At 64.4% G+C, this 53,601-nt stretch carries 61 protein-coding genes and 2 pseudogenes (2 of these 63 running past the window's edge); 31 read left to right on the top strand and 32 right to left on the bottom strand.

All coding sequences use genetic code 11. The features are described from left to right. Nucleotides 1-360 carry the 3' portion of a DUF3597 domain-containing protein gene (locus ACVJ19_RS31030; protein ID WP_211401963.1) on the top strand. 42 nt of this gene lie to the left of the window's left edge, so only the last 360 of its 402 coding nucleotides appear in the window; the start codon falls outside the window, past its left edge; its stop codon occupies nt 358-360. Nucleotides 361-424: 64 nt separating this feature from the next. Here ACVJ19_RS31030 and ACVJ19_RS31025 read toward each other — a convergent pair whose 3' ends face one another. Then, on the bottom strand, nt 425-700 hold the full coding sequence (locus tag ACVJ19_RS31025) for a GNAT family N-acetyltransferase (protein WP_453952943.1): 276 nt from the start codon (nt 698-700) through the stop codon (nt 425-427). 105 nt (nt 701-805) lie between these two features. Here ACVJ19_RS31025 and ACVJ19_RS31020 point away from each other — a divergent pair, with 105 nt between their 5' ends. Both ACVJ19_RS31020 and ACVJ19_RS31015 read left to right on the top strand, forming a co-directional pair. After that, nucleotides 806-1,741: a tetratricopeptide repeat protein gene (locus tag ACVJ19_RS31020; RefSeq protein ID WP_453952942.1), complete on the top strand. Its 936-nt coding sequence runs from the start codon at nt 806-808 to the stop codon at nt 1,739-1,741. Between the two features lie 198 nt (nt 1,742-1,939). Then, complete coding sequence (locus ACVJ19_RS31015) at nt 1,940-2,338, top strand: SPW repeat domain-containing protein (protein WP_453952941.1); 399 nt, start codon at nt 1,940-1,942, stop codon at nt 2,336-2,338. A gap of 46 nt (nt 2,339-2,384) precedes the next feature. Here the strand turns inward: ACVJ19_RS31015 and ACVJ19_RS31010 are convergent, their stop codons facing one another. From ACVJ19_RS31010 to ACVJ19_RS31000, 3 genes are all read right to left on the bottom strand, one after another. Beyond that, nucleotides 2,385-2,660 carry a GNAT family N-acetyltransferase gene (locus ACVJ19_RS31010; RefSeq protein WP_453952940.1) on the bottom strand — a complete coding sequence of 92 codons (276 nt, stop codon included), beginning with the start codon at nt 2,658-2,660 and terminating at the stop codon, nt 2,385-2,387. A gap of 11 nt (nt 2,661-2,671) precedes the next feature. Next, a complete protein-coding gene (locus tag ACVJ19_RS31005) occupies nt 2,672-3,187 on the bottom strand; it encodes a DUF3828 domain-containing protein (RefSeq protein ID WP_453952939.1) in 516 nt (171 codons plus the stop codon). Between the two features lie 91 nt (nt 3,188-3,278). Next, on the bottom strand, nt 3,279-3,647 hold the full coding sequence (locus ACVJ19_RS31000) for a hypothetical protein (protein ID WP_453952938.1): 369 nt from the start codon (nt 3,645-3,647) through the stop codon (nt 3,279-3,281). Nucleotides 3,648-3,753: 106 nt separating this feature from the next. Between ACVJ19_RS31000 and ACVJ19_RS30995 the strand changes: the two genes are divergently transcribed. The 3 genes from ACVJ19_RS30995 (at nt 3,754) to ACVJ19_RS30985 (ending at nt 6,822) form a co-directional block, all read left to right on the top strand. Further along, entirely contained in the window at nt 3,754-4,239 is a 486-nt protein-coding gene (locus tag ACVJ19_RS30995) for a hypothetical protein (protein WP_453952937.1), read from the top strand. A gap of 105 nt (nt 4,240-4,344) precedes the next feature. Next, nucleotides 4,345-5,952, top strand: coding sequence for an acyl-CoA synthetase (locus ACVJ19_RS30990; protein WP_453952936.1), 1,608 nt, complete (start codon nt 4,345-4,347; stop codon nt 5,950-5,952). A gap of 9 nt (nt 5,953-5,961) precedes the next feature. Continuing rightward, nucleotides 5,962-6,822, top strand: a complete 861-nt coding sequence (locus tag ACVJ19_RS30985; RefSeq protein WP_453952935.1) for a PCC domain-containing protein — start codon at nt 5,962-5,964, stop codon at nt 6,820-6,822. Nucleotides 6,823-6,838: 16 nt separating this feature from the next. Here ACVJ19_RS30985 and ACVJ19_RS30980 read toward each other — a convergent pair whose 3' ends face one another. Beyond that, on the bottom strand, nt 6,839-8,902 hold the full coding sequence (locus tag ACVJ19_RS30980; protein ID WP_453952934.1) for a DUF1217 domain-containing protein: 2,064 nt from the start codon (nt 8,900-8,902) through the stop codon (nt 6,839-6,841). Between the two features lie 277 nt (nt 8,903-9,179). Between ACVJ19_RS30980 and ACVJ19_RS30975 the strand changes: the two are divergent. The 3 genes and pseudogenes from ACVJ19_RS30975 to ACVJ19_RS30965 all read left to right on the top strand — a co-directional run bounded on the left by ACVJ19_RS30975 (nt 9,180) and on the right by ACVJ19_RS30965 (nt 12,380). Then, nucleotides 9,180-9,946, top strand: a pseudogene (locus ACVJ19_RS30975) (AAA family ATPase). Nucleotides 9,947-10,863: 917 nt separating this feature from the next. After that, the gene (locus ACVJ19_RS30970) at nt 10,864-11,430 is read left to right on the top strand and encodes an SRPBCC family protein (protein ID WP_453952933.1); all 567 of its coding nucleotides are present in this window, start codon (nt 10,864-10,866) and stop codon (nt 11,428-11,430) included. Nucleotides 11,431-11,432: 2 nt separating this feature from the next. Next, nucleotides 11,433-12,380, top strand: coding sequence for a YVTN family beta-propeller repeat protein (locus ACVJ19_RS30965; RefSeq protein WP_453952932.1), 948 nt, complete (start codon nt 11,433-11,435; stop codon nt 12,378-12,380). An 85-nt stretch (nt 12,381-12,465) separates the two neighbouring features. Here ACVJ19_RS30965 and ACVJ19_RS30960 read toward each other — a convergent pair whose 3' ends face one another. Further along, entirely contained in the window at nt 12,466-13,383 is a 918-nt protein-coding gene (locus tag ACVJ19_RS30960; protein WP_453952931.1) for a nucleoside hydrolase, read from the bottom strand. Nucleotides 13,384-13,417: 34 nt separating this feature from the next. After that, nucleotides 13,418-14,059, bottom strand: coding sequence for an HAD-IA family hydrolase (locus ACVJ19_RS30955; protein ID WP_453952930.1), 642 nt, complete (start codon nt 14,057-14,059; stop codon nt 13,418-13,420). A 71-nt stretch (nt 14,060-14,130) separates the two neighbouring features. Here ACVJ19_RS30955 and ACVJ19_RS30950 point away from each other — a divergent pair, with 71 nt between their 5' ends. Both ACVJ19_RS30950 and ACVJ19_RS30945 read left to right on the top strand, forming a co-directional pair. Then, nucleotides 14,131-14,352, top strand: coding sequence for a DUF433 domain-containing protein (locus ACVJ19_RS30950; protein ID WP_453952929.1), 222 nt, complete (start codon nt 14,131-14,133; stop codon nt 14,350-14,352). Between the two features lie 3 nt (nt 14,353-14,355). Further along, nucleotides 14,356-14,706 carry a DUF5615 family PIN-like protein gene (locus tag ACVJ19_RS30945; protein ID WP_453952928.1) on the top strand — a complete coding sequence of 117 codons (351 nt, stop codon included), beginning with the start codon at nt 14,356-14,358 and terminating at the stop codon, nt 14,704-14,706. Nucleotides 14,707-14,807: 101 nt separating this feature from the next. On the opposite strand, the gene ACVJ19_RS30940 is transcribed toward ACVJ19_RS30945, so the two are convergent. Further along, the gene (locus ACVJ19_RS30940) at nt 14,808-15,050 is read right to left on the bottom strand and encodes a hypothetical protein (RefSeq protein ID WP_453952927.1); all 243 of its coding nucleotides are present in this window, start codon (nt 15,048-15,050) and stop codon (nt 14,808-14,810) included. A 73-nt stretch (nt 15,051-15,123) separates the two neighbouring features. Here ACVJ19_RS30940 and ACVJ19_RS30935 point away from each other — a divergent pair, with 73 nt between their 5' ends. Then, nucleotides 15,124-15,660 carry an RNA 2'-phosphotransferase gene (locus tag ACVJ19_RS30935; protein WP_453952926.1) on the top strand — a complete coding sequence of 179 codons (537 nt, stop codon included), beginning with the start codon at nt 15,124-15,126 and terminating at the stop codon, nt 15,658-15,660. A 1-nt stretch (nt 15,661) separates the two neighbouring features. On the opposite strand, the gene ACVJ19_RS30930 is transcribed toward ACVJ19_RS30935, so the two are convergent. The 5 genes from ACVJ19_RS30930 to ACVJ19_RS30910 form a co-directional block, all read right to left on the bottom strand. Next, nucleotides 15,662-16,231, bottom strand: a complete 570-nt coding sequence (locus ACVJ19_RS30930; protein WP_453952925.1) for a DinB family protein — start codon at nt 16,229-16,231, stop codon at nt 15,662-15,664. Nucleotides 16,232-16,362: 131 nt separating this feature from the next. Further along, on the bottom strand, nt 16,363-19,338 hold the full coding sequence (gene uvrA, locus ACVJ19_RS30925; protein WP_453952924.1) for an excinuclease ABC subunit UvrA: 2,976 nt from the start codon (nt 19,336-19,338) through the stop codon (nt 16,363-16,365). 268 nt (nt 19,339-19,606) lie between these two features. Next, nucleotides 19,607-20,296 (bottom strand): outer membrane protein, encoded by a 690-nt coding sequence (locus ACVJ19_RS30920; RefSeq protein WP_453952923.1) that lies wholly within the window; start codon nt 20,294-20,296, stop codon nt 19,607-19,609. A 235-nt stretch (nt 20,297-20,531) separates the two neighbouring features. Continuing rightward, nucleotides 20,532-21,200 (bottom strand): outer membrane protein, encoded by a 669-nt coding sequence (locus tag ACVJ19_RS30915; protein ID WP_453952922.1) that lies wholly within the window; start codon nt 21,198-21,200, stop codon nt 20,532-20,534. A 234-nt stretch (nt 21,201-21,434) separates the two neighbouring features. Further along, nucleotides 21,435-22,196, bottom strand: coding sequence for an outer membrane protein (locus ACVJ19_RS30910; RefSeq protein WP_453952921.1), 762 nt, complete (start codon nt 22,194-22,196; stop codon nt 21,435-21,437). Between the two features lie 464 nt (nt 22,197-22,660). Here ACVJ19_RS30910 and ACVJ19_RS30905 point away from each other — a divergent pair, with 464 nt between their 5' ends. Beyond that, nucleotides 22,661-23,155, top strand: a complete 495-nt coding sequence (locus ACVJ19_RS30905; protein WP_018642151.1) for a single-stranded DNA-binding protein — start codon at nt 22,661-22,663, stop codon at nt 23,153-23,155. A gap of 18 nt (nt 23,156-23,173) precedes the next feature. Here the strand turns inward: ACVJ19_RS30905 and ACVJ19_RS30900 are convergent, their stop codons facing one another. Next, nucleotides 23,174-23,503, bottom strand: coding sequence for a low molecular weight protein tyrosine phosphatase family protein (locus ACVJ19_RS30900; protein WP_453952920.1), 330 nt, complete (start codon nt 23,501-23,503; stop codon nt 23,174-23,176). Nucleotides 23,504-23,838: 335 nt separating this feature from the next. On the opposite strand from ACVJ19_RS30900, the gene ACVJ19_RS30895 reads away from it, so the two are divergent. Both ACVJ19_RS30895 and gyrA read left to right on the top strand, forming a co-directional pair. Beyond that, entirely contained in the window at nt 23,839-24,237 is a 399-nt protein-coding gene (locus ACVJ19_RS30895; protein WP_453952919.1) for a DUF2306 domain-containing protein, read from the top strand. 169 nt (nt 24,238-24,406) lie between these two features. Further along, a complete protein-coding gene (gene gyrA / locus ACVJ19_RS30890; protein WP_453952918.1) occupies nt 24,407-27,136 on the top strand; it encodes a DNA gyrase subunit A in 2,730 nt (909 codons plus the stop codon). Between the two features lie 56 nt (nt 27,137-27,192). Here gyrA and ACVJ19_RS30885 read toward each other — a convergent pair whose 3' ends face one another. Further along, a complete protein-coding gene (locus tag ACVJ19_RS30885; RefSeq protein WP_453955252.1) occupies nt 27,193-29,046 on the bottom strand; it encodes a potassium transporter Kup in 1,854 nt (617 codons plus the stop codon). A 194-nt stretch (nt 29,047-29,240) separates the two neighbouring features. After that, on the bottom strand, nt 29,241-29,498 hold the full coding sequence (locus ACVJ19_RS30880) for a hypothetical protein (RefSeq protein ID WP_453952917.1): 258 nt from the start codon (nt 29,496-29,498) through the stop codon (nt 29,241-29,243). A gap of 270 nt (nt 29,499-29,768) precedes the next feature. Here ACVJ19_RS30880 and coaD point away from each other — a divergent pair, with 270 nt between their 5' ends. The 5 genes from coaD to queA all read left to right on the top strand — a co-directional run bounded on the left by coaD (nt 29,769) and on the right by queA (nt 32,979). Further along, the gene (coaD, locus tag ACVJ19_RS30875) at nt 29,769-30,266 is read left to right on the top strand and encodes a pantetheine-phosphate adenylyltransferase (RefSeq protein WP_211401936.1); all 498 of its coding nucleotides are present in this window, start codon (nt 29,769-29,771) and stop codon (nt 30,264-30,266) included. Between the two features lie 37 nt (nt 30,267-30,303). Further along, nucleotides 30,304-30,879, top strand: a complete 576-nt coding sequence (locus ACVJ19_RS30870; RefSeq protein WP_453952916.1) for a peptidylprolyl isomerase — start codon at nt 30,304-30,306, stop codon at nt 30,877-30,879. A gap of 9 nt (nt 30,880-30,888) precedes the next feature. Next, nucleotides 30,889-31,299 carry a hypothetical protein gene (locus ACVJ19_RS30865; RefSeq protein ID WP_453952915.1) on the top strand — a complete coding sequence of 137 codons (411 nt, stop codon included), beginning with the start codon at nt 30,889-30,891 and terminating at the stop codon, nt 31,297-31,299. Further along, nucleotides 31,296-31,760, top strand: a complete 465-nt coding sequence (locus ACVJ19_RS30860; protein WP_018642141.1) for a peptidylprolyl isomerase — start codon at nt 31,296-31,298, stop codon at nt 31,758-31,760. The genes ACVJ19_RS30865 and ACVJ19_RS30860 overlap by 4 nt, the downstream gene beginning before the upstream one ends. Before the next feature lie 145 nt (nt 31,761-31,905). Further along, complete coding sequence (gene queA, locus ACVJ19_RS30855; protein WP_453952914.1) at nt 31,906-32,979, top strand: tRNA preQ1(34) S-adenosylmethionine ribosyltransferase-isomerase QueA; 1,074 nt, start codon at nt 31,906-31,908, stop codon at nt 32,977-32,979. A gap of 131 nt (nt 32,980-33,110) precedes the next feature. Here queA and ACVJ19_RS30850 read toward each other — a convergent pair whose 3' ends face one another. From ACVJ19_RS30850 to ACVJ19_RS30835, 4 genes are all read right to left on the bottom strand, one after another. Next, nucleotides 33,111-34,148 carry an aspartate-semialdehyde dehydrogenase gene (locus ACVJ19_RS30850; protein WP_453952913.1) on the bottom strand — a complete coding sequence of 346 codons (1,038 nt, stop codon included), beginning with the start codon at nt 34,146-34,148 and terminating at the stop codon, nt 33,111-33,113. 233 nt (nt 34,149-34,381) lie between these two features. Continuing rightward, nucleotides 34,382-34,987 carry a PepSY domain-containing protein gene (locus ACVJ19_RS30845; protein WP_453952912.1) on the bottom strand — a complete coding sequence of 202 codons (606 nt, stop codon included), beginning with the start codon at nt 34,985-34,987 and terminating at the stop codon, nt 34,382-34,384. 253 nt (nt 34,988-35,240) lie between these two features. Continuing rightward, entirely contained in the window at nt 35,241-35,987 is a 747-nt protein-coding gene (locus ACVJ19_RS30840) for a TetR/AcrR family transcriptional regulator (protein ID WP_453952911.1), read from the bottom strand. 128 nt (nt 35,988-36,115) lie between these two features. Beyond that, the gene (locus tag ACVJ19_RS30835; protein WP_453952910.1) at nt 36,116-37,273 is read right to left on the bottom strand and encodes a patatin-like phospholipase family protein; all 1,158 of its coding nucleotides are present in this window, start codon (nt 37,271-37,273) and stop codon (nt 36,116-36,118) included. Between the two features lie 232 nt (nt 37,274-37,505). On the opposite strand from ACVJ19_RS30835, the gene tgt reads away from it, so the two are divergent. Beyond that, nucleotides 37,506-38,654, top strand: a complete 1,149-nt coding sequence (gene tgt / locus ACVJ19_RS30830) for a tRNA guanosine(34) transglycosylase Tgt (RefSeq protein ID WP_456739473.1) — start codon at nt 37,506-37,508, stop codon at nt 38,652-38,654. A gap of 6 nt (nt 38,655-38,660) precedes the next feature. Here the strand turns inward: tgt and ACVJ19_RS30825 are convergent, their stop codons facing one another. Beyond that, complete coding sequence (locus ACVJ19_RS30825; RefSeq protein WP_018642135.1) at nt 38,661-38,879, bottom strand: hypothetical protein; 219 nt, start codon at nt 38,877-38,879, stop codon at nt 38,661-38,663. 222 nt (nt 38,880-39,101) lie between these two features. Here ACVJ19_RS30825 and cysK point away from each other — a divergent pair, with 222 nt between their 5' ends. Together cysK and ACVJ19_RS30815 are read left to right on the top strand one after the other, a co-directional pair. After that, nucleotides 39,102-40,079, top strand: a complete 978-nt coding sequence (cysK, locus tag ACVJ19_RS30820) for a cysteine synthase A (RefSeq protein ID WP_453952909.1) — start codon at nt 39,102-39,104, stop codon at nt 40,077-40,079. Between the two features lie 3 nt (nt 40,080-40,082). Then, on the top strand, nt 40,083-40,322 hold the full coding sequence (locus tag ACVJ19_RS30815) for a BrnA antitoxin family protein (protein ID WP_453952908.1): 240 nt from the start codon (nt 40,083-40,085) through the stop codon (nt 40,320-40,322). Between the two features lie 73 nt (nt 40,323-40,395). Here ACVJ19_RS30815 and ACVJ19_RS30810 read toward each other — a convergent pair whose 3' ends face one another. Next, nucleotides 40,396-41,829 carry a caspase family protein gene (locus ACVJ19_RS30810; protein ID WP_453952907.1) on the bottom strand — a complete coding sequence of 478 codons (1,434 nt, stop codon included), beginning with the start codon at nt 41,827-41,829 and terminating at the stop codon, nt 40,396-40,398. A 204-nt stretch (nt 41,830-42,033) separates the two neighbouring features. Beyond that, nucleotides 42,034-42,898, bottom strand: a pseudogene (locus ACVJ19_RS30805) (DMT family transporter). Between the two features lie 149 nt (nt 42,899-43,047). On the opposite strand from ACVJ19_RS30805, the gene ACVJ19_RS30800 reads away from it, so the two are divergent. After that, on the top strand, nt 43,048-43,446 hold the full coding sequence (locus tag ACVJ19_RS30800; RefSeq protein WP_453952906.1) for a RidA family protein: 399 nt from the start codon (nt 43,048-43,050) through the stop codon (nt 43,444-43,446). 53 nt (nt 43,447-43,499) lie between these two features. Here the strand turns inward: ACVJ19_RS30800 and ACVJ19_RS30795 are convergent, their stop codons facing one another. The 3 genes from ACVJ19_RS30795 to ACVJ19_RS30785 all read right to left on the bottom strand — a co-directional run bounded on the left by ACVJ19_RS30795 (nt 43,500) and on the right by ACVJ19_RS30785 (nt 45,100). Beyond that, the gene (locus ACVJ19_RS30795) at nt 43,500-44,045 is read right to left on the bottom strand and encodes a hypothetical protein (RefSeq protein ID WP_453952905.1); all 546 of its coding nucleotides are present in this window, start codon (nt 44,043-44,045) and stop codon (nt 43,500-43,502) included. Further along, a complete protein-coding gene (locus ACVJ19_RS30790) occupies nt 43,990-44,340 on the bottom strand; it encodes a hypothetical protein (protein WP_453952904.1) in 351 nt (116 codons plus the stop codon). Before ACVJ19_RS30790 ends, ACVJ19_RS30795 begins: the two co-directional genes overlap by 56 nt. A 172-nt stretch (nt 44,341-44,512) precedes the next feature. Further along, a complete protein-coding gene (locus tag ACVJ19_RS30785; RefSeq protein ID WP_453952903.1) occupies nt 44,513-45,100 on the bottom strand; it encodes a formyltransferase family protein in 588 nt (195 codons plus the stop codon). Nucleotides 45,101-45,385: 285 nt separating this feature from the next. On the opposite strand from ACVJ19_RS30785, the gene ACVJ19_RS30780 reads away from it, so the two are divergent. The 3 genes from ACVJ19_RS30780 to ACVJ19_RS30770 all read left to right on the top strand — a co-directional run bounded on the left by ACVJ19_RS30780 (nt 45,386) and on the right by ACVJ19_RS30770 (nt 46,713). Continuing rightward, nucleotides 45,386-45,574, top strand: a complete 189-nt coding sequence (locus ACVJ19_RS30780) for a hypothetical protein (RefSeq protein ID WP_456739472.1) — start codon at nt 45,386-45,388, stop codon at nt 45,572-45,574. Nucleotides 45,575-45,910: 336 nt separating this feature from the next. Then, a complete protein-coding gene (locus tag ACVJ19_RS30775) occupies nt 45,911-46,147 on the top strand; it encodes a hypothetical protein (protein ID WP_453952901.1) in 237 nt (78 codons plus the stop codon). 149 nt (nt 46,148-46,296) lie between these two features. Continuing rightward, nucleotides 46,297-46,713 carry a hypothetical protein gene (locus ACVJ19_RS30770; RefSeq protein ID WP_453952900.1) on the top strand — a complete coding sequence of 139 codons (417 nt, stop codon included), beginning with the start codon at nt 46,297-46,299 and terminating at the stop codon, nt 46,711-46,713. Nucleotides 46,714-46,770: 57 nt separating this feature from the next. Here ACVJ19_RS30770 and ACVJ19_RS30765 read toward each other — a convergent pair whose 3' ends face one another. Next, nucleotides 46,771-47,070 (bottom strand): hypothetical protein, encoded by a 300-nt coding sequence (locus ACVJ19_RS30765; RefSeq protein ID WP_080138495.1) that lies wholly within the window; start codon nt 47,068-47,070, stop codon nt 46,771-46,773. 199 nt (nt 47,071-47,269) lie between these two features. On the opposite strand from ACVJ19_RS30765, the gene ACVJ19_RS30760 reads away from it, so the two are divergent. Further along, nucleotides 47,270-47,482: a hypothetical protein gene (locus ACVJ19_RS30760; RefSeq protein WP_453952899.1), complete on the top strand. Its 213-nt coding sequence runs from the start codon at nt 47,270-47,272 to the stop codon at nt 47,480-47,482. Between the two features lie 6 nt (nt 47,483-47,488). Here ACVJ19_RS30760 and ACVJ19_RS30755 read toward each other — a convergent pair whose 3' ends face one another. The 3 genes from ACVJ19_RS30755 to ACVJ19_RS30745 form a co-directional block, all read right to left on the bottom strand. Next, a complete protein-coding gene (locus tag ACVJ19_RS30755; protein WP_453952898.1) occupies nt 47,489-49,537 on the bottom strand; it encodes an acetoacetate--CoA ligase in 2,049 nt (682 codons plus the stop codon). Between the two features lie 95 nt (nt 49,538-49,632). Continuing rightward, nucleotides 49,633-49,860 carry a hypothetical protein gene (locus tag ACVJ19_RS30750; RefSeq protein WP_453952897.1) on the bottom strand — a complete coding sequence of 76 codons (228 nt, stop codon included), beginning with the start codon at nt 49,858-49,860 and terminating at the stop codon, nt 49,633-49,635. An 81-nt stretch (nt 49,861-49,941) separates the two neighbouring features. After that, on the bottom strand, nt 49,942-50,202 hold the full coding sequence (locus ACVJ19_RS30745; protein WP_453952896.1) for a hypothetical protein: 261 nt from the start codon (nt 50,200-50,202) through the stop codon (nt 49,942-49,944). 153 nt (nt 50,203-50,355) lie between these two features. Between ACVJ19_RS30745 and ACVJ19_RS30740 the strand changes: the two genes are divergently transcribed. Together ACVJ19_RS30740 and ACVJ19_RS30735 are read left to right on the top strand one after the other, a co-directional pair. After that, the gene (locus tag ACVJ19_RS30740) at nt 50,356-51,453 is read left to right on the top strand and encodes an AI-2E family transporter (RefSeq protein WP_453952895.1); all 1,098 of its coding nucleotides are present in this window, start codon (nt 50,356-50,358) and stop codon (nt 51,451-51,453) included. Between the two features lie 144 nt (nt 51,454-51,597). Further along, nucleotides 51,598-51,990: an NUDIX hydrolase gene (locus ACVJ19_RS30735; protein WP_453952894.1), complete on the top strand. Its 393-nt coding sequence runs from the start codon at nt 51,598-51,600 to the stop codon at nt 51,988-51,990. A gap of 102 nt (nt 51,991-52,092) precedes the next feature. On the opposite strand, the gene ACVJ19_RS30730 is transcribed toward ACVJ19_RS30735, so the two are convergent. Then, the gene (locus ACVJ19_RS30730; RefSeq protein ID WP_456739471.1) at nt 52,093-52,377 is read right to left on the bottom strand and encodes a hypothetical protein; all 285 of its coding nucleotides are present in this window, start codon (nt 52,375-52,377) and stop codon (nt 52,093-52,095) included. A gap of 192 nt (nt 52,378-52,569) precedes the next feature. Continuing rightward, nucleotides 52,570-52,809, bottom strand: a complete 240-nt coding sequence (locus tag ACVJ19_RS30725; RefSeq protein WP_453952892.1) for a hypothetical protein — start codon at nt 52,807-52,809, stop codon at nt 52,570-52,572. A gap of 442 nt (nt 52,810-53,251) precedes the next feature. Between ACVJ19_RS30725 and ACVJ19_RS30720 the strand changes: the two genes are divergently transcribed. After that, on the top strand, nt 53,252-53,601 hold the 5' end (the start) of the coding sequence (locus tag ACVJ19_RS30720; protein ID WP_453952891.1) for a DEAD/DEAH box helicase. 2,956 nt of this gene lie beyond the right edge of the window; the window shows 350 of its 3,306 coding nt (coding positions 1-350); the start codon lies at nt 53,252-53,254; its stop codon lies off the right edge, out of view.

The following is a 53,601-nucleotide window of genomic DNA, read 5'->3' as shown; positions in this document are numbered from 1 at the left end:
CAGCCGGCTTCTGCCGCGCCGGCCGGTGGCGCAGCGCCGGGCAGTGCCCCCGCTGGGACCGCGCCGGGCGCATCGGCGCCGGCATCAGCGCCCATGGCGGCCGTCGATGTCGCGGCCATCGTCGACAAGGCGGTCGCCGCGCACAAGGGCGAGAAGCTGGAATGGCGCACCTCGATCGTCGACCTCATGAAGGCGCTCGACATCGACTCCAGCCTGGCAGCGCGCAAGGACCTCGCCAAGGAGCTCGGCTATAGCGGCGACATGAACGACTCGGCCAGCATGAACGTCTGGCTGCACAAGCAGGTGATGTCCAAGCTCGCCGCCAATGGCGGCAAGCTGCCGCCCGAGATCAAGCACTGACCGATTTTTCCGGTCGTCGCCAAGGGATCGACAAGGGCCCGCGCTCGCGCGGGCCCTTTTGCGTTCAGGCGACGAGGTCCGCATCCTCCGGATGCTTGTCGAGATAGTCGACGACGAAGCCGCAGCCGGCGATCACCTTCTTGCCGTCGCGGCGGATCAGATCGAGCGCACCCTTGACCAGCTCGGAGGCAATGCCACGGCCGCGCAGCGCGCGCGGCGTCTCGGTGTGGGTGATGATCACCGCCGATGGCGTCAGCCGGTAATTGGCGAAGGCGATCTCGTTGCCGACGTCGAGCTCGAACCGGCTCCTGTCCTTGTTGTCGCGTACCGATGCCGTCATGGCTGATCCTTCTGCAGCGAATGCTTGCTCCCTGATCTAGGCGCCTGAACCCGCCCTTGCCAAGGCGCGACCAAGGGAGGTTGCCGCAGGGGAGATATCTGCAAAATGCGTGTCCAGCTCAGCCTAATGGCCTTGCTTGCCGTGCTCGCTTCGGCAGCGCCGGTCCCAGCCGCAGCCGAAGGCGGTCCCGCCTGGGACGCCTGCTTTGCGCTGACCAGCACGCCGGATGAGCGAGTGACGGCCTGCTCGACAGTGATTGACACCAAGAGCGAGACTGGCCGCAGGCTCGCCGGTGCCTATTGCAGCCGCGGGCATGGCCTCACCGAGAAGCGCGAGCTCGATGCAGCGCTGTCCGATCTCGACGAAGCGGTCGGGCTCGATCCTGATTATGCCTGCGCCTACAACAATCGCGGTCGCGTCTATAACTTCAAGCGCGATTATGATCGCGCCATCGCCGATTACGACCAGGCCATCAAGCTCGATCCCTCGCTGGCGCTAGCCTACAACAATCGCGGCGACTCCCGTTACAACAAGGGCGACCTCGACGGCGCCATCGCCGATTTCGACGCGGCGATCAAGCGCAATCCGAACTATGCCCGCGCTTACGCCAATCGCGGCTACGTCTACGCACGCAAGCACGATACGGCGCATGCGCTTGCCGACTTCAGCACGCGGATCAAGCTTGCCCCGGACCTGATCGCCTACATCGACCGCGGCAACGTCTATCGCGACAGCGAGCAGCTCGACCGTGCCGCCGCCGACTATGGCGAGGCGATCCGCCTCGCGCCGACCGATGCGCGCGGCTGGCGCAATCGCGGCATGATCAGGCTCTACCAGGGCGACAACAAGGGTGGCGTTGCCGACTACGACAAGGCGCTGCAATACGATCCTTCGGACGTGTTCTCCTGGAACAATCGCGGGCAGGCCCGCTTGCGGCTCGGCGACAAGCAGGGCGCGATCGCCGATTTCAGGAAGGCGCTGGAATTGAAGCCGGGCCTCCAGCCGGCGCAGGAGTCGTTGAGGAAGCTCGGGGCGCTCTAGCTGCAGTGCGATATGAGTTAATGACCGGCGAGTGTCGCGCGGCCGTCGAAATAATCCTCTCTTTCGCTCTTGCGCGGTCGCCGGCGGTTCCCACGTGTTCCCGAGGACATACGTCCGAATGCGGCCGGCAGGGTCGCCAGACATTCGGAAGTCGTGATTGCCAGCCGCCGACGTGTGCCTCTGTGAGAGGAGGGTATGATGTCGGACTTTGGTTTCTTGAATACTCATCGCACGTGGGAAGACTGGTCCGGGATGCTGCTGGGCGCACTGATTGTCGTCTCGCCATGGTTTCCCGTTCAGGATCAGCCTGCGATCGTTGGAGACCCGACGATCATCCTGAATGCGGTCGCAGTCGGCCTGGTCGTGTTTGGCATCAGTCAGCTCGAATATGTCGCGCTGCAACGCTGGCAGGAGGTGGCGACGATCCTGATCGGATTGTGGCTCATCGCCTCGCCCTACTTTCTTGGCTATTCCGGTGAAGGGTTCCTGCGCATCTACCACACGAGCCTCGGCGCCGCGGTGGTACTCCTCGGCGTGCTGCTGCTGTGGCAGGACTGGGACCTGAATGACCAGGACATGCTCAAGCACGGGCAATAGGCCGTAGATATCGACAGGCCCGCCTGGCGACGGGCGGGCCTGGCGCTCATCGCGCCACCAGATCCTGATAGTCCGGGTGCTTGTCGATCCACGCCTTCACGAACGGGCATTGCGGGATCAGCTTCAATCCGGCGGCGCGGACCTGGTCGAGCGCGCCTTGCACCAGCTTCGAGCCGACGCCCTTGCCGCCGAGCTCCTTCGGTACCTCTGTATGCTCGAAGGTGATGAATTTGCCGTCGAGCTTGTAATGCTCGGTCGCAAGGTGGCCCTCCACCTCGAGCTCGAAGCGGTGGTGGGCTTTGTTGTCGATGACGTCGCTCATGTCGTCTCCAGTCAGCTTTTGAGCGAGTCCGTCAGCATCTTGCGGATCGACCAGGCTTCGCCGTCGGAGGCGCCCCTGATGTCGTCGATCCGCCAGCTACCGGCCTCGCGCACGAAGTCGTAACGCACGATCAGATCAGTGGGTTTCCGGTCGTTGCGGTGGCCGGTCATGGTGACCGCGATTGTCGCCTTGTCCGCCTCCATCTTCTCGGCGTCCACCTTGAACGACTTCACGTCGGGTTCCTGCGAATTGGTGACCGGATCGAAATCGACCGGCCCGACGTCGCCCTTCGGCGTATGCGCATCCGCCTTGGCCCACAACGCGAGCAGCGTCTTGGAGAGATATTTGGCTTTGGCCGCCTTGTTCTCGATGACGAAGCCTCCGCCACCATCGCCCTTGCCCTTGGCGGCGCGGGTGTAGATCGCAGTCAGGATGGCGACGGGACCGCTCGCGGCCGGGGTCTCGGCGAATGCCGGGGAGATGCCGGCGAGCAGAGCGGCGGCGACGAAGGAGCGACGGGTGAGCATGAGATGTCCCTGGGATGCTGGCGCACGGCGGCAGGCCGGGGCGGCCGGGGCCGTGGCGCATCTCTGTAGACCGTGGTGAAGGCAGTTCGGTTCAATCGCTCGCTTTGGCAAGCCTGGAATCTTCCGCCTGTGGGGGCGGGCGGAGGCAGCCCTGGCAGATGACGAGGGATCGGTTGACCCCGGCGTCCCGTTCGGCCTCGATATTGTCCTGCGCCTGCCACCATTCCTTGGAATAGGGCTGAAGTCCGGCTTGCGACCTGTTGCGCTCGGATGAGGCGGCGGCACGCGTCGCTCGCGATGGTCCCGCACTAGCGCGCGGCTGATTGGGATCCTCGCCGGCGCCATCCCAGGCATAGCGTGCAGGCTTGACGGCGGGGTCGGAGGCCAGATGCGCTTGCGGAGTGATGGCACATCCGGCGAGCGCCAGCGACAACAGGAGGAGGGCGGGCGCTTTGACCATGATGCGGCACTCTGTACGCGAGAACTGATGAAGGGTGCGCTGATCATGTTTAAAATTCCCTGAACGATTGCAGGCCCGCGCACGACCAATGCGAATGCGATATCTGATGCTCCTGCTGACCCTCCTTGCCACGGCCGCGCGCGCCGACGACGCAAAGCCGTTCAATCCGGCCGACTATCCGTCCGGCGTGCAGAAGGCTCTGCGTTACGCCAATGAGGAATGCGAGAGCCAGGACGGAGGGGCGGTGACCTTTGCTCCGGACACGGTGCGCAAGGTCGACCTGACCGGCGACGGCCGCGACGATTACATCGTCGATTTCCGCGACGCCAAATGCGGCGACCGCGAGACCACCTATTGCGGAACCGGCGGCTGCGTCATGAACATCCTGGTCACGCTGCCTGATGGCAGCGTGCGTCCGGTGTTCGACGGCTACGTCCGCAGCTACAGGATCGTGGCGCCGCCGATGAAGCGCGGCGCCGCGCGCGTTGTCCGGTTCGATTTGCATGGCAGCTATTGCGGCGGCTTCGGTGCGCAGGCCTGCTCCAAGGAGAAGGCGATCACGGCGACCCCGTTCGCGTTCAAGCAGCCGTAAGGCAGCTGTGCGGCCGGCGGCCTTGCAGGGGCACTGGCGATAGCGATAAATGGGCTGCAATGAGCGGGCGGCTTGCGCGCCGTCCGCGCTCGAAGAGGAAGCCCGATGCAGCCCCTGCGCATGCACCGTCGCGTCATGAATCTTGCCTACACGCTGACCCAGAATGCGCGGCGGCATGGATCGCGGCCCGGTTTCATCTGGGGTGAGAGGTCCTGGAGCTGGCGCGAGATCGACGCGCAGGTCTCGGCGCTGGCCGCGGCGCTGGCCGCGCGTGGCGTCACGAAAGGCGACCGCATCCTCGTCCATTCCAAGAACGGCGACGAGATGTTCTTCTCGATGTTCGCCGCGTTCCGCCTCGGCGCCGTCTGGGTGCCCACCAATTTCCGCCTGATGCCGGATGAGGTCACCTACCTCGCAGAGGCCTCGGGCGCGAAGGCGTTCCTGTGCCACGTCGATTTTCCCGAGCATGCCGCGGCGGTGAAGGGCGGCGCGCTGGAATTCACCTGGAGCCTCGAAGGCAAGGCCACGTTCGGTGAGCGCTCGGTGGCCGATGCCATCGCCGCGCAGGCCGGCGCAGACGTCGCCAATGTCGAGGTCGAATATGACGATCCCTGCTGGTTCTTCTTCACCTCCGGCACCACCGGGCGATCCAAGGCCGCGGTTCTGACCCACGGCCAGATGGGATTCGTCATCACCAACCATCTCGCCGATCTCACCCCCGGCGTGACCGAAGCGGATGCCTCGCTGGTGGTGGCACCGCTGTCGCACGGCGCCGGTGTGCACCAGCTGGTGCAGACCGCGCGCGGTGCGCGCACCGTGCTGCTGCCGACCGAGAAATTCGACATCAACGAGGCGTTCCGCCTGATCGAGGCACACCGCGTCAGCAATCTCTTCACGGTGCCGACGATCCTGAAGATGATGGTCGAGCATCCCGCCGTCGACAAATACGATCATTCCTCGCTGCGACAGGTGATCTATGCGGGCGCGCCGATGTATCGCGAGGACCAGAAGGCGGCGCTGAAGAAGCTCGGCAAGGTCATCGTGCAGTATTTCGGGTTGGGCGAGGTGACCGGCAACATCACCGTCCTGCCGGCGGCGTTGCACGATCCCGAGGACGGCCCGCATGCGAAGATCGGCACCTGTGGCTTCGAGCGCACAGGCATGCAGGTCTCGATCCAGGATGACGAGGGCCGCGAGCTCAAGGCGAACCAGAGCGGCGAGATCTGCGTGATCGGACCTGCGGTGTTCGCCGGCTACTACGACAACCCCGAAGCCAATGCGAAGGCATTCCGCAACGGCTGGTTCCGCACCGGCGATCTCGGCCACATGGATGAGGAGGGCTTTGTCTACATCACGGGACGGGCCTCCGACATGTACATCTCCGGCGGCTCCAACATCTATCCGCGCGAGATCGAGGAGAAGATTTTGACGCACCCCGCGGTCGGCGAGGTCGCCGTGCTTGGCGTGCCCGACGCGACCTGGGGCGAGGTCGGCGTCGCCGTCTGCGTCGCGCGGGAGGGCGCGAAGGCCGTGAGCGAGGCCGAGATGGCGGCGTTCCTCGCGCCGAAGGTGCCGCGCTACAAGATGCCGAAACGCTTCTTCTTCTGGGAGGCGCTGCCGAAATCCGGCTACGGCAAGGTGCCGAAGCGCATGGTGCGCGACGAGCTCGAGGCGCGCGGGCTGCTCGACCTCGACAAGACCAGGGCAGGCTGAGCGAAGGTGATGCGGAGTATCAAGCAGCCCGGCGCGCCGGTCACAGAGCGCATTCAATGGGTGGAGGCGAGGGGACGTGCTTTCTCCTTCACGCTGCAGGCAGGTGTGCCGCTGCTGGAGGCTGCACGGCGTGGCTTTGCCGCGGAGGGATTTAGCGGCGGCGTGCTGAATTTTCACGACGCCGCGCTCGGGCCGTTCGGCTATGTCATGCCGGCGTTGTCCAGGACCGGCGAGAATGCCGCGTTCTACAGCGACACCTATCGGCCGGCCGGTGTGACGCGCACCAAGCTCGGCAGCATGACGCTCGGCACCCGCGACGGCGCGCCGTTCTTTCATTGCCATGGGCTCTGGACCGAGGCCGACGGCAAGGCGAGCGGCGGCCACATGCTGCCGGACGAGACCATCGTCGCCGAGCCGTTCGAGGTCGAGGCGTTCGGCCTCGACGGCGCGACGTTCACGGCCGAGCCCGATCCCGAGACCAATTTTAGGCTGTTTGGTCCGGTCGCCGCTGCGGGTACCGACGCACGCACGACCAGCCGCGCCTTCGCGCTGCGGCTGCGCCCAAACCAGGACTTTGCGGGTTGCCTTGAAGCGTTCTGCCGCGCGCACGGCATTGCGCGCGCGAAGATCCACGGCGGTGTCGGCTCGACCATCGGCGCGCGCTTCACCCATGGCGGTGTGACCGAGCCGTTTGCGACGGAGCTCGCGATAACGGCCGGGACGATCGCGCCGGGCCCTTCGGGTGCACTCGAAGCAGCGCTCGACGTTGCCCTGATCGACTACACCGGCGGCATTGCGGAGGGGCGTCTGATCCGTGGCGACAATCCCGTGCTGATGACCATGGAGCTGGTGCTCGAGGTGTTGAGCTAATCTCGGCGAGCGATCATCAGTGAGAACGTAGTTTGGCAATGGCCAAGTACGTAGAGTCACTTATTGCCGAGCCTGATCCCTGAAAGAGATTGAGCAAGGGGGATTGTCCCTGACCGATGCTCTGGCCGTTTTTGACGTCATACATGGCGGAGAAACGGCCCAACAGCTTTTCGACCTTCGCGGGGTCGGAGAGATCCTTGATCTTCATGAACCTGTCCACGAACTTGGCCTGCTGATCGATCGGCATCGATGCCATCGAGTCAGGCAGGTTGAAGGTTGTCCTGAACACCTCCGAAAGCGCCTTGTCGGCAAGGATGTCGTATGCCGACGTGATCTCCCCCGCCTTGCGCTGGAAATAGAGCGCCAGGCGCACGCCGGGATTCGTATCGCCCTGCTGCTGCTCGAGGCTTTGCTGGAGATAGTTCGCCTGGGTTTCCCGCAACTGGACTTGCTTCTGAGGACCAACCATCGCAAGGCGCGCGACGTTGCCCTTGCTGTCGAAATTGAACGACGCCGCGATTTCGGCAAAGCGATGATCGCTCTCGGTGTTCGCGAAGCTCTTTGGATTGTTCAGATCGGAGGCGAAGATCTTCTTGAGATAGTCGGTGCTGACCTTCTTGGGGTCCAAACCCTTGGCGACGAGAATGAAATCGACCATCTTCCGGTTCGCAAGCAGCTCGGAAACGCTGTCGATGCCTGCAATGGCTTCCTGATAAGACGTCGCGTCTTTCTGGGCCTGTTCCCGAACTGCTTTCTGCTGCTCAGGGCTTGCCTGTCTAACCACTGCAATGACGTAGTCCTTCGCGATCTGGAGGACTTTTGCCGGGTCCTGAGCCACCAAGGGGGTCGTCAGATTGCCTTTGGCGTCGAAGTTGAAGGCGCGCGCGAGCTCGACGTACCGATTGTCCTTGAGCATATAGACGTAACTCTTGGGATCGCTGAGGTCGCTTTCGAGGACAGCCTTGATGGTGGCCTGCGAGACCTCTGCGGGATCGAGGCCGACGGCGCCCAGCGCAAAATCATATACGGCTGGTGTCGATACGAACGCCTGGACTGACTTGACATTGAGGATCGCGTTTCTGAACAGCTGGGTTGCCAGAGCTTCGCTCAGCGGGCTTGCCGCAGCATAGACGGCGGACTTGCTGTCATCGAACCGCTTTGTCGTGAGCGTGACGTTTGCGGCAGTCTGCGCGGCCACACCCGACGGCAGCGACCCGTCAGGCGAAAACTCGAACGCGCCGGCCAGGTCTACAAAGTCGCCGATCGTCGCTATCTGGTCATTGAGGCTGGAAATGCTCTTCGTGTACGACTCCAGGTGATATTTTTCTACCAGGATCTGGACGTTCAACTGAGCCACATCCGCGCCCGGTTGCGAGAGTTGGGCCGTGTAGTCGGCGATCTTCGTATTGGTGGCGCTCACGTCCGATTTGGCTTGCGCGAGCTGGGCGTTGAGGCCGGTCAACTGAGACGCGAAGGTGGTGTTGACGTAGCTGTCTGGATCGGATGGGTCGCTGCGCAGGACCTGACTTATCGTGTCGCGCGGCCATTTGCTCTGATCGATCCCGAATGCCGAATAAACATAGTTGCGGAGACGGTCGTTGTTCAGCAGCTGGTCTGCACTGCTGATGCTGCCGATCTGGGCGCTGTAGTACGTCTTGTCGTCGGCAAGTGCATCGACCTGGCTCTTCTTGGTCGCCGTGTACAGACCGATCATCTCGTCGATCTGGTCCTCCGATTGCGCAACGGGCTTTGTGCCGCCCGTGAAGGAGAATGCCTCGGCAAACTCCCGGTAACGCTTGTCGACCAGCTTGTTGACGAAGCTCTTTGCATCGGAGAGGTCGCTCTCCAGCACCTTTCTCATGAAAGCCTTGGCGTACGCCATGTCCTCCAGGCCATACGCCTTCAGTGCGTAATGATAGAGGCGATAATCCTTCATGAGATCGTCAATGGTCTTCACCTTGCCGATGTTGGCCTTGTAATAGGCGGCCTCCCGCGCGACGTCGGGTTGCTGTTCGACCCGCGTCAGGGACTGCTTGAGATGGTGCGAAATGTAGTTGTAGCTGAAATACGTTGATACCATCGCGCATTCCTCGCGGCTTCTTACGGTCCCGGACGTCCGTCAATCATTGCGGGGTCGCGAGTGGGGCGCTGGCCTCATGCCGGCAAACTGGCTCACAGCTGCGTTTTCTTGGGACGATTCTGGCCTGCAATCGCAGGTTTTAATCAGTGTCAGAGTGACGCATTACGGGTTTTATTGCTGTTTGTGTCTGTATGTTTCTCAGATGCAGCTTTCGCGAAGATTGCGTTCCTGATATGTTCCGATCGAGAGATGGATCGGAATGGGGTGGTGGCCGGGCATGAGCCGAAGAGGCAGTCGAACGATCAACCTGCCGGCGCCTTATCTGAAGCGGGTCTGGCTCGACCCGGCGCAAGTCCACGATCGCGAGGTCTATCCGTTTTGCCTGCCGATCTTTCCGGATGATTTCGAGCTCAACTTCGATGCGGCCATCACGATCATCGTCGGAGAGAACGGCACCGGGAAATCGACGATCCTCGAGGGGATTGCAGCGCTCGCCGGCTACGACGATGCCGGCGCGGGAAGGGTTACATGCCGGTTGATCACTCCGAGGCGCGGGAGAAGATGGGTGGCCAACTGTCCAAGGCGCTGCGCGCAAGCTGGCTGCCGAAGATCACCAATGGCTGGTTCTTTCGTGCCGAGAGTTTCTTCTCGGTGGCGCGATATCTGGACAAGGCCGCACGTGATGCCGGCCAGGTCGGCCCCGATTTCCTGTCGCATTCCCATGGCGAAGGCTTCCTGCGCTTCTTCGAGGAGCGCTGCCAGCGCCAGGGTATCTTCATTTTCGACGAGCCTGAATCGGCCCTGTCGCCGGCGCGCCAGATCGAATTCCTGAAGCTGCTGCGACGCATGGACGAGTCCCGCATCTGCCAGGTCATCCTGGCAACCCATTCGCCGATGCTGATGGCCTATCCCAATGCGCGGCTGCTGCGGCTCGGGAAGTACGGCCTGGAGCCTGTTACGGTGGAGCAGACCGATCACTACCGGGTCATGCGCGAGTTCTGTGACGACCCGCGCGGGTTCGTGGAGGCGACGCTGGCGGAGTAGGGCGCACCCGACACCCACACGCGTGTCCCGGACCAGCTGCAACGCGTGAGCGTTGCGGCGCAGCGCCGGGACCCAGACGCCGCACATTTTGCTGTTGCATGGGCCCCGGCTCTGCAGCGCACCGCCGAAGGGGCGCTGCGCTGCGTCCGGGGCACGAGAGTCCGAATTTACCTCGCACTGCTACCCGCATCGTACGCGCGGTTTCGCATTCTCGCGGCGCATTCTGCCCGAGCTTTGCTTCAGTTGCCGCCCTCAAAAGTGCCGAGGGCGCAGGGAAGGCCGGGTGCCGGCTGGCACCCACGGTCCACTGTGCGAAAATTGCGCTACGAGAAGCTGCACAGCGGCATACAGGTGAAGCCAAACATCCGGCCTTCCCTGCGCAGTGGTTTGACGACTTATGTCGTGCTCTCCCCGGGGAGCGATGCACTATTGCCCCCGTCGCCTTGCGGATGGCTGATGCGCCGCCCGGTCGAGCAGGGCACATCACCGCAAGCCTTGGCGCACAGACCCCGGGCGCCAGGACCACACGATTTTGCCGTACGCAGGCTGCACCGGTCGTGTGCGCGTAGTGTTCGCTCACGGAGTGACCCGCCCTGCAAACAGCCCTCGCGCCGACGCCGCCTGCGTCCACCACGTCCCCTCCCGCGTGTCGTGACGATCGCGATACGCCCCTCGGACCGGGCTGGGATGGCCACAACATGCGCTAATTCCGAATTCGCGTAAAGCGAATTGTTTTCATCCTGATGCATTGACCCCGGTCTTGTGTGTTTTGCCCGTCGGGCAACGCAAGGACTGGCGTGAACGGGGTGCGGCCCCGCCACTGCCATGCCACGAACCGGTCTCCCCTCGGCCCCAAAATGCGCTACCATGGTCTCAGCGCGCCTCAAGTCGCGCAGATTGAAGAGTGAGGAAACGAGATGAGGATGAGAAGCGGAACGGCGTTCGCCGGGGTGGCGGCGCTGGCGGTGGCGGGGATGGCCCTGACGACGGCGTTTGTGCCGGCCTGGGCCCACGGACCGACCCGGCAGAAGGTGCGGGAAGCCATCGAGATCAACGCAGCGCCGGCCAAGGTGTGGGCGGTGATCGGCAATTTCCAGGACATGAGCTGGCTTCCGCCGGTCACCAAGACCGAGGGCGAGAAGGGCAACGAGATCGGTGCGACGCGGAAGCTGACGCTGACCGGCGGGGCCACCGTGGACGAGGAGCTTTACAAGTTCGACGCCGCCGCGATGACCTACTCCTACCGGATCACCACCGTGGACGTGAAGGTGCTGCCGGTCACCAACTACTCCTCGACGCTGACGGTGACGCCGAGCGCCGACGGCAAGGGCGCGACGCTGGAATGGGCCGGCGCATTCTATCGCGGTTTTCCCAACAACGATCCGCCGCCGGAGCTGAGCGACGAGGCCGCCAAGACGGCGGTGAGCGGGCTCTACAAGGCCGGCCTCGAGGCGCTGAAGAAGAAGATCGAGAGCGGAAGCTGACCGTGCGGGTCCTGGTCCTGGCGGCGCTCGCCGCCAGCCTTGCTCGCCTCGGCAGCGCCTCCGCCGAGGAGGCGTTCGTCACCAACCAGCTCAGCGACGATCTGATGGTCGTGGACCTCGCGACCTCGCGCGGCGTTGCGACCATCCCGATCGGCGGCAAGCCGGCGGGCGTCGCCGTCAGCGCCGACGGCCGCTTTGCCTATGTCACGAGCCCGGATGCCAAGGCGGTGACGGTGGTGGACGCTGCCACGCGGCGGGTCGCTGGCCGCGTCGAGGTCGGCGGTGGACCGCTCGGCATTGCCGTGGCGCCCGATGGGCGCACCGTCTATGTCGCGGACTGGTATGCGGCGGCGGTGCGGGAGATCGATGCGGCCTCGCGCAGCGTCACCGCCAGCATCGCAGTCGGCGCCTCGCCATCGGGGCTGGCGGTGACACCTGATGGCAGGCTGCTGCTCTCGGCGGACCGCGACGACGACAGCGTCTCCGTCGTGGACACGGCGACGCGCCAGCGCAAGGCGGTCATCAAGGTCGGCACCCGCCCGTTCGGCGTCACCATCGATGCCGAGGGCAAGCGCGCCTACACCGCCAATGTCGGTTCCGACGACGTCTCGGTGATCGATCTCGCGGAGGCCCGCGAGATCGGCCGCGTGCCGGTCGGGATGCGTCCCTATGCCGTGGCGCTGACGCAAGGCCGCGGTTTCGTCACCGACCAATATGGCGGCACCGTCAGCGTGTTCGACCTCGCGAGCCTGAAGCCGATCAAGCGCATCAATGTCGGCGACTATCCCGAAGGCATCAATGCGACCGCCGACGGCAAGCGCGTCATCGTCGCCTGCTGGGAGAGCAACACGCTCGACATCATCGATGCCACTGAGCTGAAGGTGGTCGGCGAGATCAAGACCGGCGACGGCCCGCGCGCGTTCGGGGCGTTTTTGAGGAGGACGGAGTAGGGGGCGGCTGTTGTAGCCCGCATGGAGCGAAGCGGAATGCGGGGACGCTGTCCCGGATTGCGCTTCGCTCCATCCGGGCTACGGGCTACGATCCGGCAAACGCCTTCAACTTCACGAAAAAATCCTTCAGGATCGGATTGCGGTCCACATAGGTCACGTAGCGGATCGGATGCCGCCTGCGGTCGACGCTCCACGTCATCTGATCCGTGAGGACCGGAGCGGGGATGACCACGCTCGGTGCCCACACGGGGTTGAGCAGCCAGCCGACCGGCGCCATGTCCCAGATTTCCTTGGCCCAGCCCATGTGGTCGGACGCATACTCCTTGAAGCGCATGGCGAGAAACGCGCCGATGCTGCCGTGGGGTTCGACGTATCGTTCGATCTCCGGCACCGTCGAGTGAAGACGCGAGGTGACGCCCATGCACGGGACGAGCACGAGCGGCACGCCGCTGTCGAGCAGCGCCTGAGCGCCGCCGACGTCCTGCTTCAGATTGAACTCGACCGTGTGGGGCCATTCCAGCGCATGGCCGCCGAGCCAGACCACGACGATACGGTCGATGATATCGGGCGCCCTCAGCAGCGCAGAGGCGACGTTGCTGATGGCGCCGATGGCAACGACGTAGAGCGGATTGTCCGGCGTGCCCGCGCGCGCCCGGGCGATGAGGTCGTCTACGGCGGGTGCCGTCCGCGCCGTCTTGCCGGGGCCCACATAGTCGGTGACGCCGCGGTGAACCAGGCCTTCCGGCGCGACGTTCAGGCGGTCCAGCAGGCGCAGGATTTCCTGATAGCTCAGCTCCATGCCGTGGCCGGGGCTGTCCGCGCGCGCATTGAAGAACGGCGCGGCGTAGATCGCCTCGACTGAGAGGCGGTCCTTCGACAGCAGCATCTGCACCAGCGCGAACTGGTCGTCGATCTCGTTATAGGTGTCGGTGTCGAGTGCGACCCGCAACCGGCCGACCGGCGGCTCCAGGAGCTTGAGGCGGCTTGCGTCCGTGAGTGTCATCGGCGTCTCCCCGGCCGTGCGCTGCGATTGCGGATCAGGCGCTCTGCTGGATCCGGCAGACCACTTCGGCAATCTCCTCCATCTGGGCGAACATGTGATCGGGCGCAAGCGCTTGCAACGCCGCCGGTGCGGCATAGCCCCAGCACACGGCACCGCAGGCAATCCCCACCGCCCGCGCCGCCTCGATGTCGCGGACCTCGTCGCCGATCGCGATGACGCGGCCGGGGTCCACGCCGGCGCGGCGGACGACACGGCGGAATTTCGCGGGCTTGCCGAACAGCGACGCCGAGCAGTCGAAATGCGAAAACAGCGCCGCGGCCTCGCCGAGCTTCTCGCGCGCATTGGCTTCACTATCGGATGTCACCAGCGCGAGCTGCACGCCGTTCTCGGCCAGCGTCCGCAGCATCGCCTCGACGCCGGCAAACAGCGAGATCTCGGCAGCGGCCTCCGCCTTCAGCCGCCGCGCATGCCGCGCGATCGCCGGCAGCTTCCACAAGGGCACCTCGAGCCGGCTGAGGATCTCACGGCTCGAAGCATGCCGCAGCTCCTCGATGTCCTCATCGGCGACACGACGAAAGCCGAAGCGGTCGGCGACATCGTTGATGACGCGCAGGAACCAGGGGAAGCTGTCGGCGAGGGTGCCGTCGAGATCGAAGATGGCGAGGGAGTAGGGCATGGGGCTGGGTTTTGGGCTCGCTGACAAGCGGGATAGGGCGTGCTATTGTTGGCCGGACTTAGAGGACAGCCATGCGGCACGAGCGGATTGAAATCAACCCGGCGATCATGGATGGCAAGCCCGTGATACGCGGGACGCGTGTGCCGGTCGAACTGGTGTTGCGCGAACTGGGCGCGGGCATGACCTCTGAGGCCATCATCGCGGAGCACCCGCGGCTGACGCTCGATGACATCAGGGCAGCCCAAGCTTTTGCGGCCGATTATCTGGCCGACGAAGACATTATCTATCGCTGAATCGTGCGCTGGCTCGCGGACGAGTGCGTCACAGTTTCTCTGGTGCGAGAGCTACGCGGCGCTCATCACGACGTGCTCTACACTGCCGAATTTGCTGCCAGCATCAGCGATTTGGAGGTCATCGCGCTGGCGTCCCGGGAGGGACGTCTTCTCCTCACGGCTGACAAGGATTTTGGCGAACTGGTGTTTCGCCGCGGCCTAACCGTTCCAGGCCTGATCTTGCTGCGCATCGATCCGGAAAATCGACAACTCGCGAGGACGCGTTTGCTGGAGGCTGTGGACCAGTTCGGGGAGGAACTATTCGGCCGCTACGTCGTGATTGACGAGGTTCGTTTTCGATCTCGGTCTCTGTAGCACTGCGAAAAACTGCCGCTCACCGCAACTTGCGCACGTGAACATTGATGTCGAGATCGATGCTCTTGATGCAGGTCTGTGTCGTCCGGTGCGAGCCACCCTCATGCCAGTGGCCGTCGCGTGCCCGGGCGCCACTGACGTTGGCGAGCTTCAGGCATCGCCATTGCGGCAGCGGTCCGCTGCTCTCGCCGGCAAATTGCCAAGGCCAGCACAGCTTCCTCCCCGTTCTTGCTGGTGCCGATGATGTGCGGGCAGAGCTCGCGGTAGCGGCCCTCGTAGACGCAGGTCACCTGCTGCTCGGCGAGGATGGCTTGCCGAAAGAGCGTATAGGTTCGGCTGGGCATCGCTCCCTCCAGATCGCCTCATCTGGCCTTGTCGAACGCTTAAGTGTAGAGGTGCGGGACTGGAAGGGAAGCCATGCCGATCAATGACACCCAGCTCAGCAAATTTCTGAGCCTGGTCCTGCGCCACCAGCCTGACGCGATCGGGTTGGTGCTGGATTCGCAAGGGTGGGCCGGCATCGACGACCTTGTCGCCAAGGCAAATGCCGCCGGCACAAAGTTTGGCCGCGACGATCTGCTGCGTGTCGTCGCAGAGAGTGACAAGAAGCGTTTCTCGCTGTCAGCCGACACGGATCGCATTCGCGCTGCGCAAGGCCATTCCGTCTCCGTTGAACTTGGCCTGGCGGCGCAGGAGCCGCCATCGGTCCTGTATCATGGCACGGCAACACGGTTCGTCGAAGCCATCCTTTCCGAGGGACTGAAGCCGCAGGCGCGCCAGCAGGTGCACCTGTCCTCCGACGAGGCGACGGCGCAGCGTGTCGGTCAGCGCCACGGCAAGCCGCACATCTTCAAGGTCGATGCCGGCAGCATGCATGCCAAGGGGTTCGAGTTTTTTCGCGCAGACAATGGCGTGTGGCTGACCGACCATGTGCCGCCGGAGTTTCTGGCGTAGCTTATATCCGGGATTTCCAGACGGTCTCCTCGGTCCAGCCGAGTTCGGCGAACTCAGCGGCCCTGAGCGGTGCTTCGCCTTCTGCGAAGAATTCATCGAGCTGCGGGGGCGCAACAGTCGTCTCGGACAGCATGGCATGCGCCTGCCCGCGATGATGGATCTGGTGCTGGAACAGATGCATGAGCAGTCGGTCGCAGCGCTCGGTCTGAACACTCGTGTCGCGGTTGATCTTCACGACGTCATCGAACCGCGCGGGCGTCAGTGCATCGCAGATCGCAATCAGGCGCTTGTCCATTGCGGCCTGGGCAGGCTTCAACGCATTGAGGGCAGGAAAGGGCACCTCGTTCTTCCAGGCTGCCGGTCCGAGCCAGCCACCTTCAAGCGCATCGATGTAGAAGAGGTCGATGATGTAGATGTGGTTCAGCGTACGCTGCAGGCTTGGAAAGAAGCCGGTGCGGTGGGCCTCGAATTCAGACTGGGATAGCGCGGCGCAGGCGGCGAGCAGGCGATGGTTCGCCCAGGCATTGTTGTGGGCGAAGGCGCGATAGGTCTGTACGAGTCCAGCGGACATGTCGGTTCCCTCCCGGATCCTGCGTGGTTCGTCGGGCGAGGATGACGAAGCCTGGCCCAACTGTCCCACAAGAGGGGCAGTGGCGGATTGCGCTTCGCTAATCCGCCCCACGGGGCTTCGATCCAAAGCTTCTACTCCGCCGCCTCGCTCGTGCTCCGCCGCTTCGGCTTCCTTGCCTTCTTCAGCACCGGCTCCAAAAACTTGCCGGTGTAGCTCCGCGGTGCTTTCGCAATGTCCTCCGGCGGGCCCCAGGCGACGATCTCGCCGCCGCCGTCGCCGCCTTCGGGGCCGAGGTCGATGACCCAGTCGGCGGTCTTGATGACTTCGAGATTGTGCTCGATGACGACCACCGTGTTGCCTTGCGCGACCAGCTCGTGCAGCACCTCCAGCAGCTTCTTGACGTCGTGGAAGTGCAGGCCGGTGGTGGGCTCGTCCAGGATGTAGAGCGTGCGGCCGGTGGCGCGCTTGGACAGCTCCTTCGCCAGCTTGACGCGCTGGGCTTCGCCGCCTGACAGGGTCGTCGCCTGCTGGCCGACATGGATGTAGTCGAGGCCGACGCGGTGCAGGGTCTGGAAGGTCTCGCGCACGCGCGGCACCGCCTTGAAGAACTCGGCGGCTTCCTCGACGGTCATGTCGAGCACATCGGCGATGCTCTTGCCCTTGAACAGGACTTCCAGTGTCTCGCGGTTGTAGCGCTTGCCCTTGCAGACGTCGCAGGTGACGTAGACGTCGGGCAGGAAGTGCATCTCGATCTTGATGACGCCGTCGCCCTGGCAGGCCTCGCAGCGGCCGCCCTTGACGTTGAAGGAGAAGCGGCCGGGCTCGTAGCCGCGCGCTTTCGCCTCGGGTAGGCCGGCAAACCATTCGCGGATCGGCGTGAAGGCGCCGGTGTAGGTCGCTGGATTGGAGCGCGGGGTGCGGCCGATCGGCGACTGGTCGATGTCGATGATCTTGTCGATATGCTCGAGGCCCTCGATGCGGTCGTGCGGCGCGGCGCCTTCGCTGGCGTTGTTCAGCTTGCGGGCGATGGCGCGGTAGAGCGTATCGATCAGGAGCGTCGACTTGCCGCCGCCGGAGACGCCGGTGACGCAGGTGAACAGGCCGAGCGGAATCTCGGCCGTGACGTTCTTGAGGTTATTGCCGCGCGCGTTCACCACCTTGATGGTGCGGCGATGGTTCGGCGGACGCCGCTCCGGCACCTCGACCTCGAGCTCGCCGGTGAGATACTTGCCGGTGAGCGATTTCGGGTTGCGCATGATCTCGGCGGGCGTGCCCTCGGCGACGATGTTGCCGCCATGCATGCCGGCGCCGGGGCCGATGTCGAGCACGTAGTCGGCAAGCCGGATGGCATCCTCGTCATGCTCGACCACGACCACGGTGTTGCCGAGGTCGCGCAGGCGCTTCAGCGTATCGAGCAGGCGGGCGTTGTCGCGCTGGTGCAGGCCGATCGAGGGCTCGTCGAGCACATAGAGCACGCCCGTCAGCCCCGAGCCGATCTGCGACGCCAGACGAATGCGCTGGCTCTCGCCGCCGGACAGCGTGCCGGAGGAGCGGGAGAGGGTGAGGTAGTTGAGGCCGACGTCGAGCAGGAAGGTCAGGCGCTCGCGGATTTCCTTGAGGATGCGGCCGGCGATCTCGTTCTGCTGCTTGTTCAGCGCCTCCGGCACGGTCTCGAACCACTCGCCGGCGCGCTTGACCGACAGCTCCGAGATCTCCCCGATGTGCTTGCCGCCGACCTTGACGCAGAGCGCCTCGGGCTTCAGGCGGAAGCCTTTGCAGCCCTCGCAGGGCACGTCGTGAAAATACTTCGCCAGCTCTTCGCGGGCCCACTCGCTTTCCGTTTCGCGGTAGCGGCGATTGATGTTGGTGATGACGCCCTCGAACGGCTTCTTGGTGTCGTAGGAGCGCACGCCGTCCTGGTAGGAGAACTTGATCTCGTCCTCGCCGGAGCCGTAGAGGATGGCATCCTTGGTCTTCTTGGCGAGGTCCTTCCACTTGGTGTCGAGGGTGAACTTGTAGTGCTTGCCGAGCGCGGTCAGCGTCTGCTCGTAATAGGGCGAGGATGACTTGGCCCAGGGCGCGATCGCGCCCTTGCGCAAGGACAGCTCCTTGTCGGGGATGACGAGATCCTCGTCGACATGCTGCTCGACGCCGAGGCCGCCGCAGGCGGGGCAGGCGCCATAGGGGTTGTTGAACGAGAACAGGCGCGGCTCGATCTCGGGGATGGTGAAGCCGGAGACGGGGCAGGCGAACTTTTCCGAGAACAGGATGCGCTCGGGGCCACTCTTGTCGTGGATTTTTGCCGTCTTCTTTTTCTCTTCCGCAGGCGCGGCGGCCGGCGCGTCGGCGAACTCGATGACGGCGAGGCCCTCGGCGAGCTTCAGCGCCGTCTCAAAGCTTTCGGCGAGGCGCTGGCCGATGTCGGCACGCACCACGATGCGGTCGACCACGACGTCGATGTCATGCGGGAATTTCTTGTCGAGCGTCGGTGCTTCCGCCAGCTCATGGAAGGTGCCGTCGATCTTGACGCGCTGGAAGCCCTTCTTGAGCCATTCGGCGAGCTCTTTCCGGTACTCGCCCTTGCGGCCGCGCACGACCGGCGCGAGCAGATAGAGGCGCGTGCCCTCGGGCAGCGCCAGCACGCGGTCGACCATCTGCGAGACGGTCTGGCTCTCGATCGGCAGGCCCGTGGCCGGCGAATAGGGCACGCCGACGCGCGCCCAGAGCAGGCGCATGTAATCGTAGATTTCGGTGACGGTGCCGACGGTCGAGCGCGGGTTCTTCGATGTCGTCTTCTGCTCGATCGAGATCGCCGGCGAGAGGCCGTCGATCTGGTCGACATCGGGCTTCTGCATCATCTCCAGGAACTGGCGGGCATAGGCCGACAGCGACTCGACGTAGCGGCGCTGGCCCTCGGCATAAATGGTGTCGAAGGCGAGCGAGGATTTGCCGGAGCCGGAGAGACCGGTGAACACCACCAGCTTGTCGCGGGGAATCTCGACGTCGATGTTCTTGAGGTTGTGCTCGCGCGCGCCGCGGATCGTAATTGCGCGCAGGCTCGAGCCCGCGTTCTGTTGTTGGCGCTTCGCCCTGATCACTTCATCCATCCGAGTTGCCCTCAAGGAAGCCCAAAGGTGCGCGATCGCGCCAACAAAAAAGGCGCGTGTCGCCCGGAACCGGGATCGGCGCCGATGGGTATGGCAGCGAACGTAGGAAGAACGGAGACGGATTTCCAGAGGGAGTTGCGAATCGTCAACGGAATGTTGGCGCGCTGGCGGCATCTGGCAGCAGGAGAGCGCGGAACTGCTCTGGAAGGTCCGCCAAACAAAAAGGCCGGCACGAGGCCGGCCTTTCGTAACGCGGATGGAGCAGGGCTCAGTACCTCGCAACCACCGGGCCGCCGAAGTGATAGTTCACGCCGACCTGCACGGTGTGGAAGTTGAGCGTGCCGGACGCCAGCGGAACGCCGAGGTTCGAGAAGTAGTTCTCGCTGCCGAGGCTGCGATAGAGGTATTCGCCCTTGACCGACCACTGCGGAGCGAAGAATGCCTCGACGCCCGCACCGACGGTCCAGCCGGAATGCCACTTGCTGTCCGACACGGACACGCCCAGTGCGGAGACGGTGATCTTGTTGTCGATCCAGGCGTAACCACCGGTGCCGTAGAACAGGACGTTGTTGACGGCCCAGCCGATGCGGCCGCGCACGGTGCCCATCGCATCGGTGCGGAAGGTGGTTGTGACGGGGATGCCAAGAACAGGAACGGTGGCCGAGGCATTCACGTCAGCCCAGGAGCCATCGGCCTCGACGCCGAACACGACGTTGCCGGTCTGCCAGTTGTAGCCCGCGGTGCCGCCCACGAAGCCACCCTTCATCTTCGGGTCACCCGAGGCGTTTTCCCAGGCGCCGCCGCCGACGATACCGAGATAGAATCCGGTCCAGTTGTAGACCGAGGCCACAGCCACCGGCGCCTTGGTGTAGGGGCGGGCCGCAAGATCGGCCGCCGAGGCGGGTGTCAACGCGCTGAGTACGAACAGGCTGGCCGAAGCCAGCAAAATCTTCTTCATCTGATTCCCCAGTACCGTTTCTCTTTGTTGCCTTCCGCAGAGGAAGAGCAGCGGAGCCTATGACCCAACTGATGTCATTGCTTTACACCATCGAAGCCTAAGGTTGTGTCACCGGGGAGCCACATCTCGCCGAAAACGTGAGTGGCGGGCTGGCATATATTGCCGCGCGCGAAGACAACAAAAAGGCCGGCGCGAGGCCGGCCTTTCGTAACGCTGGTAGCGTCGGAGACGAAGCTTAGTACTTCGCGACGATCGGGCCGCCGAAGTGATAATTCACGCCGACCTGCACGGTGTGGAAGTTGAGCGAGCCGGAAGCCACGGGAACGCCGATGTTTCCGAAATAGGTTTCGCTGCCGAGGCTGCGATAGAGGTACTCGCCCTTGACCGACCACTGCGGAGCGAAGAACGCCTCGACGCCCGCACCGACGGTCCAGCCCGAGTGGAACTTGCTGTCGGAGATCGTCACGCCGAGCGCGCTGGCGCTGAGCTTGTTGTCGATCCAAGCGTAGCCGCCCGTGCCGTAGAACAGGACGTTGTTGACTGCCCAGCCGATGCGGCCGCGCACGGTGCCGAGTGCATCGGTCTTGGAGGTCGCGGTGATGCCAAACGCGGTTGCCGAGGCGCTGACGTCGGCCCAGGAAGCGTCGGCCTCGAGGCCGAACACGACATTGCCGGTCTGCCAGTTGTAGCCGGCGGTGCCGCCGACGAAGCCACCCTTCATCTTCGGATCGGAGTCGGCCTGCCAGGCGCCGCCACCGACGATACCGAGGTAGAAGCCGGTCCAGTTGTAGACCGAGGCCACAGCGACCGGAGCCTTGGTGTACGGGCGGGCCGCGAGATCAGCTGCCGACGCAGGGGCAGCCAGAGCGAACAAACAGGCCGAAGCCAACAAAACCTTCTTCATTTTCAACTAAATCCCAGTCCCAGTTTCTGTTGTTGCCTTCCGTGAACGGAAGGGCATCGGACGCCGTGGTCCAACTGGCGTCGTGCTTACACCAACGAAGCCGCAAGTTGTGTACCCGAAAAGCCACAACAGTTACAAAACGTCATAATCGCTGACTGATTGCTCCCTTGGCTCGCACACAGCAAAAAGGCCGGCGCGAGGCCGGCCTTTCGTCAGAAGAGACTATGCTTGCGATCAGTACCTGGCGATCGCCGGGCCGCCCCAACGGTAGTTCACGCGGATGAGGGCGAGATCGACGTCCTGACTGACGCGTTCGGTCTGAACGAAGGCTCCGCCGAAGGTGAAGTCGACGTTTCGGGTGCCGAGGAAGATGTGATCGTACTCGAAGCCCACCGACCAGTTCGGGGCGAAGCCAAATTCGACTCCCGCGCCGACCGTTCCGCCCCAGCGTGTTCCGTTGGCCGAACCGAAGGTCGTGCCAGCACCCACAAAGCCCGGCGCGACGATGAGGTCGTATTTGTCGTCCACTACGGCGCCGCCGCCCTTTACGTAGACCAAAACGTTATTCCAGGCATAACCGACCTGACCGGTAATCAAGCCGAAGGCTTCGACCCGCGTACGGTTCTGCTGACCTGGCGCGGTCGGGCTGATGTTTCTTCCACTGAAGTCAGCCCAGTTGCCTTGGCCTTCCACACCAAACACCCAATTGGCCGACTGCCAGCGATAGCCGACCTGACCACCGACTGTGCCGCCCGTTGCGTTATGGCAGCCGTCATCGATCAGCGTACCGGTGACCGGTGTCACGAAGTCCCAGCAATTGCGGCTTGAGCCCCAGCCCCCGTTGATGCCGATGTAGAAACCGCTCCAGTCGTAGATGGTCGCGACCATCGGGGGCGGAGCCTTGGTGTAGGGACGCGCCGCCATATCCGCCGCGCTTGCGGGAGCCGACAGGCCCAACGCCACAGCACCGATTGTACCAATCAAAATCTTATTCATTGCAGTCTCCCCGGGTAAGGTCCGCTTCTTGAGGGTCCCCGAAGCGGCCGATCAGGCGCGACGCCCATATGAACTCAATTCCAAGGCAACCGTAGCCTAAGCGGCAGGCAGAGTCCGTCTCCGAAATGCAACAGTCGCAGGGCAAGTGCGAGCATGTAACTTGATGAATGTTAAGCACTTTTCCATGATTAGTGGAACCTGAACAGGTTCCATCCAGTGCGCACCAATTGAGCGGCATTCAGGCACCGTCCGAGGCGGATATTCGGCGCCTGTCCAGAAAGAACAAATCTGGAACAAGCCGGCAGGCGATGCTATATGTGGGGATAACCCGAGCGCTGATGGGCTGATCGGTCCGCGCAAGCGTATAGGGTCGCCTCAATCAGGTTGCAGAGGACCGCGGGGCGCGCGTGCGGTCTTGCGAATGCGGCCTTACGAATTCAGTGGCATTGGAGTGGAGAGCGGCGATGGCGGGAAGCGTCAACAAGGTCATTCTGGTTGGAAATCTCGGCAAGGATCCTGAAATTCGCCGCACCCAGGACGGGCGGCCGATCGCAAATCTGAGCATCGCGACCTCGGAGACCTGGCGCGACAAGAACAGCGGCGAGCGCAAGGAGAAGACCGAGTGGCATCGCGTCGTGATCTTCAATGAGGGGCTCTGCAAGGTCGCAGAGCAGTATCTGAAGAAGGGTGCGAAGGTTTACATCGAGGGCGCGCTCCAGACCCGCAAATGGACCGACCAGAGCGGCGTCGAGAAGTACTCGACCGAGGTCGTGCTCCAGGGCTTCAACTCGACGCTGACGATGCTCGATGGCCGCGGTGGTGGCGGCGGAGGTGGCAGCTTCGGCGACGAGCCGGGCGGCGATTTCGGCTCCTCCGGTCCGGTCAGCAGCGCGCCGCGCCGCCCCGTTGCCGCCGGCGGCGGCCGCAACAGCGACATGGACGACGACATCCCGTTCTGAGGGCTGCGGGAGAGGCGGCTAGTCTCGCCGTAAATAACGGCCAACGCGGTTTTCAAGGATCCGGACCAAGCCAGGATCCATGAATTCGTAGTCGTCCGGAATGTCGAGGCAGATGACCCGCTTGTTGTTCAAGCTGGAGCGGAATTTCCGGTTCAGCTTGTTCCGGTGGGTCTTCTCCATGACGAAGATGATGTCGGCCCATTCGACCTGTTCGGCGGACAGCAAGACGTCCGCGCCGTTCGAAATGCCGGCCGCGTCGGTCTCGACCCCTGGCCAGGTTGAAAACACCTGTTCAGCGGTAGGGCTGCGGAGGCGATTGGCGCTGCAGACGAAAAGGACGTTGGTCACTTTACCGCTTTCGGAGACGATCGATCCGGTGTCGGTCGGAATGATTGGTCGGTGGCTTTCGGGCAGGCTTCAAAGAGCTCCTGCTACAGAATTACCGTTCGACAGTCGATGGAAGCGGCAACATTCCACTCTGAAGCCGGTCGGCGCGAACGCTTCTGCATCGGCGCCGTTCGCGTAGAGCGACAGGATTCCTTACCAATTATCGGGTGAAGCTCAGGTTTTCCGGCCTTGCCTCAAGTGCAGCCTCAAGTCTTTGACGGGAGGCGATGTGAATGGTATTAACTTCATGTTAATCCTATTCACATCGGTCGCCGTGCTACCTGAGGGAGCCCCGCATGAGCCTTGCGCCGCTGCTTGAGGCCGCGCCAGCGATCCCGCTGCATGCCTTTGCCGCCATGGCCGCGTTCGTGCTCGGCCTCGTCCAGTTCTCCGCGCCCAAGGGCACGCTGCCTCACCGGGCGATCGGCTGGATCTGGGTGGTCCTGATGGCGGTCGTGGCCGCCTCGTCGTTCTGGATCCACCAGATCCGCCTGGTCGGGCCGTTCAGCCCGATCCATCTGTTGTCGATCTTCACCCTGGTGGTTCTGCCGCTGGCAGTGTGGCGGGCGCACACCCATCGCGTCGTCGACCACCGGCGGATGATGATCCTCATCTTCGCCGGGGCGCTGGTGGTGGCGGGCCTGTTCACGCTGGTGCCCGGGCGCATCATGCACCGGGTGATTTTCGGGGCGTGAGAGCCGGCTCCGCGCGGTCCGTTCCGGCTCCGTCCGGGATCGCGTCGGGAATGGCGTAAGTCTCTGGAAAAACAGTCGGAAAAAGCGCTTTCCCAGGGCCTCGCCAGGGTGGTTATCGGGGCCCCGATGCGCTATATGATTCCCAGATAAAACCTCACCGGATTCCCCCTTGGCTGACGACGACAACAAGCCCGGCGACCAGCCGGCGCAACCCTCGGACATTCGCCCCGTCTCCATCTTCGAGGAGATGAAAAAGTCCTATCTCGACTACGCCATGAGCGTGATCGTGGCGCGGGCGCTGCCTGACGCGCGCGACGGTCTGAAGCCGGTGCATCGCCGCATCCTGTACTCGATGAACGAGCAGGGGCACACACCCGACAAGAAGTACGTCAAGTCCGCCCGTGTGGTCGGCGACGTCATCGGTAAGTATCATCCGCACGGCGACCAGTCGATTTACGACGCCATGGTCCGCATGGCGCAGGACTTCTCGATGCGTGTGCCGCTGATCGACGGCCAGGGCAATTTCGGCTCGGTCGACGGCGATCCCCCGGCCGCCTATCGTTACACCGAAGCGCGCCTGACGAAGGTGGCGCTGGCACTGCTGGCCGACATCGACAAGGACACCGTCGACTTCCAGCCGAACTACGACAACAACGAGACCGAACCGTCGGTCTTGCCGGCCAAGTTCCCGAACCTTCTCGTCAACGGTGCCGGCGGCATCGCGGTCGGCATGGCCACCAACATCCCGCCGCACAATCTCGGCGAGGTCATCGACGCCTGCGTTGCGCTGATCGACAACCCCGCGCTCACCATCGACGAGCTCATCAACATCGTGCCGGGACCCGATTTCCCGACCGGCGGCGTCATTCTCGGACGGCAGGGCATCCGCGCCGCCTATCACCTCGGCCGCGGCTCGATCGTGATGCGCGGCAAGGTCACGATCGAGACCATCCGCAAGGAGCGCGAGGCGCTCATCATCACCGAGATTCCCTACCAGGTGAACAAGGCGACGATGGTCGAGCGCATCGCCGAGCTGGTGAAGGAAAAGAAGATCGAGGGCATCGGCGACCTGCGCGATGAATCCGACCGCGAAGGCTACCGCGTCGTCATCGAGCTGAAGCGCGACGCCGTGCCGGATGTGGTGCTGAACCAGCTGTACAGGTTCACCCCGCTGCAGACGAGTTTCGGCGTCAACATAGTGGCGCTCGACAGCGGCCGTCCGCGGATCATGCATCTGAAGGACCTGCTGGCCATCTTCGTCGACTTCCGTGAGCGGGTCGTCACGCGGCGTACCAAGTACCTGCTCGCCAAGGCGCGCGATCGCGCTCATATCCTGGTGGGTCTGGCGATCGCCGTCGCAAATATCGACGAGATGATCCGCGTCATCCGGACCTCGCCGGACCCGACCACCGCCCGCGACACCCTGATGTCGCGTGACTGGCCGGCCCGGGACGTCGAGGACATGCTGACGCTGATCGACGATCCGCGTCACCGCATCAGCGAGGACGGCACGATCCGACTGTCGATGGAACAGGCGAGGGCCATTCTCGACCTGCGCCTTCAGCGCCTCACCGCACTCGGCCGCGACGAAATCCGCGACGAGCTCGACAAGCTCGCCGGCGAGATCGCCGACTATCTTGATATCCTGCGCTCGCGCGAGCGCGTGCTGGGTATCATCAAGACCGAGCTGACTGAGGTGAAGACGGAATTCGCCACGCCCCGCCGCACCGTGATCATGGAGCAGGAGGGCGAGGTCGAGGACGAGGACCTGATCCAGCGCGAGGACATGGTCGTCACCGTCTCGCACGCCGGCTACGTCAAGCGCGTGCCGCTGTCGGCCTACCGGGCGCAGCGCCGCGGCGGCAAGGGCCGCTCCGGCATGCAGACCCGCGACGAGGATTTCGTCAGCCGCCTGTTCGTGGCGTCCACGCACACGCCGGTGCTGTTCTTCTCCTCGCGCGGCCAGGTCTACAAGGAAAAGGTCTGGCGGCTGCCGATGGCCGCGCCGAACGCGCGCGGCAAGGCCATGATCAACATCCTGCCGCTGGAGCAGGGCGAGCGCATCACCACCATCATGCCGCTGCCGGAGGATGAATCGACCTGGGGCCAGCTCGACGTGATGTTCGCCACCACGGGCGGCAACGTCCGGCGCAACAAGCTGTCCGACTTCGTCGACGTCCGCCGCTCCGGCATCATCGCCATGAAGCTCGACGACAACGAGGCGATCGTCGACGTGCAGATCTGCACCGAGCGCGACGACGTGCTGCTGACGGCTGCCGGCGGCCAGTGCATCCGCTTCCCCGTCACCGACGTGCGCGTGTTCACCGGGCGCACCTCGATGGGCGTGCGCGGCATTGCGCTCGGCGAAGGCGACAAGGTGATTTCGCTGGCGATCCTGCGTCACGTCGAGACCACCTCGGACGAGCGCTCGGCTTACTTGAAGATGCGCCGCGCGGTCGCGGGCGAGGCCGCCGCGGAAGAGCCAGCAGCGGATGCCGAGGCCGAGGAGACCTCGGGCAGCTTCCAGCTCCCGCAGGAACGCTATGTCGAGATGTCGGCGCAGGAGCAGGTCGTGCTGACCGTCTCCGTCAACGGCTATGGCAAGCGGACCTCGTCCTACGAGTACCGCACCACGGGCCGCGGCGGCAAAGGCATCGTCGCCATGAGCGTCAACAACCGCAACGGCAACCTCGTGGCATCCTTCCCGGTAGAGGAGGCGGATCAAATCATGCTGGTCACCGACAAGGGCCAGCTGATCCGCTGCCCGGTCGAAGGCATCCGCATCGCCGGCCGCTCAACGCAGGGCGTCATCGTGTTCGACACCGCCGAGGACGAGCACGTCGTCTCGGTCGAGCACATCACGGAAGAGGCAGAGAACGGGAATGGCAATGGCGAGTAGTGAGTGGCGAATAGCGAATGGAGAATTTCCATTCGCTACTCGCTATTCGCCATTCGCTAAATCTCCAGCTCCGTGCCGAACTCCACGACCTGCTTGGTCGGCACGCCGAAGAACGCGGCGGAGCGTTCGGCATTGCGCTGGAGGAAGGCGAATACGCCTTCGCGCCAGACCCACATGCCCGGGACGTCCTCGCGCGGGATGATGGTCTCGCGGCCGACGTAATAGGTGATGTCGGAGAGGTCGATGCCGGGAAGCTTGCCCTGGCGGCAGGCGAGCGTCAGTCCCTCATAGATCGTCGGATTCTGCATGAAGCCGTAATGCAGGATCACGCGGGTGATCCCGGGGATGATGTCGATCACCTCGGCGCGCTCCTCGTCGGTGATATGCGGCGATTCCTCGATCAGCACCGTGACGAGGACGATGCGTTCGTGCAGGACGTGGTTGTGCTTGACGAACTGCGTCAGCGCCAGCGGCACGCCCTTTGGTGCTGACGCCAGGAACACGGCTGTGCCGGGCAGCCTCGCTCTGCACTTGTTCACGGCAGTCTCGATCAGGTCCTCCTCGGGCTGGCGCAGGTGGCCGCGCGCGGCCTCGACCAGCTTCACGCCGGCACGCCAGGTCAGCATCAGGAAGGCGACGAGGCCGGCGAGCAGCAGCGGAAACCAGCCGCCCTCGAACAGCTTGATCGAATTGGCGGAGAAGAAGATCACGTCGATGACGAAGAAGAAGCCGTTGACCGCGACCACGAGCCACGGCGAATAGCCCCACTGGATCGCAACCAGGGCTGCCAGCAGCGTGGTGATGGCCATCAGCAGCGACACCGCGATGCCGTAGGCGCCGGCGAGCGCGTCCGAGCTGCCGAAGCTCAGAACCGCGCCGAGCGTTGCCGCCGCCAGCAGCCAGTTCACCAGCGGCACGTAGATCTGGCCGATCGCATGGCTCGTGGTGTGGCGGATCTGCATGCGCGGCAAAAAGCCGAGCTGGATCGACTGCTGGGTCAGCGAGAACACGCCGGAGATGATCGCCTGCGAGGCGATCACGGTCGCGACCGCCGAGAAGGCGACCAGCGGATAGTGCAGGGCGTCCGGGCAGAGCTGGAAGAACGGGTTCTCGATCATCGAGGGATCGGTGATCAGCAGCGCGGCCTGGCCGAAATAGTTCAGCACCAGTGCGGGCAGGCAGATGGCGAACCAGGCGAGCCGGATCGGCATGCGGCCGAAATGCCCCATGTCGGCATACATGGCTTCGCCGCCGGTCACCGCGAGGAAGGCCGCGCCGAGAATTCCGAACGAAATGTGGAAGTCCTGGTGGATCAGGAAGTTGAAGGCATAGAATGGGCTGAGCGCGGCCAGCACCGCCGGCGCCTTGACAATGCCGTGGATGCCGAGGGCGGCGAGCACGAAAAACCAGGCCAGCATCACCGGTCCGAAGATGCGGCCGATGAAGCCGGTGCCCTGCTTCTGCATCATGAACAGGCCGATCAGGATGACGATGGTCACGGGGACGACGGCGGGCGCGAGCGAGGGGGCGTCGACCTTGAGGCCCTCGATGGCGCTGAGCACCGAGATTGCCGGCGTGATCGCGCCGTCGCCATAGAGCAGGGCGGCACCGACGAGGCCGACCACCAACAGATGCGCCCGCCAGGTGCCGGGTTGGGCGTTGCGCGCGTGGAGCAGGGCCAACAGGGCGACGATGCCGCCTTCGCCGCGATTGTCCGCGCGCAGGATCAACAGCGCATATTTCAGCGAAATGATCAGCAGCAGCGCCCAGAGGATCAGCGAGGCAATCCCCAGGACAGCGTCGTGACTTAGCGTGCCGCCATGGGCAGCCGCCTTGGCGGCTTCCTTGAGGGCATAGAGCGGGCTGGTGCCGATATCGCCATAGACCACCCCGAGGGCGCCCATGGTCATGGCAAGCGGCAGCGGATCAGGATGATGGCCGGTAGCGACTGCGGGCGTACTGGACAATGGCAACCCCCCGATGGGATCGCGCCCGCCGGGCCATTCCGACGGGCGCGAGCATCACGCAGTCTGCGACGAGACGTCGCAAATATCCATGGGGTTTAATCTTGAGGGGTTAGCTGACGCGAAACTGACAGAGCCGACTACGGCGTGCGGTCAGCGGTCACGAGGCGGGCCTCGCGGACATTGGTCTTGCTGCCGGCGCGGCGCAGGCAGGACGCCTCGAAATTCGGCCAGGCCTGCTGCGAGCAGTCACGGCCGATGGTGCGAATATCGAGCCGGTCGCTCTTGGCGAGCGGCTGCGGCACGCTGGCCTCGACGGTCGGGGCAAAGCCGGGCAGGAGGGTGAGGGCTGCGGCAACACACGCAGAGAGTGCGATCGCTGAAATAGCCTTGATCATTGACTGTCCCCTGTGATGCGGCCGCCTACGCCCAGTCTGCGGCCCGTCATTCGTTGGCCGGATCAGTAACCATGGCCAGTTTCCGGACGTCTTCGCGGGAGGCCGGAAATGGTTTCGTTCGCACTCTGTTTTGTGTCGTGGCCGCCCCCAGGACGAAACAAACCGGCCATGGCCGACACCTCCAGCCGACATTTCCCGGCAAACGGGCCGGAAACGGGCAAGGAACCTGCCCGGCTTGCCGGGCCGGGCCGGGCGCGGTAGGAGGGGGCCATGCCGCGCATCGCCTTCTATCCGGGTTCCTTCGACCCCATCACCAACGGCCATCTGGACGTGGTCCGCCATGCCGTTCCGCTGTGCGACAGGCTGGTGGTCGCGATCGGCGTCCATCCCGGCAAGAAGCCGCTGTTCTCGACCGAGGAGCGCCTGCAGATGCTCGAGGACGTCTGCGGTCCGATCGCGGCCCAGGCCGGCTGCGTGCTCGAAGCCGTGACGTTTGACGATCTGTCGGTGACCGCGGCGCGCAAGCATGGCGCGACCATCATGATTCGGGGCCTGCGCGACGGCACCGACCTCGATTACGAGATGCAGCTTGCCGGCATGAACGAGGCCATGGCGCCCGAGGTGCACACGGTCTTCCTGCCGGCCTCTCCCATGGTCCGCCCGATCACCGCCACTTTGGTGCGCCAGATCGCAGGGATGGGCGGAGATGTCTCGACCTTCGTGCCGCCGCTCGTCGCCACCCTGCTCAAGGCCAAATTCGCCGGATAACGGCGCGCTTCCTCAATTCACCAGATCCGGAGTTTTCATGATCCGTCGTCTCGCAATTCTTGCCACGATCTTTGCCGCGCTCATCAGCGCGGTCCCGGCGGTGGCGCAGCAGCTTCCGGCGAACCTCGACAAGGCCAACGCGCTGGTCATCGACACCACCAAGGGCCGCATCGTCATCAAGCTCAGGACCGATCTGGCACCGCAGCACGCCGAGCGCCTCAAGACGCTTGCGCGCGAGGGCTATTACAACAACGTGCCGTTCCACCGCGTCATGGACGGCTTCATGGCGCAGACCGGCGACGGCGAGAAATTCAACGGCACCGGCGGCTCGAAATATCCGAACCTGAAGCAGGAATTCTCCAAGGTGCATTTTGCCCGCGGCATCGTCGGCATGGCCCGGCGCGGCGACAGCGTCGACACCGCCAACTCGCAGTTCTTCATCATGTTCGCGGACGGCGGCAGCCTCGATAACCAGTACACCGTGATCGGCGAGGTCGTGCAGGGCATGGACGTCGTCGACAAGCTGAAGAAGGCGCCTCCCGGATCAGGCAGCGGCACCGTCACCGATCCCGACAAGATGGTGAAGGTGCAGGTCGCCTCCGACATCAAGTAGGAAAACGCGATGGCGCGCTGCGGCAACAGGCTTCTGTTCGCTGCCGCGGTGCTGCTGCTTGGTGTCTCAGGCGCCAAGGCCGAGGACGCACAGGTCAACACCATCCAGGACGTGTTCCGGCATCTGCACACCTGCTGGAAGCCGCCGCCGCCCGCCAGGGCTCGCCCACTCGACATCACCGTCGTCGTGAGCTTTAACCGGGCCGGAAACATTCTGGGCCATCCGAGGATTACCTATGAATCCGCGGAGGCCTCCGACAATGACCGGCTGCAATACCGGATCGCGGTGATGGAGGCGTTGCAACGCTGCACGCCGATGCCATTTACCGATGCGATGGCCGGCGCTGCTGCGGGGCGTCCATTCGCGATCCAGTTCCGTAACCGGAAGACTTCACCCCCAACGCAAGAGAGACGAGTATGAGCGTCACCGAAAACACCTTGATCCTCGAAACCACGCAGGGCCCCGTCACCATCGAGATGCGGCCCGACCTCGCACCCGGCCATGTTGCGCGCATCAAGGAGCTGGTCCGCGAGGGCTTTTACGACGGCATCGTGTTCCACCGCGTGATCGAGGGCTTCATGGCCCAGACCGGCTGCCCGCACGGCACCGGGACCGGCGGCTCGGGCAAGAAGCTGAAGGCCGAGTTCAACAAGGAGCCGCATGTGCGCGGCACCGCCTCGATGGCGCGCGCCGCCAACCCCGATTCCGGCGACAGCCAGTTCTTCATCTGCTTCGACGACGCCCGCTTCCTCGACAACCAGTACACGGTGTGGGGCAAGGTCACCGAGGGCATGGAGAACGTCGACAAGATCAAGCGCGGCGAGCCGGTGCAAAACCCGGACAAGATCGTCAAGGCGCGGATGGCCGCGGACAAGGAATAAGCACGCGACCCTCATCCTGAGGAGCGCGGAACGCGCGTCTCGAAGGATGAAGGCCCCGCTGCTGCAAGTTCGGCCTTCATGGTTCGAGACGGCGCTAACGCGCCTCCTCACCATGAGGGTCTGACTGCGTGGCGCTGAGCTCGACATGCGCACCGATCTCTTCGATTTCGACCTGCCCGCCGAGCGCATCGCCTTGCGCCCGGCGAGTCCGCGCGACTCCGCGAAGATGCTGGTGGTCGAGAACGGCGCGCTGCGCGACCAGGTCATTGCCGACCTCCCGCAATGGCTGAGGCCCGGTGACCTGCTCGTCGTCAACGACACCAAGGTGATCGCGGCGCAGCTCAAAGGCCGCCGCATCGGCCGCGAGACCGAGCCGAAGATCGAGGCGACGCTGATCAAGCGTCTCGACGGCTCGCGCTGGCAGGCGCTGGTGAAGCCCGCCAAGAAGCTCGTTGCCGGCGACCGCATCCGCTTCGGCAATGAGGGCAAGGTCTGCCTGCTCGGCCACCTCGACGCCGAGGTCGAGGCCAAGGGCACCGAGGGCGAGGTGACGCTGTCATTCTCGTTCCATGGGCCCGCACTGGATCAGGCCATCGCCGATCTCGGCAGCCCGCCGCTGCCGCCCTACATCGCCTCCAAGCGCACGCCTGACGATCAGGATTTTGCGGATTACCAGACGATGTTCGCGGCCAACGAGGGCGCGGTTGCTGCCCCAACCGCAGGCCTGCATTTCACGCCCGCGCTGGAGCAGGCGCTGCGCGCGCGCGACGTCGGCATCGTCAGCGTCACGCTGCATGTCGGGGCAGGGACCTTCCTGCCGGTCAAGGTCGACGACACCGAAGACCACAAGATGCACGCCGAGTGGGGCACGGTCTCGGCCGAGACGGCGGAGCGGCTCAACGCGGCGAAAAAGAGTGGCGGCCGCATCGTCGCGGTCGGCACGACGTCATTGCGTCTGCTCGAAAGCGCGGCGAGCGAAGACGGCACGATCCAGCCGTTCGCGGCCGAGACCGCGATCTTCATCACCCCCGGCTATCGCTTCCGCGCCGTCGATGTCCTGATGACGAACTTCCATTTGCCGAAGTCGACGCTGTTCATGCTGGTGTCGGCATTCTCCGGGCTGGAGACGATGAGGCAGGCCTATGCGCATGCGATTGCCAATGGCTATCGCTTCTATTCGTATGGCGATGCGTGCCTGTTGTTTCGGGTAGGGCCGTAGGGCCGTAGGGTGGGTTAGCCCTGCAGATGCGCAAAGCGCATCTGATCGGCGTAACCCACCACTGTCTCTAACCGCGGAAGCAGAAGTGGTGGGTTACGCCTTACGGCTAACCCACCCTACGCATCTCTCCGCTACGCCATCACCCGTTGCGGCAACAGCTCTGCGATCTGCACCGCGTTCAGCGCCGCGCCCTTGAGGAGCTGATCGGCGGCCACGAACATCGAGATCGAATGCCCGCTAGGATCGCTGAGATCCTTGCGGATGCGACCGACCAGGACGTCGTCCTGGCCCGAGGCATCGATCGGCATCGGGAAGTAGTTCTTGGTGCGGTCGTCGACGACCTTCACGCCGGGGGCCTGCGCCATGATGGCGCGGACCTGGTCCTCGCTGATCGGCCTCTCGCATTCGAAGGTGATGGCCTCGCAATGGGCGCGCAGCACCGGCACGCGGACGCAGGTGACGCCGACGGCGATGCTCTCGTCCTCGAAGATCTTGCGGGTTTCCTTGATGACCTTGGTCTCTTCGTCGTTGTAGCCGGTCTCAGGGTCGACCGCGGTGTTGTGGTTGAAGAGATTGAAGGCGTAGGGGTGCGGCATCACCTTGGGCGTATAGACCTGCCCGTTGAGATTGGCGCGGGTGGACTCGACCAGCTCCTCCATCGCGGCGGCGCCGGCGCCGCTTGCCGCCTGGTAGGTCGAGATGATCACGCGCTTGATCCGGTTCTTCTGGTGGATCGGCCAGAGCGGCACCAGCGCGGTGATCGCGGCGCAGTTCGGGTTCGCAATGATGCCCTTGTGGTCGCGGATGCGGTTCGCGTTGATCTCGGGGATCACCAGCGGCACGTTCGGATCCATGCGGAAGGCGGAGGAATTGTCGACCACGACGGCGCCCGACTTGACCGCGATCGGCGCGAACTTCTTGGAGATGCTGCCGCCGGCGGAGAACAGGGCGATGTCGACGCCCTCGAAGGCGCGCTCGGTCAATTCCTCGATGACGACGTTCTGGCCGCGGAACGACACCGTCTTGCCGGCGGAGCGGGCGCTCGCCAGCGCCTTGAGCTTGCCGACGCGAAAGCCGCGCTTGTCCATGGTGGCGATGAATTCGGCGCCCACCGCACCGGTGACGCCGACAATCGCGACGACGGGATCGTTACTCACTTTGTCCTCCATTGAATTTGCGAATTAGACAACAAAAAAGCCCCGGACCATCGAGGGCGGGGCTTCGGTAGAGCTGATGCGTTTAAGTCGACGACCTACGCGCGCACGCCTCCCCGGGCCCCTGGGGCCGTGGTGGTTTTGGTCGTGCGTTTGGTGGTCGTGAACATGGCGGCGACTTATGCGGGAGAGTCTTGCGCCCGTCAATGGCTTTTCGGCGGGAATGTGGCCGCGCGAGGGACCTGCCGCTATTTGGCCCGAGCGCCCGGCGGCTCCAGGATGACCTCCTTGAGGTCGTCGCCGCTGATCACGACGATCGCGAAGCTGAGCCGGCCGCGCTCGCGCACGAGGCCGCCACTGATGGCCTTGCCGGAGGCTGCGCGCTCGGCGACGCGTACGGCATCGGCAAGGCGGTGCCTGATGGCACCGAGCGCTGCGAGATTGTTGCGATCGTCGTGGTCGAGCTCGGCGAGGGGGAGGGCGGCTTCGCCGCCGACGAGCTCGCCGGTCGCGGCATTGATGGTGTGGCGCCAGATGCGGTCGTTGTGCAGGGTCTTCACGCGGTAGACCGGCACGCGGGCAGCCCCGTCGAAACTCACATCCGCCGTCGTGGCGCCGGCGTGCCGGGCCTCGGCAATCGCCATGGCCTGACTGATCGAGATCGACGAGCTCCGGAAGCGCTCGATCTCGCGGCTGACAGCTTGGCGATCGGCCTCGGCGCCACCATCTGTCTCGCTGTGAAGGGCGGTGGGTGTTCCCTCGGCCGAGACGATCGCCTGCGCCGGCGCTGCGACGAGCAATGCCGACAGGGCGGCGGCGAATAGCGTCCAGGCGTGTTGTCGTGCTGTCGTCATGCTCGAAACCCTCGGCCCAGCGAGTGTGCCGGATGATCGTAAAGAATTCGCGGCCGACCTTGGGCAAAGGCCGGCCGCGGAGCGTCGTGGCGGGCTGTACCCGCCGCGGCGATCGAAGCGGTACGGACCTCTTTGGGGCTGGTGAAAAAAGCGGCCCGTACCGACTTATAACTAAACCATACCGTATCGTTTTATTTTGGTCAACGTCGTAGCGGCGTCCCCCTTGGGGAAAGAACGCCAGCTCACGGAATTGTCAGCGGGACGAACGGCGCCGCGGCGTGCCCCTGGCGGCGTCCTTGACGCGGTCGGCGGGGCCCAGCGCACCGGCCAGGAACAGCTTGATCGCGGTGCGCATCCGCTTTTCCGCGGACTTCATCTCGAGCGCGGTTCCGAACGTCGCCATGCGGTGGGTGTGGCCGACGACGACGTCGAGAAACACCTCGGCTGCGATGGTGGTGTCTTCGATGTCCAGAGCGCCTTGCGCCACCAGATGGTCGAAGAAACGCGCCGTGGTGGCGACGGCCTTGAGCCAGCCTTCCTCCTTGCCGAGCTTGGCGACGTCGGGAAAGTTGATGGCCTGCGACGTCATCATGCGGCTGAAGGCGACGGCGTCGGGCCCGCATGTGAAGGTCAGCATCTCGCGGCCGATCTCGACCAGCCGCTGCTCCACCGAAATGTCCGAGGCGCTGGAGAGCTGCGTTTCCGCCGCCGCCGACAGCGGCGCGAGCCAGCGCTCGATCTCGCGCCTCAGCACGGCCGCAAACAGGCCGCGCTTATCGCCGTAGCGGGAATAGACGGTGGGCTTGCTCACGCGGGCCGCTTCGGCGACCGCGTCGAGCGAGGTCGCGTCAAAGCCGCGGTCCAGGAACAGGCGGGTTGCGACCTCGATCAGCCGCTGGTCGCGCTCGATGGCGGCGGTCTTGGTCGGCCGGCCGCCACGCGATTTCGGCACCTCGCGCCGCGGCGCTGCCGGTCTGGTCCTGGTCGCAGTCAATCCCATGCCCAATGATTCCTGCGCAATGCCTGTCTTTCGCTCTATATCGCGCGGGAGCCGGGGCGTCATCGCGAATCTGGCCGAATTGGCCGTATCGTCAACGGTTTCGATATGACGTCGTTCCGTCACCAGCGTCACGGCAGCGCCGAAGTCCAGGCCTCGCCCGACGCGGCCTTCTCATACCCGTACCGATAGAGCCCCCGCATATAGCCGGTGTCGAACCCTTCCGAGGGCGCGGCGGGATAGTCGCGCGCGATATAGGAGAGATGGAAGCCGAGGCGGTTGCGCTTGGCGAAATCGTAGGTCGAGAAGATGATCGAACGGGTCTGCGACTGCGTGATCGCCGACAGGCTGCGCGAGGCGACGTCGATGGTGCTGTTGGACACCAGCTCGAAGTTGCGCTCGATCTTCTTGTTGACGAGGATGTAGATGTCCATCTTCGCAGTGCCCGGCAGGCGGCTGCCCTGGAACAGCAGGGCTTCCGGCAGCGTCAGCACCGGTGCCGTCACGCCGCCATCGACATGCATCTCCTGAAACCGGCGGCCCTGGCCCTCGGCGTCGATCATGATGGGCGGAAACACCAGCGGAATGCTGGCGGATGCCGCCATCACGTCGCGAAACAGTTTGAGCGCCTCAGGCGTGCCGACGGCTGCGATCTTGCCCATGTCCCAGATGGCGGTGCGCTGGGTGTCGAGATCGGTCGTCACGATCAGCAGCCTGCGGCCCTTGGCGTTCTCGCGCGCGACCTGCGCCATGATCTCCGGACCGACATAGCGGGCGACGAGCTCGCGAAGGCGCGTGTTGCCGAACAGGCCGGAGCCGAACAGCACGCGCATGATGCTGGGATCGTTCAAGAGGCTCTCCGCGATGCCGCTGGTGTAGACCTCCTTCAGCGTGTCGTCATATTGGGAGCCGAGAAATGCAAACGGCGCGATCAGGCCGCCGGTGCTGACACCCGAGACGACCGTGAAGCTGGGACGGGTTCTGGCCGCGGACCAGCCGTTGAGAACGCCGACGCCGTAGGCGCCATCGGCGCCGCCGCCGGAGAGCGCCAGATAGGTTTTAGTCGCGGTGCTGGTGTCCTTCTCGAAGCTGAATTTCGTGACCGGCTCGTCGGCGTAGCGCCTGAGCCCGTCGATATCGAGGACGCGCGAGGCTTGGGCCTCAGCCGCCGTGTAGGGCGTGCGGGGCAGGGAGGTGCACGCGCCGAGCGCCAGACTTAAGGCCACCACAAGGAATCCGATCAGGCGGACGCCTGTGTGCCTGATCCGGCCATGCGAAGGGCCGGACATTTCGGTCGAACATGAAGCGGAGGGCATTGTCGGTGGCTGGCGATCACACAAATACAGCCGCCGGCAAATTCACCGCGGCATCTCGTCCAGGCCCCGCGGCAAAACTACACTGTATCGTTTTATTTGGCAAGCCGGGCGGAACTTCGGGGCCGCATCAAATGTGTCCCAGTCTGACGCATCGTGTGGGTCGGGCGGGTTGATCGGTCTCGCCCGGCACGCAATAAGCACGGCCATGAATCTTCCCAATACTGATCTACCCAATCATTTCGAACTGCTCGCCACCGATGGCGCCGCGCGTACCGGCCGCCTGACCACGCCGCACGGCGTGGTGCGCACCCCGGCCTTCATGCCGGTCGGCACCGCCGGCGCCATGAAGGGCATGCACTGGCGCGAGGTGCGCGAGGCCGGTGCCGACATCGTGCTCGGCAACACCTATCACCTGATGCTGCGGCCCGGCGCCGAGCGGATCGCCGCGCTCGGTGGCTTGCAGCGCTTCACCGGCTGGAACGGGCCGATGCTGACGGATTCCGGCGGCTTCCAGGTGATGTCGCTGGCGGACCTTCGCAAGGTCACCGAGAACGCCGTTACCTTCCGCTCGCATATCGACGGCGCCAAGGTCGAGCTGTCGCCGGAGCGCTCGATCGAGGTGCAGCGCTTCCTCGGCTCGGACATCGCCATGCAGATGGACGAATGCGTGCGGCTGCCGGCCGAGCGCGACGACATCGACCGCGCGATGCGGCTGTCGCTGCGCTGGGCCGAGCGCTCGAAGCGCGCCTTCGAGAGCGCACCCGAGGGCTACATGCTGTTCGGCATCGTGCAGGGCGGTGACATCCCGCAGCTTCGTCACGCGAGCGCCCAAGGCCTCGTCGAGATCGGCTTCCATGGCTACGCGATCGGCGGCCTCGCCGTCGGCGAGCCGCAGGAGGTGATGCTGGCGATGATCGACGAGACCGCGCCGATGCTGCCGAAAGAGCGCCCGCGCTATCTCATGGGCGTCGGCACGCCCGACGACATCCTCGAAGCGGTGAAGCGCGGCATCGACATGTTCGACTGCGTGATGCCGACGCGCAATGGCCGGCACGGCGTGGCCTTCACGCGTTTCGGCCAGGTGAATTTGCGCAACGCACGCCACGCCGACGATCCGCGTCCGCTCGATGAAGAGAGCTCATGGCCGTCGACGCGCAACTGCGCGCGCGCCTATCTCCACCACCTCGTCAAGGCGGGCGAGACGCTGGGGGCAATGCTGCTGTCCGAGATCAATATCGCCTACTACCAGTCCCTGATGCAGGGCATCAGGGACGCGATCGCGCGCGGGACGTTCGACGAGTTCTATCAGCGTACGCGGGAGGATTGGGCGAGGGGCGATATCGCCCCGCGCTGATCAACGTCAATTGCAGACGATCCGCTGCTTGACGGCGTGCTTGGTCACGAAACCGTAACCGCAATTGTCGCAGGTCCAGAGATAGCTGATCATGTGGTCAGAGACGTAGGCAGATGCTTCAGCGGCGACCATGGAGTCGGCGCAGACGGGACAGGTGGGCAACTCGCTGCAACGCGGATCGCGGTTCAGCGCGACGGTCGACATCACTTCAGCAACTGCTGACATCGTGGTGACCTCCCTGCTTTAAGACGTAAGTCTAACATAAGCAGAATCAGTTGACGAGGTCGCAACACAAATGCGTTGGTTTTCTGATAATTACGGCTCACGTGATTTTGCGATGCAGCGTATTTAACATGTGCCGCATTGTTGCTTGCGTGTCGCCGCAAGCTGTCTGTAACTGCGCAAGAACCACGATAGAAGCGCAATTGTCGCCACAGGGAGTTGATCATGGACGCATCGTCCAAGACGAGTGCAGCGCACCAACCCGGCCGCGGCCGGATCTACTCTTCGATCGTCGAGGCTTTTGGCGACACGCCGGTCGTTCGCTTGCAACGCCTGCCGGGCCAGCACGGGGTGAACGCGACGATTTTGGCAAAACTTGAATATTTCAATCCTGCCGCGAGCGTGAAGGACCGTATCGGCGCGGCCATGATCATCGCGATGGAGAAGGCCGGCATCATCAAGCCCGACACCGTGCTGATCGAGCCGACCTCCGGCAATACCGGCATTGCGCTCGCCTTCGTGGCGGCTTCGCGCGGTTACCGGCTCAAGCTGGTGATGCCGGAATCCATGTCGATCGAGCGGCGCAAGATGCTCGCCTTTCTCGGCGCCGAGCTGGTGCTGACCCCGGCCGCACAAGGCATGAAGGGCGCGATCGCCGCCGCCGAGGAGCTCTTGAAGACGACCCCGAACTCGGTGATGCCGCAGCAGTTCAAGAACCTCGCCAATCCCGAGGTGCATCGCCGCACCACCGCCGAGGAGATCTGGAACGACACCAGCGGAAATATCGACTTCTTTGTCGCCGGCGTCGGCACCGGAGGCACGATTACCGGCGTCGGCCAGGTGCTCAAGCCGCGCAAGCCGTCGTTAAGGGTGATCGCGGTCGAGCCGGAGGAGAGCCCGGTGCTGTCAGGCGGCCAGCATACGCCGCACAAGATCCAGGGCATCGGCGCCGGCTTCGTGCCTGACATCCTCGACCGCGCGGTGATCGACGAGATCGTGAAGATCAACTCGACCACCGCGATCGAGACCTCGCGCGCGCTGGCGCGGCATGAGGGCATTCCGGGCGGCATTTCCTCGGGCGCGGCGATCGCCGCCGCGCTCCAGATCGGCAAGCGGCCGGAAGCTGCGGGAAAAACCATTCTGGCGATCGTGCCGTCCTTCTCGGAGCGGTATCTTTCGACGGCCCTGTTTGAAGGAATCTAGCGCATGGCGGATCAACCGAGACGGCCGCGCACGCTTGGCGATGCCAGGACCGAAGCCGAGGCGGCGTTCAAGAAGGTGACGGCAAAGGTCGCGGCGCCGCCGCCCAAGCAAAACGCCGTGCCCGGCATCAAGCAGCAGGTCACGCTGCGCATCGATCAGGACGTGCTGGAGTTCTTCCAGGAGGGCGGCCCCGGCTGGCAGGACCGCATCAACGAGGCGCTGCGGAAGGCCGCGGGGAAGTAGCAGGCCCGTGAGGGAGACCAAACTGAAAAGCCCGGCGTGAGCCGGGCTTTTTGCTTGAAAGGTAGGCGTTGCCTCAGCGGCGGAACATGCCGCCCATCATGCCGCCGACGACACCGCCGACGAAGGCCGCACCGGCGGCATCGCCGGGGCTGCTGCTGCGCTGTTGAGGCGCCGGTGCCGGCGCGCTGCTGGCTGCGGGGGCGCTGGCACGTCGGGCCGCCTTCTGGCTGCTATCGCTTGCGGTCGGCGGGGTGGCCACGACCTCGGAGAGCAGGGCCTTGTGCTGAGGCTTGTTGAGGTAGCCCGACGAGGGATAGCCGCGCGCGGACTGCCAGCGCTTGAGCACCGCGCGGGTCTCGTCGCTGAAGACGCCGGTCTGCTTGGTGTCGAAGCCGAGCCCGGTGAGGCGACGCTGCACGTCGCGGCGCTGGTTCTTGTCGAGGCCGATCTGGTCCTCGGTGAGCTGAGAGGCCTCATCGGTAAAGGCTGCGGGATCGACGCCGGAGTTGAGCGTGCGGGTCGCGGTCGATGGGCCGCTCTTGATCGCCGCGAGGCGTGCCAGCGCCAGCGCCTTGAACTGACCGTTCGGATAGGCGGAAAGGTAGGCGTTGAGCTCTTCCGGCTTGTTGCTCTCCTTGACCGAGCGCCAGTATTCGAGCTCGACACCGTCCGAGCTCCCGTTCGCCGCCGGCACGATGCCAGCAGCGGTCGGTGCTGCATTGGCGACCTGGGTCGTCGGAGCCTGATTGAGATAGACCGCGCCGATCAGGTTGGTGTGGCCCCAGGGCAGCTGGCCCTTCCGGGTCTCTTCATTGACCTGGGCGCGCACCGACGTCATCGCCTGCTGGATCTCGACCCCGGGCCTGGTGATATTGTCGATCAGTGCGCGGGTGAACGGGCTGTTGTTGCCCTCCTGGCCGTCGAGCGCGGTCTGGCCCGGGCCGGTCGCGAACGCGATCAGCGTGCCTTCGCCGGACTTCATCTCTGCAAGGCCGCTCTGCACGTTGACGCTGCGGGTCGCCGAGTTCGACTTGATCTTGGCGGCGAACGGATTGTCGCGGCAGGCATCGAGGAAGACGAGCTTGACCTTGGCATCACCCATGGTCTGTTCGAGCGTCAAGTCGATGTTGATGGCGGCGCCCAGCTTGACGTCCATCTCCGTCTTGATGTCGGCATCGACCGGCAGCAGGTAGTTGGTGCCGCCGACGGCGATGCCGTGGCCGGCATAATAGAACAGCGCGATGTCGGAGCCCTGCGCCTTGCGGCCGAAGTCGAGCAGCTTCTCCGTCATCTGGTCGCGGGAGAGATTGGAGCCCTCGATCACCTCGAAGCCGACATTGCGCAGCGTCGCCGCCATCGCCTTGGCATCGATCGGCGGGTTCGGCAATTGCGCGACGTTCTTGTAGGAGCCGTTGCCGACGACGAAGGCGACGCGACGGTCGGCCTTCGCAGCACTGACCGACAGTGCCACGCACATCAGCGAGGCGAGCAGGGTGAGATAGCGCATTCTGAAATCCCCAGAATCGAATTGCAGGCAGCAACAAATTGGCAACGAACCTACACGAAGTGCCCGACTTCGCGCCACCAAAACGGCGGTACGTCGCGTTCAACCCGCTGCTGTGTGGCCGAATGTGCACGATGGAGGGGCTCTCCAACGTGATCCAAATCACACGGCCACTTCGTTTTGTCGCGCGAGGCGGCGTGAGGTTCACTACGCGCGAGCGGGAACCGGTGCCGGCTTCAAATTCAGGAGGTTGCCGCACAGGATCAGCGCCGCGCCGAGGACGGTCCAGGCGTCGAGCCGCTCCGAATACAGCAGCCAACCAGCGGTTGCGGTCAACGGAACCCGCAGGAAGTCCATGGGGACCACGATCGTGGCATCAGCATAGCGCATCGCGCTGGCGAGGCAGTAGTGCGAGAACGTGCCGCAGACGGCGATCACGCCGACCCAGGCCCAGGCATAGGCCGACGGCCAGGTCCAGACCAGCAGCGTCGGCACGAGGCCCGCGACCGACTGCACCACCAGCATCCAGAACAGGATCGACGCTTTCGGTGCGCGTCAGCGATTTCACCAGCGCCATCGACACGCCAAATCCCATGGCGGCCCCGAGCGCGAGGAGCTGGCCCGGATTGATCTCGCCGGTGGCCGGGCGCACGATCACGATCACACCGACGAGGCCGAGCACGATAGCGGCGATCTTCCACGGCGTCATGCGCTCGGCGAGGAAGCTCGCCGCGAGGATCGCGGTCCAGATCGGCATGGTGAACTCGATCGCCACGACCTGGCCGATCGGAATCAGCGTCAGCGCAAAGAACCAGCCGAGCTGTGCAACATAGTGCACGAGGTTGCGCGCGACGTGGTGTTGCAGGCGCGATGTCCTGAGCACTCTGAAGCCGCCGGCGCGATAGATGATCGGCGCCAGCAGGACGAAGCCCGCCAGCGACCGGATCTCCATGATTTCGAAGACGTTGAGCTCGCGCGTGGTCTCGCGCCCGGCCACCGCCATGATCAGCATCAGCGACAGCCAGCCGGCCATCCACAGTGCAGCCATCGTTTTGGACGGTGTCGTGCTCATTGCGGCGGATGCGGAAGGGTGGAATCCGAAGGGATGGCCGGTATCGGCGACATCGCCGCCGTTTGCAACGGCCAAATCTGCGGATGCAGCGATGCAGGACGGCGTGTTATGGCATCAGCGAACAACGAGAAAAGTCGGGAGATTAGCTCATGCGTATCTTGCAGCCGGCCGAGTGGAAAAAACCGCGCGGCTTTTCCCATGGCGTCGCGGTCGAGGGGCCGGGCCGATGGGTGGTGCTCGCCGGCCAGACCGGCGGCGACGAGGCGGGCAATTACGCGCCCGATATGGCGGCGCAGGTGGCGACCGCCCTGCAGCGGATCATCAAGCTGCTGGGCGAGGCCGGCGCGGGCCCCGAGCACATCGTCCGCCTGACCTGGTACCTGACCAGCCGCAGCGAATATGAGGCCGCGGGTGCCGGCATCGGTGCGGCCTGGAAGGAGACGCTGGGGCGCAATTTCCCGCCCTCGACGCTGCTCTATATCGGCGGGCTCGTGGACGACCGGGCCAAGGTCGAGATCGAGGTCACGGCGTTCGTGCCGGCCGCATAAAAAAATCGATCCGGCGAGGTCCGCCGGATCGATTGTCGTGTCACCCCGGTGTCTTACTTCGACATCGAGATGTTGGCGCCGCGGAACTGGCTGTCGGCGCGGATCGTGACGGTTTGCTTGTTGCCGCTGGTCCGGAGCGCGATATTGGCGTTGAAGCCGGCGGTGGAGGCGACCACCTCGAAGTTTCCGCCGCCGCCGCGACCCTGGAGCGCGCCGGAGATGTTGCGGCTGGCCTCGGACCAGCTGCCGGTGATCGCGTTGCCCTCGGCCCTGACGTTCGCCCCGAGGTTGAACTTGTAGGCGTCGCTGGCGCAGGTCAGCGACAGCTCCATGGTCGGTCCGATCGGAGCGTATTTGGCCCGGCAGCGGATCCGTTCGGTCGAGCCGTCATCCAGCGTGACGGTGCCGCCGCCGCTCCAGCTGCCCGCCATCGGGGCGAACGGGCCGGACTGGGCCTTGCTTTCAGAGTTGGCGAGGCCGGCCGCAAACAAAACGGCGGCCGCGATCAGCAGCCGCCGGTTCCGGGCGCGAGCCTCGATTGGTTTATTGGCGCGATGCTTCCCACCGCCCGCTGCACGGTATGCCTGCAGATGCTCCATTCCACTTCCCCGATCCGGCGTTGCCGTTGAGTTGACCGTTGGCATATGCACCATTGATCGAAACTTTCACAAGTCCCCCGCTACCGATGGTGCCGGAAACGTTAGCGCCGGGCGCGGTGATCTTGCCGTCGGCAACCGTCAGCATCGAGCTCGCAGTCGGCTCGCACGAACCGCTCTTGGTCACGATGGTGACCTGCCAGTTGCCGTCATAGGGGCTCTGGGCGAAGGCGGGAGCGGCGAGGGTGCCGGTGAAAACTGAAGCGGCACAGAACGCCACGATGCGAGCAAAACGCATGAATTCCGTCCTTGAGTATGTCTGATATGCTGTCGCTTATTCGGACAAAATGTGACGGAAATTTGTTGCGCTGCCAAATCGAAAATTGTTCCTGTGGAAACAATGGTTTATTTGCGTTTTTGGCTCCGATTTTTCAAGCAGAATCAATGCGCCCTCACGTTAAGGGTAAACGTCAGGAGAGACTCGGCGCCGAGGTCGCGAACTGTTCGTCCTGGACCTTGGACGGCAGCGCCTTGTGAACCTTGATATAATCGATCACGTCGGCCAGCAATTTGAGCCCGAGCGGGGCGAGCGCACGCTCCCAGAGTTCGCGGGCGGTCTCGCCCTTCTTGACGAAGCACCAGTCCTGCGCAGCGATGGCGCCGGCATCCATGCGGTCGGCGAGTTGATAGATGCTGCCGCCGGCGATCGGATCGCCTTCCTTGATGGTCCATTCCACGGCGGCCTTGCCGCGGTGACGCGGCAGCAGCGAGGGGTGGTAGCCGATCCCGCCATACGTGGCGGCGGCGAGCGCGTCCCTGCCGATCCGGGCATGGCTGTGTGCCGTGATGATCAGATCGGTGTCGGGAGCGATCTCGGAGGCCACGACCAGCTTCGGATTGGCCTGCACCACCACCTCGATGCCGGCCGCCTTGGCCGCTGCGGCCAGGCGATCCTCGGCGTCGGCCACGACGACCCGTGCGATCGAGACGCTGTGCTCCCGGAGCATGTTGAGAGTGGTCACACCGAAATGGCGGGAGCCGACGAGGGTAATGCGCATGGGGGTCCGATCCGTCTCGCAACTGCGTCATACCCCGATAACATGTCCGGCAGCCGTGTCACCATCCGCGGGCCGTTTGCGGCGGTTATCAACAATGCGCCGGGCGCGGGACACGCTGATTTCCGCGATTGCGCGACCGGTCGTTCCGGTGCTTCCATAGGCGCATTGCAGCCTGTCAGGAGCGAGAGCATGCGAAGCGCGTGGTTTTTTCTTCTCGCGACACTGATTGCGGCCGCTCCGGCCCACGCCGGCGGGCCGTACCCGGCAGTGCCGCCCGAGATCGGGGTGGCACCGTTTATCGGCCCGACCTGGGATGCCTATCGCTGTGCTGGAGGGCTGCCCTACAATTTCTACCACGGCGCCTATTATGGCGAGGAGCCGCCGGCGATCTATCGCGGCTACGCCTATCGGCCGTACTACCGCTACAGCGCCTATCGCAAATCGCCGCGGACATATTTCTGCGTCACGGATTAGCGTTGCCGGGCGGCCACGGTTGGACGGCAAATGGCGTCATGCGGGTTCCTGTGTTTCATTTCTGACAGAAGCGATCCCCGTCTGCCGCTAGAAGATGCCCCACCGGGGCTGGCGACATTTCAATCCGGATCCGTTTTCGAACCCGGCTTTGGCCGCTGGCGTCATCGCCAGCGGCTTTTTCATGCCGTGCGTCACGAAATCATCTGACGGTAATACGTTCTCAACCAGCTTGTCGTATCGACGAATCCGTCGCGGATTTGTATTGCGTACCGCGACACCGAAAATGTCCCGCCGGCGTGGGTACGCCGCGCGGGCCTTTTCGCCGGGACCGATTTCATGCCGAGCGCGATTGAGCAGATCGTGGACGCCTATGTGCGTCTGAAGAACCGTCGCGGCCTCGACGAGCTGATGATGCACAGGCAGCGGCTCGCGGTCGATCTGAAGAGCAGGTCCGGCTATGATTTCAGCCTGCCGATCGGCCAGATCGACGAGGAGATCGCGATCATCGAGGCGGGCCTCAGCCGGCTGAAGGCGGCGAATTCTACGGCAGCGTCGCGCGGCTCAGCGAGATGAACTCCTGCGCGGACTGAGGTGTTGCGCATCGTCGCTGGTCAATTCCGGTTCAGTTCATGCACGGTTCAGCCCTGCCATGTCTCTATCGGCACATCATTCCGTGGGACACGAATCCTGCTAGCTTGTCCCGGTGATTTGGAGGAGACGTCATGATCGAGCTTGCGCTGGCTGGCCTGATTGCGTTTGCAAGCGCGCCTGCGGCGTCGCCGGCGCCCATCGTGGAGCAGGTTCAGTTCCAAGGTGGTCCAGGCGGGCAATGTCCGCACGGCTATGATTTCAACCACTCGAACGGCCGCTGCTATCCCAACGACTATCATGCGCCAGGTTACTACAACAGGCCCGAGCCGACTTACCAAGGCCGTCGGGGCGGACTCTGTCCGGACGGTTACGACTACAATTATTCCAACGGCAATTGCTATCCGAACCGTGCGCGGGCACCCGGCATGTACGGGCAACCCGAATATGGGCGCCGCGGCGGACTTTGTCCCCACGGCTACGACTACAATTATTCGAGCGGACAGTGCTATCCGAACGGCGCACGCGTCCCCGGCATGTACGGGCGCTAGAGCATGATCCGGAAGAGATCATGCTCAGATAATGGACCCAAGGCGCGATGACGCGCTTCAGGACTTCCCGCCGTCGATCACCGTGAACAGCGGTCGGGCCTTGGTCGGCTCGACCAGCAGTTCGTCGACCATGGCACTCGCGGCCTCGACATATTTCCGCGTGGGCTTGTCCAGGGGACGCTGCGCCTCGTCGTCGAGCGCGACCTTGGCGGCTTCGACCAGCTTGCGCATGCGCTCGGCATGGTCGTCGCCTGCGGTCAGCGTCGCGCGCGCCAGCGAGCGCAGCACGAACAGCTCGCCCTCGAGGCGGAGCAGGCGGTCGTTGAGACGAGCGAGGACGGCGTTGAGGTCGGCCATGTCAGGTGTTCAGCGCAGAGGATCCGTCCCGATCTAGCGGCGATCGGTGAACGGAGTGCAAACGGCATGGGCGCAATTGGGCTGATCGTCCATATGTCGCGGTGCCGCCGTTGTGACCGGTCGTGACGACGCGAATGCGTGGGCACAGCATGGTTCCCGCACCACATGTCAGCCTGGGTGGACGTTCGGAGCCCATGCGATGCGGTTTATCCCGATTGTGATCCTCTTGATGTCGGCATGCTCGGCTGCCGCCGCCGCGCCGGCGCAGCACGCCCGCCGGCACCACCCCGTTGTCGTCCGTCCGTCCGAGGACGCGCCGGTACCGCCCGGCTGGTACAAATTTCCCGGGTGGCCGCCGATCCCGCCGTCGGAGAACAGGAATCTCGATCCCTCCAATTTCGGCGGAGGCTGATCGAAGCTACGCCGCGCTTCGCGCCAGATAGTCGCGCGCGAAGGCGAGGTACCAGTCGAGGCAGGCGGGGTTGGCCATCGCCTCCTTGTTGATGACCTTCTCGACGGGCTGGCCGAGCAACAGCTTCTTGATCGGCAGCTCCTGCTTCTTGCCCGACAGCGTGCGCGGGATCTCGGCGACTGCGAATATCTCATTCGGCAGGAAGCGGCGTGACAGGCCGGCCTCGATCGCCTTGTTGATCTTGGCCTGCATCGCGGCGTCGAGCGCGACGCCCTCGCGCAGCACCACGAACAGCGGCATGTAGCTGTCGCGGCCCAGATATTCGAGGTCGACGACGAGGCTATCGAGCACCTCCGGCAGCGCCTCGATCGCGGAATAGAGCTCGCTCGTGCCCATGCGCAGGCCGTGCCGGTTGATGGTGGCGTCGCTACGGCCGTAGATGATGCAGGAGCCGTCGGGATTGACCTTGAGCCAGTCGCCGTGCCGCCACACCGGTCCGCGGCCGCTACCGTCGAAATTATCCGGATAGGTCTCGAAATAGCTGGCGCGGTAGCGCGCACCGTCTTTGTCGTTCCAGAAATAGAGCGGCATCGACGGCATCGGCTCGGTGCAGACGAGCTCGCCGACCTCGTCCGTGACGGCGCGGCCCTGTTCGCTGAAGGCTTCGACGGCAGCGCCGAGCAGTCGGCACTGCATCGCGCCCGGCGTCTGCGGCAGTTCGCGGTTGCCGCCAATGAAGGCGCCGGCGAAATCGGTGCCGCCGGAGATGTTCGCCCACCAGATGTCGGTCTGCGCCTTGCTGCCGTTGGTTTTCGACAGGCCTGCGAAGCGCGCGTTGAACCAGGCTTGCGTATCGGCGCTGAGCGGCGAGCCGGTCGAGCCGAGGCAGCGCAGCCGCGACAGATCGCCGGCGGCGGCAAGATCGATCTCGGCCTTGGCGCAGTTGGCGAAGAACGCCGCGCCGGCGCCGAAGAAGGTCGCCTTCGACTGCGCCACGAAGCGCCACAGCGTGGTCCAGTCCGGCTTGTCCCGGGTGCCGCCGGGGCTGCCGTCGAAGATGCAGCAGGTGGTGCCGCCGAGCAGGCCGCCGACCTGGCTGTTCCACATGATCCAGCCGGTCGAAGAGTACCAGTGATAGCGCTCGCCGAAGGAGTTTGGGTGATAGGAGCAGCCGATGTCGTTGTGCAGGCCGAGCAGCGCCAGCACCACGATGACGATGCCGCCATGGCCGTGCACGATCGGCTTCGGCAGGCCGGTGGTGCCGCTGGAATAGACGATCCAGAGCGGATGATCGAACGGCAGCCAAATCGGCTCGAACGCGTCGATCGCGGCGCCCGTCCTTGCGAGGATATCGGAGAGCAGGGCGTCCCGCGCGGCAGGCGCGCCGGCTTCGCTGTGCAGGATGACGTGCTCGACGGTGGGGAGCGATCGCCGGAGTTCGGCCAGCACATCGTGCCGGTCATGGTGCCGGCCGGCATAGGTGACGGCGTCGCAGGCGATCAGCACTTTCGGCTCGATCTGCTTGAAGCGGTCGATCACGGCGGGCGCGGCCATGTCGGGCGCGCAGACGCTCCAGACCGCGCCGATGCTGGCGCTGGCGAGAAAACCGATGATGGTCTCGGGGATGTTGGGCAGATAGGCGGCGACGCGATCGCCCGACTTGACGCCGTTCTCCTTCAGATGCAGCGCGAGCGCCGCGGCCCTGCGCCGCAGCTCCGACCAGCTCGTCTCCCTGAGCTTGCCGTCCTCGCCGCTGCTGACGATCGCGGGCAGGCCGGCGGCATCGGCCGCCTCGACATGCCGGAACACCTGCCGGGCATAGTTGACCTGTGCGCCGGGAAACCAGACCGCGCCCGGCATCTTGCGCTCGGTAATCACGGCCTGGAACGGCGTCGGCGATTGAAGATCGTAATAGTCCCAGATGCTGCGCCAGAAGCCGTCGAGGTCGCGCACCGACCATTGCCGCATGTCCTCATAGCTCGCGAAGGCGAGGCCGCGCCGTTCGGCCAGCCAGTTGCGATAGAGGGCGATCTGCGGAACGAAAGGAGTGGTCATCGCGTATCGGCTTCGGTTGCGGAGAGGCGAGTGTAGCTCGCGCCGCAGACGAGCAGAAGCCATCGATCGTGTAGCCCGCGATGGCCGCCTTTAGCCTACCACTCCACGCCCGCCCAGCGGCGTCCGAACACCGGCGGCTTCGTCTTCACCGCCTGCCAGCCGAAGAAGTGATGCTTGCCGGACCAGCTGTGCACCACGCTGCTACAGATGCTGCACCTGAAGTGGCCGACATGCTCTTCGGCATGTTCTTCCCTTGTCGCGGTGTAGTTCATGCTGCAACCGGTGCAGGTGAATTCTTCGATCGTCCAGATGCTGTTGGCCATTGCACGCGTTGTTTCCTGGGACCTCGACGCAGGGTAGGAGCGGGCGTTTGCATCGGCGTAAACCGGCCCAGGGAAATCCGGTTAACCGCCGTTAGCCAAATCGCGCCGGGGTGCCACAGGTTCAGCCTCGGTCCGGCCCGGCCGCATGTCCCGGTCGATGCGCATCTGCACGCGCCGGATGGCGAGCAGCGGCAGCCTGCCTTGCACCCGCCCGGTGCGGACCCTGTCATCGATCGCGTAGGCATAGTGCCAATAGCCGGGAGCGCTGTTTGGCTTGATCGAAAAGCGGATGCCGCGGTGAATTCCCGCATGCTGATCGGGCTCTCGGGGGTGGTGCGGCATTGTCTCGGAATGCTTTTTCGGCCGATGCGTTCCTAATCCGGCGGTCGGCGGGTCCCGAGGGAGTGGGCGGTCGCCTTGACGCCCGCCCCGGGGCTGGCAATAACGGCTGCCCGTGCAAGTGCCGGAACCCACGTCGATGCCGCAAGGAAGGTCGTGCCCGTGAAAAGCCTCCGCCAGCTCCTCACGGGAGAGGACATCATCCAGCTCGTGATCCGGCTCGGCCTGCTCGCCCTGCTGATCATCTGGACCTTCCTGATCATCCGTCCGTTCGTGCCGATCCTGGCCTGGAGCGGCGTGCTCGCGGTTGCGTTCTATCCGGCATTCAGCTGGGTCGCCAAGATCCTCGGCGGACGCCCCAAGACGGCGGCGGCGATCCTCACCCTCGTCACGCTCGGTATCGTCATCGGCCCGGCGACCTGGCTCGGGATCAGCGCGGTGGACGGCGTGCGCGAGCTGGCGCACCAGCTCGGCACCGGCGATCTCGCGCTGCAGTCGGCGCCGGAGCAGCTCAAATCCTGGCCGCTGGTCGGCCCCTGGCTCTTTGAACTCTGGGACCAGGCCTACACCAACATCCGCGCAGTGCTGCGCGAGGTGGCGCCGTATCTTCAGCCGCTGGCGGGGCCGCTGCTGTCGCTCGCGGGCGATGCCGGCGTCGGTACGCTGCAGTTTCTGGTCTCGGTGTTCGTGGCCGGCTTCCTGTTCCCGCATGGGCCGCGGCTGGTCGCGGCCGGCCGCGGCTTCCTGTTCCGCATCGTGCCCGAGCAGAGCGAGCATTTCCTGTCGCTCGCGGGTGCGACCATCCGCGCCGTGGCGCAGGGCGTGATCGGCGTCGCGATCGTGCAGGCCCTGCTCGCCGGCATCGGCTTCAAGCTTGCGGCGGTGCCGAGCGCGGGCCTGCTCGCCTTCATCGTGCTGCTGCTCTCGATCGTGCAGATCGGCGCCTTCCTCGTGCTGCTGCCTGTCATCATCTGGATCTGGACCGCCAAGGACGTCACCACGGCGCTGGTGCTGACGGTGTTTCTGGTTCTGGTTGGCTTCATCGACACCATGCTGAAGCCGCTGGTGATGGGGCGCGGCCTGACCACGCCGACCATCGTGATCTTCGTCGGCGTGATCGGCGGCACGCTCGCCCACGGCATCGTCGGCCTGTTCATCGGGCCGATCATCCTGTCGGTGGCCTGGGAGATGATGATGGCCTGGATCAGGACGGAGGACCGGGCGGAGGCGGGGGCGGGCGCCGGCGAAGGCTGATATCGCGGCTCGAAAGGCGCAATCCTGCGCTCTCCTGTCGCCCCGGCCTGTCGGCCCGCAACCTGTGGTCAAGCTGCGCCCGAACTTGTCTATCCAACTAGACAAGTTACGATCAGGACGATTCTATTCTCGACTACGGCAGCAATGGCGAAGTCTTCCAAGCTGGTTGCCGCCAAGCGCGGCAAGGTATTGTTGGTCAGACGCCGGTCGGACGGCCTGTGGATGTTCCCGGGCGGCCGCAAACGCGCGCGCGAGTCCGAGAAGGACTGCCTGCGGCGGGAGATCAAGGAGGAGCTGCCCAAGCTGAAGCTCGGCAGGATCAGCCTCTGGAAGGAAGTGAAGGCCAGGAACAAGCGCTCCGGTCGCAAGATGAGCGATGCGATCTTCATCGCCAAGGGCGCCAAGGGCAGGCTGGCGATCGGCGACAAGAAGGAGATCGACCGCGCCGCCTGGCAGAAGCCGCGCGGCATCCGCCTGACACCGACCTCGCGCTACATCCGCGACCGCCTGTTTCCGAGGAAGCGGCAGCGCGGGTGAGCCAAAGCATGATCCGGAAAAGTGCGAAGCGGTTTTCCGGAAAGGTCATGCGTCAACAACAACCTAAAGCGCGATGACGATTCATCCAAATCTCAGCGCGCTTTAGTCCTCTCGCTCCGCCGATTGCGTCCGCCCGGCAAACGACCTCGACTGCGCCAGGCGCGACTCCGGCGCGGCGCGCCTCACCGCCTCGGCCTCGCGCTGCTCCTTGCGGACCTTGCGCGCATTGCGCATCGCGCGCTTGACGAAAGGGTGCTGGGAATCCTCGGCGAAGAACAGCACCACCTCGCAACTCGGGCACTGCCTGGAATAGCCGTCCTGCAACCGCGCGGCGCGATCGCGGAACACGTTCTTGCAGCGCGTGCACTGAATCTGGACGGAGCCCATGCGCGATCGACAATGACTGATGGAAATGATCGTCAGCTGATCGCAAATGTCTGAACAAAGCCTGAAGCCCTCTTGCGAATTCACCGCCAGCCTGCCGCAAGCCTATGCAGCGGACGCGAGCATGTCGGCGATGCTCGCGTCAGGCGCGCGGCGAAGCTAGTCCAGGCTCAGGCTATTGCAGGCTATTGCAGGCTATTGCTTGGCCGCCATCGACTCCAGGCAATGGTTGAGATAGGCGGTGCGATCCCGTGGCAGCACCTTGTCGAGATCCGCCTTGAGCGCGCATTCGCGCTGCCGCAGCTGCTCGGCCCGGCGCTTCTCGGCGGCTTCGCGGTATTCGGGAGAGACCTTGTTGGGATCGACCAGCGCTTGCGAGCGGGCGGGGGTGGTTGCAAGCAGGACGATGGCGGCGATGAAAATGAATGCTTTCAAATGAGCCTCCGTAAAAAGAGGCATCCTAGCGTGCGGCGTGCCAACGCTCAAATCGGAGCCCCGCGGTACCCCGTTCCGCCTCAGCTGCGCTGACAGGGCGTGTGAACCAGTTCACAAGCGCTCGACCAATTCGCTGCTATGAAGGCGTCATTGCTTGACCAAATCATTTTCCAACGAAACGCCCCGGCGTCCAAGCGCCGGGGTTTTTCGTGCTGGCGATGCAGTCCTTGATCGCATCAACCTTTGCCTCAAGTGAGGCACGATCCCACGCTGCCTTGTAAGGTTCGGCCGGGGCCCGGTTCCCCTTTGTGGATGCACGGAACGTTGCCGCGAGGCGTGCGTTCGCCGGGCAAATCCCATATGCATGGCGGCGCGTCGCCGAATCGAGACGAGGGCGGCGCGTGTTCAGTTGGCGGCGGTTTACGACCAGAAACGGATTCACGTGAGGCTTGCAAAGAAGGCGCGGGCGGCCAAGGCATCGCTAAAGCGGGCATCGCTAAAGACCAGGATATCGCCCAAGTCCAGGACATCGCTCAAAGCCAAGACGCTCAAGACCAAGGCATCGCTCAAGACCAAGGCATCGCCAAGGAAGAGCGAAGGGGCGCAGCGCGCCACGATTTCGTCGTCGTCGCCTCTCGGTTCGATGGCGCTTCATCTGCTTGCACAATGGAAGCAGTCCGGACCCAGCGGGATCGTGTTTCTCGCCGAGAACGAGAGCAGGGCGGAGCGGCTGGGCAGCGTCATTCATGCGCTCGATCCGTCGTGCGAGGTGCTGGTGTTTCCGCGGCTGAA

This window comes from Bradyrhizobium sp. USDA 376 (assembly GCF_054063675.1).
Note: the sequence above shows the minus strand (reverse complement) of the source record. Positions and strands in the feature narration are given on the sequence as shown.

Coding starts and splice junctions, on each gene's coding strand:
- ACVJ19_RS30880 (WP_453952917.1), bottom strand. CDS start 29,498: ATGATCAAGGCTATTTCAGCGATCGCACTCTCTGCGTGTGTTGCCGCA.
- ACVJ19_RS31000 (WP_453952938.1), bottom strand. CDS start 3,647: ATGGTCAAAGCGCCCGCCCTCCTCCTGTTGTCGCTGGCGCTCGCCGGA.
- ACVJ19_RS30815 (WP_453952908.1), top strand. CDS start 40,083: ATGGCGGATCAACCGAGACGGCCGCGCACGCTTGGCGATGCCAGGACC.
- ACVJ19_RS30835 (WP_453952910.1), bottom strand. CDS start 37,273: ATGTCCGGCCCTTCGCATGGCCGGATCAGGCACACAGGCGTCCGCCTG.
- ACVJ19_RS30790 (WP_453952904.1), bottom strand. CDS start 44,340: ATGCGTTTTGCTCGCATCGTGGCGTTCTGTGCCGCTTCAGTTTTCACC.
- ACVJ19_RS30825 (WP_018642135.1), bottom strand. CDS start 38,879: ATGTCAGCAGTTGCTGAAGTGATGTCGACCGTCGCGCTGAACCGCGAT.
- ACVJ19_RS30860 (WP_018642141.1), top strand. CDS start 31,296: ATGAGCGTCACCGAAAACACCTTGATCCTCGAAACCACGCAGGGCCCC.
- uvrA (WP_453952924.1), bottom strand. CDS start 19,338: ATGGATGAAGTGATCAGGGCGAAGCGCCAACAACAGAACGCGGGCTCG.
- ACVJ19_RS30845 (WP_453952912.1), bottom strand. CDS start 34,987: ATGACGACAGCACGACAACACGCCTGGACGCTATTCGCCGCCGCCCTG.
- ACVJ19_RS31020 (WP_453952942.1), top strand. CDS start 806: ATGCGTGTCCAGCTCAGCCTAATGGCCTTGCTTGCCGTGCTCGCTTCG.
- ACVJ19_RS30930 (WP_453952925.1), bottom strand. CDS start 16,231: ATGTCCGCTGGACTCGTACAGACCTATCGCGCCTTCGCCCACAACAAT.
- ACVJ19_RS30960 (WP_453952931.1), bottom strand. CDS start 13,383: ATGACACTCACGGACGCAAGCCGCCTCAAGCTCCTGGAGCCGCCGGTC.
- ACVJ19_RS30770 (WP_453952900.1), top strand. CDS start 46,297: ATGATCGAGCTTGCGCTGGCTGGCCTGATTGCGTTTGCAAGCGCGCCT.
- ACVJ19_RS30865 (WP_453952915.1), top strand. CDS start 30,889: ATGGCGCGCTGCGGCAACAGGCTTCTGTTCGCTGCCGCGGTGCTGCTG.
- ACVJ19_RS30735 (WP_453952894.1), top strand. CDS start 51,598: ATGGCGAAGTCTTCCAAGCTGGTTGCCGCCAAGCGCGGCAAGGTATTG.
- queA (WP_453952914.1), top strand. CDS start 31,906: ATGCGCACCGATCTCTTCGATTTCGACCTGCCCGCCGAGCGCATCGCC.
- ACVJ19_RS30810 (WP_453952907.1), bottom strand. CDS start 41,829: ATGCGCTATCTCACCCTGCTCGCCTCGCTGATGTGCGTGGCACTGTCG.
- ACVJ19_RS30985 (WP_453952935.1), top strand. CDS start 5,962: ATGCGGAGTATCAAGCAGCCCGGCGCGCCGGTCACAGAGCGCATTCAA.
- ACVJ19_RS30905 (WP_018642151.1), top strand. CDS start 22,661: ATGGCGGGAAGCGTCAACAAGGTCATTCTGGTTGGAAATCTCGGCAAG.
- tgt (WP_456739473.1), top strand. CDS start 37,506: ATGAATCTTCCCAATACTGATCTACCCAATCATTTCGAACTGCTCGCC.
- ACVJ19_RS30935 (WP_453952926.1), top strand. CDS start 15,124: ATGCCGATCAATGACACCCAGCTCAGCAAATTTCTGAGCCTGGTCCTG.
- ACVJ19_RS30760 (WP_453952899.1), top strand. CDS start 47,270: ATGCGGTTTATCCCGATTGTGATCCTCTTGATGTCGGCATGCTCGGCT.
- ACVJ19_RS30750 (WP_453952897.1), bottom strand. CDS start 49,860: ATGGCCAACAGCATCTGGACGATCGAAGAATTCACCTGCACCGGTTGC.
- ACVJ19_RS31025 (WP_453952943.1), bottom strand. CDS start 700: ATGACGGCATCGGTACGCGACAACAAGGACAGGAGCCGGTTCGAGCTC.
- ACVJ19_RS30795 (WP_453952905.1), bottom strand. CDS start 44,045: ATGGAGCATCTGCAGGCATACCGTGCAGCGGGCGGTGGGAAGCATCGC.
- ACVJ19_RS30910 (WP_453952921.1), bottom strand. CDS start 22,196: ATGAATAAGATTTTGATTGGTACAATCGGTGCTGTGGCGTTGGGCCTG.
- ACVJ19_RS30730 (WP_456739471.1), bottom strand. CDS start 52,377: ATGGGCTCCGTCCAGATTCAGTGCACGCGCTGCAAGAACGTGTTCCGC.
- ACVJ19_RS30755 (WP_453952898.1), bottom strand. CDS start 49,537: ATGACCACTCCTTTCGTTCCGCAGATCGCCCTCTATCGCAACTGGCTG.
- ACVJ19_RS30800 (WP_453952906.1), top strand. CDS start 43,048: ATGCGTATCTTGCAGCCGGCCGAGTGGAAAAAACCGCGCGGCTTTTCC.
- ACVJ19_RS30775 (WP_453952901.1), top strand. CDS start 45,911: ATGCCGAGCGCGATTGAGCAGATCGTGGACGCCTATGTGCGTCTGAAG.
- ACVJ19_RS30745 (WP_453952896.1), bottom strand. CDS start 50,202: ATGCCGCACCACCCCCGAGAGCCCGATCAGCATGCGGGAATTCACCGC.
- ACVJ19_RS30980 (WP_453952934.1), bottom strand. CDS start 8,902: ATGGTATCAACGTATTTCAGCTACAACTACATTTCGCACCATCTCAAG.
- cysK (WP_453952909.1), top strand. CDS start 39,102: ATGGACGCATCGTCCAAGACGAGTGCAGCGCACCAACCCGGCCGCGGC.
- ACVJ19_RS30920 (WP_453952923.1), bottom strand. CDS start 20,296: ATGAAGAAGATTTTGCTGGCTTCGGCCAGCCTGTTCGTACTCAGCGCG.
- ACVJ19_RS30765 (WP_080138495.1), bottom strand. CDS start 47,070: ATGGCCGACCTCAACGCCGTCCTCGCTCGTCTCAACGACCGCCTGCTC.
- ACVJ19_RS30840 (WP_453952911.1), bottom strand. CDS start 35,987: ATGGGATTGACTGCGACCAGGACCAGACCGGCAGCGCCGCGGCGCGAG.
- ACVJ19_RS30895 (WP_453952919.1), top strand. CDS start 23,839: ATGAGCCTTGCGCCGCTGCTTGAGGCCGCGCCAGCGATCCCGCTGCAT.
- ACVJ19_RS30940 (WP_453952927.1), bottom strand. CDS start 15,050: ATGCCCAGCCGAACCTATACGCTCTTTCGGCAAGCCATCCTCGCCGAG.
- ACVJ19_RS30950 (WP_453952929.1), top strand. CDS start 14,131: ATGCGGCACGAGCGGATTGAAATCAACCCGGCGATCATGGATGGCAAG.
- ACVJ19_RS30850 (WP_453952913.1), bottom strand. CDS start 34,148: ATGGAGGACAAAGTGAGTAACGATCCCGTCGTCGCGATTGTCGGCGTC.
- coaD (WP_211401936.1), top strand. CDS start 29,769: ATGCCGCGCATCGCCTTCTATCCGGGTTCCTTCGACCCCATCACCAAC.
- ACVJ19_RS31015 (WP_453952941.1), top strand. CDS start 1,940: ATGTCGGACTTTGGTTTCTTGAATACTCATCGCACGTGGGAAGACTGG.
- ACVJ19_RS31010 (WP_453952940.1), bottom strand. CDS start 2,660: ATGAGCGACGTCATCGACAACAAAGCCCACCACCGCTTCGAGCTCGAG.
- ACVJ19_RS30885 (WP_453955252.1), bottom strand. CDS start 29,046: ATGACCATGGGCGCCCTCGGGGTGGTCTATGGCGATATCGGCACCAGC.
- ACVJ19_RS30955 (WP_453952930.1), bottom strand. CDS start 14,059: ATGCCCTACTCCCTCGCCATCTTCGATCTCGACGGCACCCTCGCCGAC.
- ACVJ19_RS30870 (WP_453952916.1), top strand. CDS start 30,304: ATGATCCGTCGTCTCGCAATTCTTGCCACGATCTTTGCCGCGCTCATC.
- ACVJ19_RS30915 (WP_453952922.1), bottom strand. CDS start 21,200: ATGAAGAAGGTTTTGTTGGCTTCGGCCTGTTTGTTCGCTCTGGCTGCC.
- ACVJ19_RS30970 (WP_453952933.1), top strand. CDS start 10,864: ATGAGGATGAGAAGCGGAACGGCGTTCGCCGGGGTGGCGGCGCTGGCG.
- ACVJ19_RS30785 (WP_453952903.1), bottom strand. CDS start 45,100: ATGCGCATTACCCTCGTCGGCTCCCGCCATTTCGGTGTGACCACTCTC.
- ACVJ19_RS30995 (WP_453952937.1), top strand. CDS start 3,754: ATGCTCCTGCTGACCCTCCTTGCCACGGCCGCGCGCGCCGACGACGCA.
- ACVJ19_RS30990 (WP_453952936.1), top strand. CDS start 4,345: ATGCAGCCCCTGCGCATGCACCGTCGCGTCATGAATCTTGCCTACACG.
- ACVJ19_RS31005 (WP_453952939.1), bottom strand. CDS start 3,187: ATGCTCACCCGTCGCTCCTTCGTCGCCGCCGCTCTGCTCGCCGGCATC.